The organism is Rhodanobacter sp. OR92 (assembly GCF_000427545.1).
GTDB lineage: Bacteria > Pseudomonadota > Gammaproteobacteria > Xanthomonadales > Rhodanobacteraceae > Rhodanobacter > Rhodanobacter denitrificans.
Window position 1 is genome coordinate 306,491 of record NZ_KE386556.1, and the last position, 55,049, is coordinate 361,539.

A 55,049-nucleotide genomic window follows, 5' to 3' on the forward strand; every position below is an offset into this window, starting at 1 on the left:
GCGAACGCGGCGTAGAAGAACAGCCCCTCGATGCAGGCGGCGAAGCAGATCAGGTTGAGCAGGAACTGGCGGCGATGCTCGCGCGTTTCCAGCTGGGGCAGATCCTGGATCGAGTCGATCCACTTGAAGCAGAACGCGCCTTTCTGACGGATCGACGGAATCGTCTCGATCGCGGCGAATGCGCCGTTGCGCTCGGCCGGATCGGGGATGTAGGCGTCCAGCAGGGTGAGGTAGAACTGCACGTGCAGCGCTTCTTCGTACAACTGGCGCGACAGGTACATGCGCGCTTCCGGCGCGTTGATGTGCTGGTACAGGTTCAGCACCAGGTTGTTCGACACGATGGTGTCGCCGGTGGCGAAGAACGCCACCAGCCGCTGGATCAGGTGGCGGTCGGCGGCAGACATCTTGGTGTCGAGGTCGCGCGTATCCATCGAGAAATCCACCTCCTCGACGGTCCAGGTGTTCTTGATCGCGTTGCGGTACATCTCGTAGAAGCCGGGGTAGCGCATCGGGCGCAACGTAAGTTCGAAGCCGGGATCGAGGATGTGGGCGTTGCGGGCGGGTCGGGCGGACATGGTGGGATTTCCTTGTGTGGTTTCGCAGCCGATAAGGCGCAAATGCTCTTGGCTCGTCATCCCGGCGAAAGCCGGGATCCAGTGACTGGGGCTTTCGTCGCGATGTCATGTAGGGCAAAGGCTCTGGATGACCAGCTTCGCTGTTGTAAAGCTCTTCCAGCTTTCGCTGGGATGACGGCCGGTGCATTGGTACGTTCAGCGAGGTCGAATGACGGAATGGATTCCCTCCATGCGCGAGCGCTTGCCATGCGTCTATCTCCTCGCCAGTCAGCGCAACGGCACGTTGTACGTCGGTGTCACTTCCGACCTGCCTGCACGCATCTGGCAGCACCGGAACAACGTGGTCGCTGGTTTTACCCAGCGTCATCACGTGCATGGCCTCGTCTGGTTCGAGGTGCGCGACACGATGGAATCCGCGATTGCCCGCGAGAAGGCGATCAAGGCGTGGAAGCGGACGTGGAAGATCGAGCTCATCGAGAAGTCCAATCCGTATTGGCGGGATTTGTATGCGGAGATTTGCGGCTGAGCCCAGACCGTCATTCCAGCGAAAGCTGGAATCCAGTGCCTCTTCGGAGTGCGTGGAAGTCACTGGATCCCAGCTTTCGCTGGGATGACGAGTGGGGGTTACTGGCAAGCCTCGCAGTACTCGGGGTTCTCCAGCGAGCAGAACACCGCGGCATTTGCCTGCGCCTGGTCGGACGCCGCCGACACCGTGGTCTTGGCGATCTTCGTCGCCGGCCGCGAGCGCAGGTAGTAGGTGGTCTTGATGCCGGCTTTCCACGCGTACATGTACATCGAGCTGAGCTGGCCGATGTTCGGGTTTTCCATGAACAGGTTCAGCGACTGGCTCTGGTCGATCCAGGCGCCGCGCGCGGCGGCCAGGTCGATCAGCGACTTCTGCGGCAGTTCCCACACGGTGCGGTAGATCTGGCGCAGGCGTTCGGGGATCGCCGCGATGCCCTGGATCGAACCTTCCGCCAGCTTGATCGCGTCGCGGATTTCGGACGTCCACAGCCCCAGTGTCTTCAGTTCATCGGCCAGATAACGGTTCACCTGCAGGAAATCGCCGGACAGCGTCTCGCGCTTGAACAGGTTCGATACCTGCGGCTCGATGCATTCGTAGCAGCCGGCGATCGAGGCGATGGTGGCGGTGGGTGCGATCGCGATCAACAGTGAGTTGCGCAGGCCATGTTGCTTGATGCGTTCGCGCAAGGCGTTCCAGCGTGCACCGTCGTGCGGTATGGCGCTTGGCCAATGATCGAACTGCAACTCGCCGTTCGCGGCGCGGCTTTCGGCGAAGCCGGGGTGCGCGCCTTCCGCCTCGGCCAGCTCGCATGACTGCGACAAGGCGTTGAAGTAGATCTCCTCGGCGATGCGCGTGGACAGCGCCAGCGCCTCGGCCGAGTCGAACGGCAGCCGCAGCTTGAAGAACACATCCTGCAGGCCCATCACGCCGAGTCCGACCGGGCGCCACTTCATGTTGGCGGTACGTGCGGTATCGATCGGGTAATAGTTGAGGTCGATCACGCGGTTGAGCTGGCGCACCGCGGTGCGTACGGTGGCGGCGAGCTGGTCGAAGTCGAACGCGCCGTCGACGACGTGCCGGGCCAGGTTCACCGAACCGAGGTTGCACACCGCCGTCTCGGTCGCCGAACTCACTTCCAGGATCTCGGTGCACAGGTTGGACAAGTGGATCACATTGCCGGGTTTGGCCGTCTGGTTGCTGGTGGCGTTGCAGCGGTCTTTGAACGTCATCCAGCCGTTGCCGGTCTGCGCCAGCGTGCGCATCATGCGTGCATACAGCTCGCGCGCCTTCACGGTTTTCACGGCGAGGCCATCGGCTTCGGCCTTGCGGTACGCCGCATCGAACGCCTCGCCCCAGCTGTCGACGAAGTACGGCACCACCTTGGGGTCGAACAATGACCACTCGCCATCGTTCTCGACCCGGCGCATGAACTCGTCGGGAATCCAGTTCGCGATGTTGAGGTTGTGCGCGCGACGCGCGTCGTCGCCGGTGTTGTCGCGCAGTTCGAGGAAGTCCTCGATGTCGGCGTGCCACGATTCCAGGTAGACGCAGGCGGCGCCCTTGCGCTTGCCGCCCTGGTTCACTGCGGCGACCGAGGCGTCCAGCGTCTTCAGCCACGGCACCAGGCCGTTGGAATGGCCGTTGGTGCCGCGGATCAGCGAGCCGCGCGAACGCACCCGCGAATACGCCAGGCCGATGCCCCCGGCGAACTTGCTGAGCTTGGCCACGTCGGCGTACTTGTCGTAGATCGACTCCAGCGAATCGCGCGGCGAGTCGAGCAGGTAGCACGAGCTCAGCTGTTCGTGCACGGTGCCGGCGTTGAACAGGGTGGGCGAGCTGGCCAGGTATTCCAGCGAGGACAGCAGCCGGTAGAGTTCCAGCGTCTCGCCGATCTCGTTGCCGCCCAGCGCGCAGGCGATGCGCATGAAGAAATGCTGCGGCGTCTCGATCACCAGGCGCCGCTGCGGATGGCGCAGCAGGTAGCGGTCGTACACCGTGCGCAGGCCGAAGTATTCGAAGTGGCGGCTGGCCAGTGGGTCGATCGCGTCGTTGAGCTTGCGCGTGTTGGCGGCCACGAAATCGCGCAGGCGCTCGTTGAGGAGGCCGAGCTCCGTGCCGCGCGCGATCGACTGCGAGTAGCTCTGGATTTCCTGACCGCTGACCTCCTTGTCGATGTACGCGCCGAGCAGGCGGGCGGCGAGCTGGCCGTACTCGGGTTCCTCCGCGGTCAGCGCGGCGGCGATGCGGATCGAGAGCTGGTCCAGTTCGGCGGTGGTGGCGCCGTCGTACAGGCCGCCGATGGTTTTCAGGGCGACGCGCAACGGATCGACGCCGTGCAGGCCCTCGGCACTGCGGGTCACCGCGCGCACGATCTTGTTGACGTCGACGGCCTCCTGGCCGCCGTTGCGCTTGGTCACGCGCATCTGCGCTGGGTTGTGTGGCGGGGTCAGCGCGAACGCGGGGTCGGCTTCGCTGGCGACGGGAGTATTGGCGCGCGCGGCGGTATCGAGGGCTTGCATGGCAGGTGGCTCCGGCTGGACATCAAACGCCTGCTCCCGCGCGCAGGGCCTGATAGCGACGGAGTCCGGGGGCGACGCGCCAGCCGGTCGCCCGACGGCAACCGGCTCCACGACGCACTTCCCCGCGGAAGCCGTCACTACGCAGCGGGACACGCTCGTCCCGCTGTGCCGGCAGGTCTTCGGACTTGCGGACGTGGATCGAGGTGATCCGCCTACTTGCGCCCGCTTCCCAGCCGCCGAGGGCCAGTGCATGTGGGCGCTTTCGTTTCCGCTTTACCGCTGCGGGGCAGTTCCGGAGTTACACCGGATTCCCTTTTGAGCCCGACCGATGTCGCATCGGATCGGGCACCGACGCACACAACATATCGGGTGGCCCGGGCAGGGTCAACCCAACAGCTTGTGCATAAGTCGATATGCGTGCCGCTTGCGTCGAGTGCCTGCGTGGGGGCGGCAGGGTTATAGCGCGTCGTGATCCAGCTCGCCGGTGCGGATGCGGATCACCTGCTCCAGCGTGCTGACGAAGATCTTGCCGTCGCCGATCTTGCCGGTGCGGGCGGAAGACTGGATCGCCTCGATCACGCGATCGAGCTGATCGTCGGCCACGGCCACCTCCAGCTTGATCTTGGGCAGGAAGTCGACCACGTACTCGGCGCCGCGATACAGCTCGGTATGGCCCTTCTGGCGGCCGAAACCCTTCACTTCGGTGACCGTGATGCCCTGTACGCCGACCTCGGCCAGCGCTTCGCGCACGTCGTCCAGCTTGAACGGCTTGATGATCGCCACGACGAGCTTCATGGATGGTTCCTTGAAAGGTATCGGTTGGGTCGAGGCCGCATTTTGCCTGCACGATGGAGCAATGTCGCGTCGCGCGCGGCACCTGTAGGACAATCCCTACAGCTTTTGACGGAGCATACCGATGGCGCGCCCGATTTCCCTTCACCTAGTATTTACCTCGACGAGCTCGAGGCGCTATCCATGATGGATAGGCAGGATATCGACAAGATTGCCCTGCGACTTGTGTCGTTGGTACCGCCAGGGGTGGCACAGGTGCATCAGGATTTGCGAACCAACTTCCAGGACGTTCTGGCGCAGGGATTGCGCCGCCTCGACCTGGTCACCCGCGAAGAATTCGACGTCCAGTCCCAGGTACTGGCGCGCACCCGCGCCAAGGTCGACGAATTGGAGCGACGCGTGGCCGAGCTGGAGGCCACGCTGGCTGCCCGCGCGGGTCAGTGACAAACCGCCTCCCGGGAGCCGCCTCCGATCCGTCACCCTCACCCCGAGAACGATCGGAGGCGGTTATTTATTAGCACTGCTGGATGGAGTCGCTTGATGATCGTTTCTGTCAGCGACCCATCCTCCATGCGCCAGCGATCAGCCGCCGCATGAGTCTTGCCGTCACCCTCAGCCGCGCCCAGGAAGGGATCGCCGCACCGCAGGTGATGGTCGAGGTACACCTTTCCGGCGGCTTGCCGTGCACCAATATCGTCGGCCTGCCCGAGGCCGCGGTGCGCGAGGCGCGCGATCGCGTGCGGGTGGCGATCCAGAATACCGCCTTCGAATATCCCGGCCGCCGCGTCACCGTGAATCTGGCGCCGGCCGAGTTGCCCAAGGACGGTGGCCGTTTCGACCTGCCGATCGCGCTGGGCATCCTCGCCGCCAGCGGCCAGGTGCCGCGCGAGAAACTGGACGACTGCGAATTTCTCGGCGAGCTGGCGCTGACCGGCTCCCTGCGCGGCGTCTCCGGCGTGCTGCCGGCGCTGCTGCGCGCACGCACGCGTGGCCGGCGGGTGGTGGTGCCGCGCGCGAACGCCGCCGAGGCGGCGCTGGTCTCCGATGTGGATGTGCGCGTGGCCGACACGCTGGCCGAAGTGTGCGGCTGGTTGCGCGGCGCGCACGAATTGTCGATGCCGGTGGGCATCCCCAGCGACGGCGGCGCCGACGGCGGCCCGGACCTGGCCGACGTGCGCGGACAGTTGCAGGCGCGGCGCGCGCTGGAGATCACCGCGGTGGGCGGCCACCACCTGCTGCTGGTGGGACCGCCCGGCACCGGCAAGACCATGCTGGCCGAGCGCCTGCCCGGCATCCTGCCGCCGCTGTCGGAATCGGAGGCGCTGGAAACCTGCGCGGTGCTGTCGGTGGCTGGGCAGGTCACTGATCCGAAGCATTGGCGGCGGCGGCCGTTTCGCGCGCCGCACCACACCGCGTCGGCGGTGGCGCTGGTCGGTGGCGGTTCGTATCCGCGCCCGGGCGAGATTTCGCTGGCGCACAACGGCGTGCTGTTCCTGGACGAGTTGCCGGAGTTCAGCCGGCACGTGCTGGAGGTGCTGCGCGAGCCGATGGAATCGGGCCACATCGTGATCTCGCGGGCGGCGCGGCAGTCGGCGTTCCCGGCCCAGTTCCAGCTGGTCGCGGCGATGAATCCGTGCCCCTGCGGCTATGCCGGCGACCCGCGCTGCCAGTGCACGCCGGATCAGGTCCAGCGCTACCGCGCACGCATTTCTGGGCCGCTGCTCGACCGCATCGACCTGTGCGTGGAAGTGCCGCCGGTGCCGCTGGCCGAGCTGGGTACGCCGCGCAACGCACGCGACGAGGATTCCGCTACGGTGCGCGTGCGCGTGCTCAAGGCGCGCCGGCAGTCGCTGATGCGCGCGGGCCGGCCGAATGCCGAGATCAGCACGCGCGAACTGGAGCGCGACTGCGCGCTGGGGCCGGCCGAGCGCCGCTGGTTCGAATCGGCGCTGGAGCGGCTGGGCCTGTCCGCGCGCGCCTACCACCGCGTGCTGCGGGTGGCGCGCACGATCGCCGACCTCGACGGCGGCGCCGCCTTGCTGGAGCGCGAGCACCTGGCCGAGGCGCTGCAATACCGGAGGTTCTGAGTTTCGCCTGCCTGCTGGACGTCTCCACCGGTGCATGCTTCGATAGCGGTCTGATCTCCCCAAGGACTGCGATGACGATCGAGCTGGGCCTGATGCTCGCCGGCATGCTGATGATCGGCTTCCTGGCGCAATGGCTGGCCTGGCGGGTCAAGCTGCCGGCGATCCTGTTCCTGCTGCTGGCCGGCATCGTGCTGGGACCGGTCAGCGGCGTGCTCGATCCGGACAAGCTGCTCGGCGGGCTGTTGTTCCCGACCGTGTCGCTGGCGGTGGCGCTGATCCTGTTCGAGGGCAGCCTGACCCTGCGCTTCCATGAACTGCCGGGAATCGGCAAGGCGGTGCGCGGGCTGGTCAGTTACGGCGCGGTGGCCTCGCTGCTGCTGCTGGCGCTGGCCGCGCATCTGGTCGCCGGCCTGGCCTGGCCGATCGCGCTGCTGTTCGGCGCGCTGGCCTGCGTGACCGGGCCGACGGTGATCGCGCCGATGCTGCGCACGCTGCGCCCGAACGCGCGCATCGCCAATACGCTGCGCTGGGAAGGCATCGTGATCGATCCGTTCGGTGCGCTGTTCGCGGTGCTGGTCTACGAGGCGATCGTGTCGCGCCAGGAAGGCCACACCATCGGCATCTTCGTGGCCACCATCGGCTGCGGGGTGGTGATCGGTGCGCTGTCCGCCTGGCTGATGGCGTTCTTCCTGCGGCGCCAGATGATCCCCGAGTACCTGCAGAACTACGCCGTGCTGGCCGCGGTGCTGCTCGCCTTCAGCCTATCCAACACGATCACCCACGAGTCGGGGCTGCTGGCGGTGACGATCATGGGCATCGCGCTGGGCAACCTGCGCGGCGTGCATATCGACGACATCCTCGACTTCAAGGAAAGCCTCACCACGGTACTGGTGTCGCTGCTGTTCATCCTGCTGGCGGCGCGGCTGCACTGGCCGCTGCCGGAAGGCATGCTGGGCGCGGGCATCGCCCTGTTCGTGATCGCGCAGCTGGTGGTGCGGCCGCTGACCGTGGCGATCGCCAGTTTCGGCAGCGGCTTGAATTGGCGCGAGCGTGCGCTGATCGGCTGGGTGGCGCCGCGCGGCATCGTGGCGGCGTCGGTGTCGGCACTGTTCGCGCTGCGCCTCGGCGCACTCGGCGTGGCCGGAGCGGAGGCGCTGGTGCCGCTGGTGTTCACCCTGATCATCGGCACGGTGATCCTGCAGAGTGCCACCGCGCGGCCGCTGGCGATCTGGCTGAAGGTGGCCGAGCCGGAGCCGCGCGGCGTGCTGATCTTCGGTTCCGACCCGGTCGCCCGCGCGATCGGCAAGGCGCTGGACGAAGCCGGCTTCCGCGTGGTGCTGGCCGACGACGACTGGGACGGCATCCGGCTGGCGCGGATGGAGGGGCTCGCCACGTTCTTCGGCAACCCGGCGTCGCCGCATGCCGAACGGTACCTCGACCTCACCGGCATCGGCCGGCTGCTGGCAGTGTCCACCCATCGTGAGCGCAACTCGCTGGCCTGCGTGCATTACCGGCAGGAGTTCGGGCGCGAGAAAGTGTACCGGCTGCGCAACCTCACCCCGCAGGAGAACACCGACCGCGCAGCGCTGGCCGGCAGCCTGCTCGCCCCGCCGCTGTTCGACGAGGAGATGACCCACGGCCGCTTCGCCGAACTGCTGGCGCAGGGCTGGCGGGTCAAGTCGACCCGGCTCAGCGCCACGTTTGACTGGCCGCATTTCATCGAGCAGTACGGCTCGAACACGGTGCTGATGTTCGGCGTGGAGGAGAAAGGCGCGCTGCGGGTGGCTTCGGCCAAGCGCGAACTGGAGCCGAAGCCGGGCTGGACGGTGATCGCGCTGGTGCCTCCGGCCGAACCCAGCGCCGAGTGACAAAGTGGCAGGGGCCCGCTCGCGGGCGATGCTCTTTTCGCGGGATTCAGGACTCGATCGAGCATCGCCCGCGAGCGGGCTCCTACCTGTGCCGGACTGGCGTTACGCTGCCGAGGCCTGCTTGAACTGCGCCTCCTCGGTCGAGCCCTTCAGCGCGGTGGTCGAGGACTGGCCCTGCTGGATCGCCTGGGTCACCTGGTCGAAGTAGCCGGTGCCCACTTCGCGCTGGTGCTTCACCGCGGTGAAGCCGCGCTCGGCGGCGGCGAATTCCTTTTCCTGCAGTTCCACGAAGGCGCTCATCTGGCGCCGAGCGTAGCCGTGCGCCAGGTCGAACATGCCGTAGTTGAGGCTGTGGAAGCCGGCCAGGGTGATGAACTGGAACTTGTAGCCCATCGCGCCCAGTTCCTTCTGGAAGTTGGCGATGGTGGCGTCGTCCAGGTTCTTCTTCCAGTTGAAGCTGGGCGAGCAGTTGTAGGCCAGCAGCTTGCCGGGGAATTTCGCGTGGATCGCCTCGGCGAAGCGGCGCGCGTCGTCCAGGTTCGGCTTGCTGGTTTCGCACCAGATCAGGTCGGCGTACGGCGCGTAGGCGAGGCCGCGGCTGATCGCCTGGTCCAGCCCCGGGCGCACGCGGTAGAAGCCTTCGACGGTGCGCTCGCCGGTGATGAAGGCCCTGTCGTTCGCATCGATGTCCGAGGTGAGCAGGTCGGCGGCGTCGGCGTCGGTGCGCGCCACCAGCAGGGTCGGCACGCCGGCGACGTCGGCGGCCAGGCGCGCGGCGTTCAGCTTGTCGACGGCTTCGCGGGTCGGCACCAGCACCTTGCCGCCCATGTGGCCGCACTTCTTCACCGAGGCCAGCTGGTCCTCGAAATGCACGCCGGCGGCGCCGGCCTCGATCATCGCCTTCATCAGCTCGAACGCGTTCAGCACGCCGCCGAAGCCGGCCTCGGCGTCGGCCACGATCGGTACCAGCCAGTCGCAGTCGTCCTTGCCTTCGGCATGGTGCAGCTGGTCGGCGCGCAGCAGGGTGTTGTTGATCCGCTTGACCACCAGCGGCACCGAGTTGGCCGGGTACAGCGACTGGTCGGGATACATCTCGCCGGCCACGTTCGCGTCGGCGGCGACCTGCCAGCCGCTCAGGTAGATCGCCTGCAGGCCGGCCTTGACCTGCTGCATCGCCTGGTTGCCGGTGAGCGCGCCCAGCGCATTGACGAAGTCCTCCTGGTGCAATGACTTCCACAGCCGCTCGGCGCCGCGGCGGGCCAGCGAATGCTCGACCGCGACGGTGCCGCGCAGGCGCGCCACGTCTTCGGCGGAGTAGTTGCGCTGCACGCCGGTCCAGCGCGGGTTGTTGTTCCAGTCCAGGGTGATCTGTTCGGCGGTGGGCAGGGTGGTCTTCATGGCGTGGCTCCGGTTGTTTAAGCCCCTCTCCCTGCGGGAGAGGGGTTGGGGAGAGGGTTCGGGCGGAGCGTGCGATTCGCTCCGGGTGCGCCCTCATCCGCCCTTCGGGCACCTTCTCCCAAAGGGAGAAGGGGTGATCGTCAAAGTTGTTCGTAGGCGGGCAGGGTGAGGAAGTCGCCGAGCCGGTCGGCGTGGGTCATCGCGCTGAGCAAGGCCGCGGCAGCGTCGGCGCGGGCGGCGCCGGGATGGCGGCTGTCGCGCAGGCGATGGGTGTGCACGGCTACGGCGTGGTCGAACAGCGCGAAGTCGATCGGCGCGTGGTCGGGGAATTCCAGGGCGCCCCCGGCCGGTGCCCTGCCGGCCGGAACATCGGGGTGATGCAGCCACTGCCACAGCTGCGCGCGCGCGATCTCGGCGGTGGCGGCGTCCTCCATCAGGTGGTGGATCGGCACGCAGCCGAGCCCGTCCAGCCAGGCCGCGGTGTAGCGCAGGCAGACCTCGACGTTGTTGTCGAAGCCGGCGCGGGTGATCGTGCCGGCCGGCGCGGCAAGCAGCTGTTCGCGGCTCACCTGCACGTCCTCGCGCAGCACGCCGAGCTGATTCGGCGCCGGCATGTATTCATCGAAGATCTGCTGCGCCACCGGCACCAGCGCCGGATGCGCCACCCAGGTGCCGTCGTGGCCGGCCTTGACCTCGCGCAGCTTGTCGGCGCGCACCTTGGCCAGCGCGGCCTCGTTCGCCGCTTCGTCGCCCTTGATCGGGATCTGCGCGGCCATGCCGCCCATCGCGAACGCGCCACGGCGATGGCAGGTCTGGATCAGCAGCTCCGAATAGGCCTTCAGGAACGGCGCGGTCATCTGCACCTGGCCGCGCTCCGGCAGCAGGCGGTCGCGATGGCCGCGCAGGGTCTTCAGGTACGAGAAGATGTAGTCCCAGCGGCCGCAGTTGAGGCCGACCGCGCGGCGGCGCAGCGCGTGCAGGATCTCGTGCATCTGGAACGCCGCCGGCAGCGTCTCGATCAGCACGGTGGCCTTCATCGTGCCGGGCGGCAGCTGCAGCTCGTCCTCGGCCGCCGCCATCACCGCGTCCCACAGTGCGGCCTCTTCCATCGCCTCGAGCTTCGGCAGGTAGAAGTACGGGCCGCGGTCGCGTGCATGCAGGGCACGGGCGTTGTGGAAGGCGAACAGGCCGAAGTCGACCAGCGCGCCGGCCACCGCTTCGCCGTCCACGCTGAAGAACCTGTCGTGCAGGTGCCAGCCGCGCGGACGCACCACCAGCACCGCCGGCTTGTCGTTGACGCGGTATTCCCGGCCCTCGGGCGAGGTGAACGCGATGGTGCCGTTCACCGCGTCGCGCAGGTTGAGCTGGCCATCGAGCTGGTTGGTGAAGGTGGGCGAGGAGGAATCCTCGAAGTCGGCCATGAACACCTTCGCGCCGGAGTTCAACGCGTTGATGATCATCTTGCGTTCGACCGGGCCGGTGATCTCGACGCGGCGGTCCTGCAGCGCGGCCGGGATCGGCGCCACGCGCCAGTCGCCGTCGCGGATCGCCGCGGTGTCGGCGCGGAAGTCCGGCAGGTCGCCGGCGTCGTAACGGGCCTGACGCTCGCGGCGGGCCTGCAGCAGCAGCCGCCGGGTGGCCTCGAAGCGGCGGTGCAGCCGGGCCAGGAAGGCCAGCGCCGCGGGAGTCAGGATGCCGGCGTAGCCGGCCGGGTCGGCGTGGATCTCGACGCTGCCGGTATCGAGTCGTTCCTGCGGGACTGCCATGGGGTCGCTCCGTGTCTGGATGACTCGAAGCTAGGCAGGAATCATGTATTTGACAAAGTGAATGTTTCAATCATTACTATGAGCATGGTCAATTGATATTCCAACACATTGAACAAGTTCGATGAAAAAGCCCACCGAAACGCTGAACAAGGCAAAAAAATCGCGTCGCAGTGCAGCAAAAAAGCAGGGCGCGGGCGGGCATGCGGGCGACGCCGGCAGCCGTTTCTATTACAAGGGCAACCGCCACAAGCAGCTGCGTGCCTTCGTCAGCGTGGTGAAGCTGGGCACGCTGACCCGCGCCGCCGAGGCGCTGTACCTGTCGCAACCCACGATCAGCCTGCAGTTGCAGGCGCTGGAGCGGGAACTCGGGGTGAGCCTGCTGGAGCGCCGGCGCCGGCGCATCAACCTCACCGACGCGGGCGAGGCGCTGTACGAGCTGGCACGGCCGCTGGTGGAGGGGTGGGACACGCTGGATCGCGACTTCCAGGCCCGCGTGAAGGGGCTGCAGGCCGGCCGGTTGACCATCGCCGCGGGCACCTCGACCATCCAGTACCTGCTGCCCGAGCTGGTGCGCCGCTACCGCGAGCAGCACCCGGCCGTGCAACTGCAGCTGGCCAACGTCACCGGCAAGGATGGCCTGGCGCTGCTGCGCGCGGACGAGGCCGACTTTGCGGTCGGCTCGATGCTGGACGTGCCCAACGACATCGCCTGGGCGCCGGTGCAGCACTACGACCCGATGCTGATCCTGCCGCCGGACCATCCGCTGGCGGCGAAAGAGAAGATCACGCTGGAGGACATCTCGCCATATGGCCTGATCCTGCCGCCGCAGCGGCTGTCCACCTATCGCCTGGTCGACCTGGTGTTCCAGCAGCGCCAGGTGCCGTATCACGTGGCGATCGAGGTGGGCGGCTGGGACGTGATCAAGGAGTACGTGGCGATGGGCCTGGGCATCTCCATCGTCACCGGCATCTGCATCACCGCGGCCGACCACGTGCGCCTCGCCGTGCGCAACATGAAGCAGTACTTCCCGCAGCGCAGCTACGGCGTGGTGATGCGCAAGGGCAAGTTCCTCAGCGCCGAGGCGCGCGCCTTCGTCGACCTGATCCGGCCCGGCCTGCTGACCCATCGCGACTACGACGAGTCGGGGCATTCGGGGCGCTGAACCGCATCACGAGGCCATCCATCGTGGCCGGCCGCGGTATCGCGCTGCCGCCTGCAGGCGGGTGCTACTCCGGGGGCACGCCGGCCAGGTCGGTCACCCATTTCGGCGACGTCGGTTCGCCGCCGTAGAACTTCCACGACCTGCCTGCGGCGATCGCCCAGCGATGGATCCAGCTGGTGCCGAGCGCGCCGGTGAATTTGTCCGCGCGCCGATAGGCGGGGTCGCGCATGGCTTCGTCGAGGTCGACGAATCGGTAGCCGCGTGCGCGCAAGCCGGCGACGAAATCGGGGTAGGTGTCGGCATTGAGCGCATTGGCGTGCAGCAGCATCACCTGCGGCAACGCATAGCCAAGCAGCCTGATCGAGCGGTGCTCGAAGTAGTTCACCCTGCGCAGCAGGTAGGGCACGTACTGCGCGCGCAGCTTCGCCTGGGTGGCGGCATCGCCGCGGTCCAGCGCCTTGGCGTAGGCGGCGGCCCAGATCCAGTCGGAGCTAGTGACCGTGACCGGCGCGATGCGGTAACCGTGCGCGGCGAGAAAGGCGCCCATCGCCGCCTTGTCCTCCGGCGTGCGCCCGGTGCGCAGGTAAGGGTGACGAAACCATTGCGGTTCACGGCCGCGTTTGGCCAGCAGCGGGCGCAGCACACGGTCGCAGGCGAGGATGTCGTCCTCGTAGGCTTGTATGCCGACGATGTGCAGGTCGGCATGGGTGTCGGTGTGGTTGCCCAGTTCCAGTCCGGCATCGAGCCAGGCGTCGAGCATCGCCGTGCGGTCCGCTTGCGGCTGGCCGCCGACCAGCAGACGCGCGGAGTTGACGAAACCGATGGCAGGTGTCCCCGTACCCTCGATCGCCTGCAGCAGGCGCACGGACTCGGCTGCGATGCGCGGCGGCACCGTTCCCTGCGCGGGCAGCGGCGTGTTCGGATCGAGGCTGGCCCAGGGCAGGTCGTCGAAGGTGATCGCGATGCGCCGGTCCTGGGATGCCGTGACGGCCGGCGCCGCCCTGGTCGCCGCCGGCAACAGGCACATGAGCGCGATGCAGGCCAGGTGCAGCCATCCCTTCATGTGCTTCCCCCGACGCGGTGCCGGATGCGTGCTTGAGCCGGCGCCTGCGCAGCAGGGGGTGCCGTGCGAACCGGTGCCGCGACCCTTGGTGACAGCGCCGCGGCATCGCGATGGCAGGCCCCATCGGGTCGTTCACGGCACCGATGGGCAGCGGTCGGCACGGAACTCGCAGAAGCGGTAGCGCAGTCCCAGCCCGACGGTGGTGCCCTCGTAGCGTCCGAACTGGTTCAGGCGCTGGCTGTGCCCGGCCCGGCCGACCAACTGCCAGCGGCTGAAGATGCCGACGGTCAGCTCGGCATTGACGTCAGTGGCGCGCTTCCAGTTGTCGAAAGTCTCGTCCCGCTGCTGGCCGAGCGCGGCCGACAGGTACAGCCCGGCCTCCTGGCCCAGCGAGATGTAGCTGGAAGCCGCGACGGCATAGCGCCGGTAGCGGTCGGGGCTGTAGTAGCCGTTGCGGGTGTGGCGGGTGTTGTGTTGGCCCTCTGCCTGCAGGCCGAGGTCGAACATCACTCGCTCACTGCGGTACACGGCACGGGTATAGCTGGCCAGCACCGAGGCGCGGCGGTTGTCGTCGTCGAAATCGCCGCCGGCGATGCGCGCATCGAAGCGGTCGCGCAGCGTCGGCGTCCAGCGCAGGTCGGCGGCGAGGCCGTGGCGCATCACCGCCAGCGCGCGCGGTGATTGGTCGATGCGGTCGCGGTCGAAGGTGAGTGCATAGAGGAAGGTGTCGCTGGCGCGTTGCGAGATCTGCAGGTGGCCGATCGTTCTGTTGTTGCCGCCGGCACCGTTGTCGGTCCGCGAATGGCCCAGCCACAGCTCCAGCGCGGTGTTGGGCGACGGTGCGAAGCGCAGGCCTGTGCCGATGCGATCCTCGTCGACGTGGTTGTCGCCGAGCAGCGGCGCGAACGGCCCGCCGAAGGTGGCCGAGTGCTCGCGTCGCGCGGCGCTGGCCAGCAATCGCCAGCGATCGGACAGCCACAGGTTGGCATCGGCGGCGATGCCGCGAATTTCGATGTCGTCCGAATCGCTGTACAACGAAGGCGTCAGGCCGATCGAGGAGAACAGCGGCAGGCGCACTGCTTTGGCGAGGGCGATGGTGTCCTTGTCGTCCGGCTTGACCGCCTGCACGGTGGCCAGCGCCGGCAAGGCCTGGTGCGGCCATTCGCCTTGTCGGAGGATCAGGGCCTGGGTCCAGGCGTTGTCGTAGTCGTCCGGGTCGGCTGCGTAGAACGGCGTGTTGAGCGCCAGCGCGGCATCGCGACGTTCGGCCCAGGCCAGCACCCGCGCATGCAGCGCGGCGGCCTCCTTGTCGTCGGCGCCGAACCCGGCCAGCGCGTCGTCCGCCTTCGCGTAGTCGCCGAGCCAGGCGAGGAAACGTGCCCGGTCGAGCCGCGCGGCATGGTCGTCCGGGTGTTTGGCGAGGTAGGCGTCGATCAGGCGCAACGCCTCACCGGTGTGCCCGGTCCAGGCAGCGTTCAGCGCCGGCTGGTAGGCGACGGCGTTCTGCGCGAAAGCCGGCTTCAGGGACATGGCGCAAGCGAGCGCGCAGGCGAGCAGGCTGGCCCGACCCAGCGCCGAAGCGCGAGCCGATGTCCGACGGCGTGGGGTCATTTGCGCCATTTCCGGTTCCTCGTGATCCAGAGGTCGCTGGCGAATCGGCCGATCGTGACGACCTCGGTGAGGATCAGCGCATAGCGCAGCGGCGTCACCAGCAGGCTCTTGCCGAAGGCCTTCCAGCGCTCGCCCTTGGAGATCACCACCAGCACCATCAGCGACAGCAGCGATTCGGCCAGCACCGTGATCAGCAGCGGTTCCCACATGCGCAGCAGCGGCATCACGATCAGCGCGGTGGGAAAGCCGACCTTCTCGATCGCCGACATGAAGATGATCCAGCCCAGCGGGCGGCCGTAGCGCCGGGTGACCTCCTCGCCGAATGCCTGCCGATAGGGCTCGGCGACCTTGCGCATCTCGCGGATGTGCTCGCCGTGTTCGCCGTGCCGCTCGTGCCAGCGGCGGCGCAGCCGCGCGAAGGCCTTGAACGGGCTGCGCACCAGCGCGTCGAAGTAGTAGCAGCTTTGCAGGAACGAAGACGACCACAACGCGATCTGCCTGGGCAGATGCGTGGCCAGCGGTTCCTCGGAACGGGCGGTGACGTCGGTCAGCTGGGCGTTGCGGTAGCCTTGGTTGATCAGCGCGAAGCCGATGAAGATGTCCTCGGAATTGGTGAGGTTGTCGCCGAAATGGGGCTCGTAGCGGTCGAACAGGTCCTTGATGTATTCGCGGCGGTAGGCCACCGCGCAGCCCACCGGGTTGGTGATGCCGCCGAAAAACACCATCTGGCCGTGGAACACGAAGCCCTGCAGGTAGCGGTACAGGCAATCGCGGTAGATGTTGGTCAGGCCCCACCACATCAGCTGCAGGCGGGTGCGGCTGGACTTGGGGTCGACGTATGGCTTGCCGCCGAGCACCGCGGCGTATTCCGGGGTTTCTGCCATGCGGCGACGGTCGGACAGGCGCATCGGCAGCACGCGGCCGCAGACCGAGGCGATGCCGACGCCCTTGTACAGCTCCTCGACGCAGCGGGCGATGTAGTCGGGCGATTCCAGGAAGGTGTCGCCGTCGAGGATGAACTCGACGTCGGCGTCGAACTCGCGCGCCTGGCGCTTGAGCGTGGGCGTCTTGCCGATCGACGCCTGCCGCCGGATCACCGTGACCTTCAGGCCCAGCCGCTGCGCGGTCTGCTCGGCGCGGCTGGCGGTGCCGTCGTTGCTGCCGTCGTCGACGACGATGATGTTGCGCGGCTGGTGCGTCTGCCGCGCCACCGAGACCAGGCAATGGGCAATGTTCTCCGCCTCGCGGTAGGCGGGGATCACCACGTCCACCGTGGCGGCGCGCCAGTCCTGCGCGGGCGTCGGCACGGTCCGGTCCGGTCCGCGCAGCAATCCGACCACGCTGAGCAACGCGTTAGGACTGATGACAAACCAGGGTGCGGTGGCCATGTGTGGTCTCTGCTGAGGCGATGCGCCGTTCTTGGATGAGCTCGTCGAGCGTGTCTTCCAGCGTGTAGCGGTGCCGGAACCCGGTCAGCGTGCGCAGCCGGGTCAGCTCCGGCCGACGCCGCTGGATGTCCTCGAAATCCTCGCCGTAGGCCTTCAGGTACGGCACATGGGTGATCGGCGAATCGCTGTCGGCGCGTTCGCGGATCAGTTCGGCCAGCGCGTTCATGCTGATCTCGCGATCGTTGCCGACGTTCGCCACCAGCGCGTCGCCGCTCCCGCGCGAGGCGAGCAGGTCGAGCGCGGCCACGTTGTCGCGCACGTCGCAGAACGAGCGGGTCTGCTCGCCGGTGCCGTACACCGTGATCGGTTCGCCGCGTACCGCCTGCTCCACGAAGCGCGGCACGACCATGCCGTAGCGGCCGGTCTGGCGCGGCCCGATGGTATTGAAGAAGCGCGCCACCACCACCGGGATGCCGAATTTCTGCGCGTAGGACAGGGCCAGCGCCTCGTCGGCGATCTTGCTGACCGAATAGTTCCAGCGCGTACCGACGCGGGTGGACACGCTGAGATCCATCTCCTCGCCCAGCCGCTCCTCGTGGTGGTGGCCGTAGACCTCGGAACTGGAGGCGACCACTACCTGCGGCAGCCAGCCGCTGGCGGCAATGGTGCGGAACAACCGTTCGCAGGCGGCGATGTTGGTGGCCAGCACGCGCGTCGGCTCGGCGATCACGCGGTACACGCCGACCACGGCGGCGAGGTGATAGATGCGGTCTGCCCAGGCGGCGGCCTGCTGCAGCAGCGGCCAGGTGAGCATGTCCGCCTCGTCGAAGCGGAAGTTCGGCGACTCCTCGAAAGGTGCCAGGTTCGCGCGCAGGCCGGTCGACAAGTCGTCCACTACATGGACCTTGTGCCCGCGCGCGAGGTGCAGCGCTACCAGATGGGAGCCGATAAAACCGGCCCCGCCCGTGATCAACACGTGCATGTTGGATTCCCCTAGTAAATGCCGGCGCTTACTACGGTGCCGTTGTTCATAATGTGATCTGTATCACATTTCCATAGCACTTTGGCAAGCACGCACCGTGCCACGCCGGGGAATCCATGCCGACAGCGGGTTTCCACCCGGCACGGTACCTTGCCGCCGCACGGGCAGGGAGTCGGGGATGGTCCGGTCGGGTCAGGAAAGGACAAGGAGCGTCGCTGGCGCATCTCGCCAGTTGCCACGGAGCCGGCCCGGTCGTCGTGCGGCGACGCGGTGCATGGCGCGGCGCCTGGCCAAAGCCTGGCGGGGGCGGCGAGCCGTTCGCTCACGGTTTGGCGAGTTGCCGGCGGGCGGCGGGTTTGGGCGGATGGTCCTGGCATCCGGGTCACCCCGGAAGGGGCTCAGACGTCGCGGCGCTTGCCCCGGTACGGCGCGTAGAACGCGCGCAGACGGGCCAGGTCAGCCTCCATGTCGCCGCTGGTGTCGAACAGCGGACCGAGCCGGATGACCTTGTCGGGGTAGTGGAACGCGACCGGGAAGATCGGTACGCCGGCGTCGCGGGCGATGCGCCAGAAACCGCTCTTCCAGCGCTGCACTGGCTTGCGCGTACCCTCCGGCGCGATGCCCAGCCAGAGTTTCTCGCGCTGGCGGAACTGGTCGATCATCTGCTCGACCACGCCCCTGGCGGCGCCGCGGTCGATCGGCATGCCGCCGAGCCGGCGCAGCAGGCCGCCCAGCGGCCAGAAGAACAGCTCCTGCTTGCCCATGAAGTGCACGTCGGCACCGATCGCCACCTTGACCAGCAGCCCCCACACGCCGTCCCACCAGGACGAATGCGGCGCGGCGATCAGCACCAGTTTCGGCGCATCGGGGAACTCGCCGACCAGACTCCAGCCGGCCATGCGCAGCACCGCGCGGCAGCTGCGACGTTGCCAGCCGTCGCGCAGGCGGGGCATCCGTGCCGGCAGCTGGGCGGGCGTGAACAGGCGCCCCCTCATTCGAAGTCCGGTTTGTGCGAGCGCGTTTGCTTGATCCTGCCGCGCTGCTGCTTGCCGGCCAGGCGGCGCTCCTTCGAGGCGCGGGTCGGCTTGGTGGCAACGCGTTTCTTCGGCGGCGTCAGCACGCCGCGGATGATCTCGACCAGCCGCTCGCGCGCGTCGTCGCGGTTGCGTCCCTGGTCGCGGAAGCGGCGTGCCTGGATCACCAGCATGCCCTCGGCGGTGAGCCGGCGGTCGCGCCGCGCCAGCAGCCGCGCGCGCACTTCGTCCGGCAGCGACGGCGAGCCGGCCACGTCGAAACGCAGCTCCACCGCGCTCTCGGTGCGGTTCACGTGCTGCCCGCCGGGGCCGTCCGCGCGCAGGAAACGCTCGACCAGTTCGGACTCGGGCAGGGACAGGGTGCGGCTGATGGTCAGCATACGGGAAGTGTAGAGGGCAAGAAGTGAGTAGGTGAAGCGAGGAGTGAGAAGTGAGAGAAAAACGGCCGTGCATCCGGCCCCTGCTCTCTCTCACTTCTCAATCCTCTTCACCCACGCCTGGCAATGCCCAGCCGAAGCGATCGAGCAGCCCCGTGAATGCATCGTCCAGCGGTGCCTCGATCTCCATCGCCATGCCGGTCAGCGGGTGCGCGAAGCGGATGCGCCACGCATGCAGCAGCATGCGGTGGCAGCCGAAATGCTGCTTGTACAGCCGGTTGTGGTCGCCGCGGCCGTGCTGACAGTCGCCGATCACCGGATGGTGGATATGCGCCAGGTGCTTGCGGATCTGGCGGAAGCGGCCGCTTTCCGGTTCGGCCAGCAGCAGGGCGTAGCGCTGTTGCGGATAGCGGCCCAGCGCAATCGGCACCTCGATCGTGGCCAGCCGCCGGCAGCGCGTGCGCGCCTCGCGGCGCGGACCGGTCTCGCGCGAGCCGGGCAGGGGATAGTCGATCACGTCCTCGGCCGGCTCGGGCCAACCGCGCACCACGACGAGATACTGCTTGTGCACCGTGCGATTCATGAACTGCTCGCCCAGCGCCGCGGCGACTTCCTTGCTGCGCGCGACCAGCAGCACGCCACTGGTCGCGCGGTCGAGCCGATGCGCCAGGTACACGTCGCCGCCCACCTGTTCGCGCAGCAGGTCGATCAGGAACGCGTCGGCCGAGCCCACGAACGTCGAGCGATGCACGGCCAGGTTCGCGGGCTTGTTCACCGCGATCAGCGCGTCGTCCTGGTAGAGGATGTCGATCATGCGTCCGAGCTTCTGCGCTCTTGTTCTTCGTAGGAACCCGCTCGCGGGCGATGCTCCTGGGGGCTCGTGAAAAGCACCGCCCGCGAGCGGGTTTCTACGCGGTCAGCGCGAGCGTGGCGAGCCGCTGGCGAAGGAGAGGAAACCGGCGATACCGGCGCCCAGCGGCGGCCAGATGCCACGCTGCGGGGCCAGCGTCCACAGCAGCGCGGCAGCAACCAGCAGCGCGCTGCCGAGCAGGCTGCAGGCCAGCACCCGATGCTGACGACGGGCGTTGTCCTGCGCCAGTTTCAAGCCCCGCGGATCGGCCTGCTCGCGCTGTTCGCCGCGCGCGACCTGGCGCAGTGCATCGCGCACCAGGTCGGGAAACTCCGGCGCGTGGTGCAGCCACTCGGGCAGCCGCTTGCCCATGGCGCGCAAGGTACGCAGCGGGCTGTAGCGTTGGCGCAGGATGCGCCTCAGCACCGGGTGCGCGACCGCCCAGATGTCGATCTCCGGATCGAGCATGCGGCCCACGCCCTCGATGTTGAGCAGGGTCTTCTGCAGCAGGATCAGCTGTGGCTGCAGGGTCAGCTGGAAGCGGCGCGCGGTCTGGAACAGCTTCACCACCAGCTCGGCCAGCGAGATCTGTGCCAGCGGGCGGGTGAAGTACGGCTCGCACACGGTGCGCACGGCGGCTTCCAGCTCGTCCAGGCGCACGTCGGCGGGCATCCAGCCGGCGGCCACATGCAGTTGCGCGATGCGCGCGTAGTCGCGCTCGAACAGCGCGATGAAGTTCTGTGCCAGCCAGTACTGGTCGGCCTCCGGCAACGAGCCCATGATGCCGAAGTCCAGCGCGATGAAGCGCGGCTCGCCGGTGCGCGTGGGGTCGACCCAGATGTTGCCGGGGTGGGCGTCGGCGTGGAAGAAGTTGTCGCGGAACACCTGCTCGTAGAACACCCGCACGCCCTTGGCGGCGAGCACCTTGCGGTCGAGCCCGGCGGCGTCGATCGCGGCGATGTCGTCGCTGCTGATGCCGTACACGCGCTCCAGCGTAAGCACGCGCGCGCAGGTCAGTTCCCAGTGCACCTCGGGCACGTACAGGTCCGTACCGCTGGCGAAGTTGCGCTTGAGCAGGCTGGCGCTGGCGCCTTCGCGCTGCAGGTCCAGCTCGTTTTCCAGCATCTTCTCGACTTCGGCCACGACATCCAGCGGGCGGATCTTGTCGGCGTTCGGATGCCAGCGTTGCGCCAGTTCGCCGAGCGAACGTAGCAGCTTCACGTCGCGGGCGATCTGCGCGTCGATGCCGGGACGCAGCACCTTCACCACCACCTCGTGGCCGTCGTGCAGGGTGGCGGCGTGCACCTGGGCGATCGAGGCGGAGGCCAGCGGGGTTTCGTCGAATTGGGCGTATAGACGGCCAATCGGCGCTTTCAGTTCGCCTTCGACGATGGTCCGTGCTTCGCTGCCCGGGAACGGCGCGACCTGATCCTGCAGCAGGGCGAGCTCGTCGGCGATGTCGGCCGGCACCAGGTCGCGGCGGGTCGACAGCACCTGGCCGGCCTTGACGAAGATCGGCCCCAGTTCGGTCAGCGCATGGCGCAGGCGCGTACCGCGTGGCAGGCCGCGGATGTCGATGCGCGGGCGCGCCACCAGCGGGCGCAGCAGCTTGAGCGGACGGTACAGGTGGGTGGCGTCGACCAGTTCGTCGAGCCGGTACGCCAGCAGTACCGCGGCGACCCGCAGCAGGCGCGGCACCACCTTCAGCGGCGTCACGCGGCGCTGCCCTGCAGGCGCTGCAGCAGTCGCTGCACGCGCGCTTCGAGTCGCTCGCTGCGTTCGCGCACCTCGTCCACACCATCGAGGAACCCTTCGACCTCGCCTGGCGCCAACGCCACGCGCGCCTCGTCGCGCAGCCAGTCGGCGGTGTCCTCGGTGAGGTGGCTGGCGCTGTCGCGGGCGTGCGCGAGGCCCTTGCGTACGGCTTGCGCCAGCGGCACGCCGAGCACGTCGCCGAAGCTGCGCGCGAACGCCTCCTCGAAATCCGGGGCGAACTTGCCGGCCAGTTTTTCCAGCCGGCGCGCCAGCTCGGCGTCGCCGGCAATCTCCACCTTGCCCGGTGCGATGCCGTCGTCGTCGCGGCGCAGCAGCATCGCCAGCAGGCTGCCCGGTGTGGCGGCCACCTTCAGCTGGCTGTCGTCTTGCGGCGGCCCGACTTTCAGGCGTGCTTCTTCCACCGTGACAGCCAACGCTATTTCCGGCCCGCGCAGGTGCAACTGCACGCGGCGGCCGTTCAACGCGGCGAGCCGCTGTTGCGTGTCCGGGTCCAGCGACAAGGTGTGGTTCAGCGCGGTTTCCAGCGCGCGACCGGCGAGCTTGCGCAGCGGCTGCGGCAACCAGGAGTTGGGAGTGGCGGCGTTCATCCGGCGATTGTAGCCCGCCGGCCGGGCTCAGACGCTCGCGGCGCCGGGGAAACCCAGCTGGCGCCAGGCTTCGTAGACGGCCACGGCGACCGTGTTCGACAGGTTCAGGCTGCGGCTGTCCGGGCACATCGGCAGGCGCAGGCGTTGCGGCGGGGGAACCGCGTCGAGCACGTCGGACGGCAGGCCGGCGGTCTCGCAGCCGAACAGCAGCGCGTCGCCGTCGGCGAAGCGGGCGTCGACATGGGCGACCCGGCCGCGGGTGCTGAAGGCGAACACCCGCGGTGCGCCGATCGCCTCGAGGCAGCGCGCCAGCTCGTCGTGCACCGCGACGCTGGCGTACTCGTGGTAGTCCAGCCCGGCACGGCGCAGCCGGGCATCGTCGAGCTGGAAGCCGAGCGGCCGGATCAGGTGCAGCGCGGCGCCGGTGTTCGCGCACAGGCGAATCACGTTGCCGGTGTTCGGCGGGATCTCGGGACGGAACAGGATGACGTGCAGCATCCGGCCATTATCGCGTGTCCGTGCCGGCCCGCGTCGAGCGCTCAGCCGCCGAGCTGCGGGCAGACCACGCCGTCCGGTGGCAATGCGCAGCTGGTTGGCGCGGCCAGCAGGATGGCGCCGACGCTGCCGTGGGCGGCAAGCTGCACCGAGGCTGGCGTGGTGGTCACCATGGCGCCGAGGATCAGGCCGCAGACCGCCAGGCAGGCAATGAACAGGCCGCGCAACATCAAGGTCTCGAATTTCATGGGTCATGGCTCCGATGAATGAAGGGAAGTTCCTGCCCTCCCACTTCAGCAATCCCCATGCCAAGCGCCCGATTATCTCCAAGTAATTGAACGCTATGGATTAACTGGGTGGACTGCATGAGCGAAGGATTGTCCGCGGACAGCCCCGCGGTCGCCGCCGGACAGCCGGACAGGTGGCCGGCGCCCCTGCCACAAGTCATTTGCGATGCCGGTGGGGCGTCGCTAGCCTGCGTGGACTTATCCGTGAAACAGGAGGTTCACCCGTGAGAAAGAAGCCCCTCGCCCTGCTCATCGCCGGCCTGCTGACCTTCACCGGCGGCGTGCCGCTGGTGCTGGCCGCTCCCGCTGCTGCCGTCACTGCCGCGGCAACGCAGCAGATCCCCGAACTCGCCTATACCCGCTTCACCCTGCCCAACGGGCTGACCGTGGTGGTGCACGAGGATCACAAGGCACCGGTGGTGGCGGTGAGCGTGTGGTATCACGTGGGGTCGTCGTATGAGCCGAAGGGCAAGACCGGCTTCGCGCACCTGTTCGAGCACCTGATGTTCCAGGGCTCGGAGAACCACAAGGACGAATTCTTCAAGCCGTTCGAACTGGCCGGCGCCACCGACCAGAACGGTACCACCTGGCTCGACCGCACCAACTATTTCGAGACCGTGCCGACCAGCGCGCTGGACATGGCGCTGTGGATGGAATCGGACCGCATGGGCCACCTGCTCGGCGCGATCGGCCAGCCGCAGCTCGACGAGCAGCGCGGCGTGGTGCAGAACGAGAAGCGCCAGGGCGAGAACCAGCCGTACGGCCGCGCCAGCGAGCTGATCCAGGCCGAGGCGTTCCCGGCCAACCACCCGTACCACCACGACACCATCGGCTCGATGGCGGACTTGAACGCCGCCTCGCTGGGCGACGTGAAGCAGTGGTTCAAGGATTACTACGGCGCCGCCAACACGGTGGTGGTGCTGTCCGGCGACATCACGCCGTCGCTGGCGAAGGAAAAGATGCTGAAGTACTTCGGCGACATCGCCGCCGGTCCGCAGGTGCCGCGGCCGCAGCCGTGGGTCGCGGCGCGGGACAAGTCCACGCGCGGCACGATGACTGACAACGTGGCGCAGACCCGCATCTATCGCGAATGGAACGTGCCGGGTCGCGGCACCACCGACGAGAACCTGCTGGAACTGGCCGCCGCCGTGCTGGGCGGCAGCAAGACCTCGCGGCTGTACCAGCGGCTGGTCTACCGGGACAAGCTGGCCGACGACGTCTCGGTCGAGGTGGAGCAGCACGTGCTGGCCAGCCTGTTCAACCTGCAGGTGGACGTGAAGAAGGGCGCCGACCCGGTCAAAGTCGAGGTCGCGATCGCCGACGAATGGCGGAAATTCCTGAAGGACGGCCCGACCGCCGACGAGCTGGCGCGGGTCAAGACGGAAACCCGCGCCTCGTTCGTGCGCGGGCTGGAGAAGGTCAATACGCAGGCCTCGATCCTGGCCCAGGGCCAGCTGTACCGCGACGATCCGGGCGCCTACCTGAAGGACTTCAGGGAATTCATGGCGGCCACGCCGGTCGACGTCGCTGCGGTAGCGAACCGGTGGGTCGCCAGGGGCGACTACACGCTGACCGTGGTGCCGGGCAAGGTCGAGGACACCGACATGGCCACTGTGGCTGGCCGCGCCGCGGCCAGCGGCGCGCCGGCGCCGCTGCTGTCGGCGAAGGGCGACTACCGCACGGTGGCGAGCGATGTCGACCGCAGCAAGGGCGTGCCCGAGGTCGGCAGCTTCCCGGACCTCAGCTTCCCCGCCCTGCAGCGCGGCAAGCTGGACAACGGCGTGGAGGTGATCCTGGCCGAGCGCCACACGGTACCGGCAGTGCAGATGCAATTGCTGTTCGACGCCGGCTATGCAGCGGACCAGGGCCGCAAGCTGGGCACCTCCAGCTTCACCATGTCGATGCTGGACGAGGGCAGCAAGAGCCTGGATTCGGTCGAGATCGCCAAACGCAAGCAGCGTCTCGGCGCGATCATCGCCAGCGGCTGCGGACTGGACTACTGCAACGCCACGCTGAATGCGCTGGACGACCAGCTTAAGCCGTCGCTCGACCTGTTCGCCGACATCGTGCGCAACCCGGCGTTCCGCGCGGCCGACATCAGCCGCCTGCGCGGCCAGTGGCTGGCCGGCATCGCCCAGGAAAAGAGCCAGCCGACCGGCATCGCGCTGCGCACCCTGCCGCCGCTGCTGTACGGCAAGGGCCATGCCTACGCGATCCCGTTCACCGGCACCGGCACCGAAGCGTCGATCAGGTCGCTGAGCGCCGCCGACATGCGCGCGTTCATGGGCGATTTCATCCGCCCGGACAACATGCAGATCCTGGTCGCCGGCGACACCACGCTGGACAAGATCATCCCGCAGTTGAACGCGGCATTCGGCCACTGGAAGGCGCCGGCCGGCAAGGTGCCGGCAAAGAACATCGGCAAGGTCGCGCCGCCGGCGCAGGTGCGCGTGTACCTGGTCGACCGCCCCGGCGCGCAGCAGAGCCTGATCCTCGCCGGCAGCCTGGCGCCGTCCACCGAGGCGCCGAACGATCTGGAGATCCGGACCATGAACGGTGCGTTCGGCGGCACCTTCACCTCGCGCCTCAACATGAACCTGCGCGAGGACAAGCACTGGGCCTACGGCGCCTTCAGCTTCCTGCAGAACGCGCAGGGCCAGCGCCCGTTCATGCTGTACGCACCGGTGCAGACCGACAAGACCGCGCCGTCGGTGGCCGAGATGCTGAAGGAGGCCAAGGGCGTGATCGGCGACAAGCCGCTGACCGCGCAGGAGATCGACAAGATCAAGGTCGGCGACGTGCGCAGCATGCCGGGCGGCTACCAGACCACTTCGGCGGTGATGGGCGCGCTGCAGGGCATCGCGCTGTACCACCGGCCGGACGACTACGTGCAGACCCTGAAGTCGCGCATCGAGGCGCAGACGGATGCTTCGGTGGAGGCGGCGGCGAAGGAGATCATCCATCCGGACCAGTTGACCTGGGTGATCGTGGGCGACCTCAAGAAGATCGAGGCGCCGATCCGTGCGCTGAAGCTCGGCGGGGTGCAGGTGCTCGACGCCGACGGCAAGCCGGTGCAGTGAGCTCGGGCGCGGCGGCGGCATGCGCCGGCGCCGCGCGTTGTGGATCGGTTGGGGACGCGCCACCGTCCCCGCGCTAGGATGGAGGCCGCGCCGGCAACGCCCGGCCTCCTTCATGTCCAAGCCACCGTCGCGGAGCCACCCATGCGCAAGACCCTGCTGTTGCTCGTTCCCGTCCTCCTGCTCGGCGCCTGCAGCTGGGGCATCACGCTCGACGATGCCGCCAAGAACGTGCGCACGGCCTGGAGCGGCGATGTCTCTTCCTGCCGCGAGCTGGGCAAGGTCACCGTCTCGGTGATGAACCGCGTCGGCCCGGTCGACCGCAACGACATCAAGGTGCGCGACGAGCTGGAAGTGCTGGCCCGCAACGAGGCCGCCAAGATGCACGCCGACACCATCAAGCCGCTGGCCGAACCGACCGACGGCTCGCAGCCGTGGGGCGCCTACCAGTGTGGCGCGAACACAGTGCCGCCGGCGCGCTCGGCCGCGCCGGCCGGTTCGGCGCCAGGCAATGCGCAGACGTTCCCGATCAAGGGTCACTGAGCGCGCCGCAGCGAAGCCAGGGGCGCCAGCCGCCGCGTGCAGGCCGTGGCGGTAGGCGTGCCGGGCGTGGTTTGCGATGATGCGTGCTGTTGCCTGCCGATGCCGCCATGAACCAGTTGATCAACGCACCCGGCCGGCTCGCGCGCCGCATGCTGCCGTTCCGGCGCAAACCGCGCGCGCGCGCCGAGCTGCCGTTCTTCGCGGTGCCGGCCGCGGCCATCGCCGTGCTGCCCGATCCGGCCGCGTTCCGGCAGACGCTGCTGCGCCTGATCGCGCAGGCCAGCCGGCGCATCGTGATCGTGGCGCTGTACCTGCAGGACGACGACGGCGGCCGCGAAGTGCTCGGCGCGCTGCATGCGGCGAAGCTGCGCGCGCCGGGGTTGCGGATATCCGTGTTCGTCGACTGGCATCGCGCGCAACGCGGCCTGATCGGCAAGCAGAAGAGCGAAGGCAATGCGGGCATGTACCGCGAGCTCGCCGCGCGGTTCGGTCCGGGCGTCGACCTCTACGGCGTGCCGGTGCAGAACCGCGAGCTGTTCGGCGTGCTGCACCTGAAGGGTTTCGTGATCGACGACGCCGTGCTGTACAGCGGCGCCAGCCTCAACGACGTCTACCTGGTGCGGCACGGGCGCTACCGGCTCGACCGCTATCACCTGCTGCAGCATGCCGGCCTGGCCGATGCGATGGCCGGGTTCGTGCAGCGCCACTTCGTCGGCAGCGATGCCGTGCGGCGGCTGGATCTGGCCGGAGTGCCGTCCACGAAATCACTGCAGCCGGCGATCCGCGAATTCCGCCAGCAGCTGCAGCGGGCGAGTTACGAGGTGCCGCCGGCGACGCTGACCGGCGGCGAGGTCGCGGTGACGCCGCTGCTGGGCTTCGGTCGCAGCGACAACGCGCTGAACGAGGCGCTGCTGGAGCTGCTGCGCGGCGCGCGCGAGCGGGTGCTGCTGCTCACGCCGTACTTCAACCTGCCGCGACCGGTGCGCGCCGTGCTGGGCCAGCTGCTGCGGCACGGCTGCCGCATCGACATCATGGTCGGCGACAAGACCGCGAACGATTTCTACATCCCGCCGGGGCAGCCGTTCAAGACCATCGGCCTGCTGCCCTACCTGTACGAGAACAACCTGCGCCGCTTCGCGCGGGCGCATCGCCGGCACATCGACAGCGGCCAACTCAACTTGTACCTGTGGCGTGACGGCGACAACAGCTACCACCTGAAGGGCCTGTTCGTCGACGACGACGTGGCGGTGCTAACCGGCAACAACCTCAACCCGCGCGCGTGGTCGCTGGACCTGGAGAACGGCCTGGTCCTGCGCGACCCGGCGCACCTGCTGCAGGCGAAGCACGCGGCGGAGTGGGCGGCCCTGCGCCGGCATGCCGTACGGCTGAGCGACGACCGCGCGCTGGAAAACCCGCGGCGCTACCCGGCCGAAGTGCGCCGGCTGCTGCGCCGGGTGAACCGCGTGCGGCTGGACCGGCTGGTCAACCGCCTGCTGTAGGGCGGGCACGGCCCGCCGGTTTTTCGGGATGCCGTGGCGACAGCGGTGGGCGCTGCCCGCCTTACCGCACGGCGAGGCGGTCCAGCCGCATGCCCAGCCAGTTCGCCACGTGCGGCCATTCATCGGCGAGGATGCTGAAGCAGACGGTGTTGCGCAGGCTGCCGTCGGTGCGGCGCTTGTGCGCGCGCAGCACACCTTCGCGCTGCGCGCCGAGGCGCTCGATCGCGCGCAGCGATGCCTCGTTGCCCTCGTCGGCGTGGAAGGCCACCGCCACGCAGTCCAGCGCCTCGAACGCGTGCTCCAGCAGCAGTCGCTTGCAGGCGGTGTTGAGGTGGGTCTTCTGCCAGCGCCTGGCGTACCAGGTGTAGCCGATCGCCAGGCGCGGCAGCGCGGCGTCGATCTCGTAGTAGCGGGTGCTGCCGACGACCTCGCCGCTGCCGGCCTCGCGCACGGCGAACGGCAGCATCAGTCCGTCGGCCTGGCCCTGCAGCGCTTTTTCGACGTAGCCGCGCGCCTGTCCCGGCGGCGGCACGCTGGTGACCGTGAGGTTCCACAGCTCGCCGTCGGCGGCGGCTTCCAGGGCCGGCGCGTGGTCCAGGCTCAGCGGTTCCAGCACGACATGCTCGTCGTGCAGGCGGATCGGGGCGAACGGGTTCATGGAGAGTCCGGCGTGATGGTCAGGCGTCGAGGTCGGGGATCAGCTTGCTCTCGAGTCGCGCGATGTTGTCCTTCAGCAGCAGTTTGCGTTTCTTCAGCCGGGTCAGCTGCAGCTCGTCGCGGCCGATGGCGGACGCGAGCTGATCGATCGCCGCATCGAGGTCGCGATGCTCCATCCGCAACTCGGCCAGGAGATGGACGATCTCGGCGTGATCCTGAACCTGCATGGCAAGCGACTGCTGGGGGCGACTTCATTAGTTTAACGCCGTTTGCGCAGCGGTAGCGGCGTGCGCAGCCGGCTACAATGGGGGTTCTTCTTCGTCCGCCTGGCCGTCATGTCCGTCCCGCTCGAGATTACCCGCCCATCGGCCGCCGAGGCCGGCAAGCTGGCCCGGCGCCTGCGTCGCCAGGTCGGGCAGGCGATCGGCGATTTCGGCATGATCGAGGATGGTGACAAGGTGATGGTGTGCCTGTCCGGCGGCAAGGATTCCCACACCCTGCTGGATCTGCTGCTGCAACTGCAGGCGAAGGCGCCGGTGCGCTTCGCGCTGGTCGCGGTGAACCTGGACCAGAAGCAGCCGGGTTTTCCGGCGCACGTATTGCCGGCCTACCTGAAGTCGCGCGGCGTGCCGTTCCACATCATCGAGCAGGACACCTACAGCGCGGTGACGCGGGTGATCCCCGCCGGCAAGACCCTGTGCAGCCTGTGTTCGCGGCTGCGCCGCGGCGCGCTGTACACCTGGGCGGCGGCGAACGGCATCAGCAAGATCGCGCTCGGCCATCATCGCGACGACATCCTCGCCACGTTCTTCCTCAACCTGTTCTACCAGGCGCAGCTGAAGGCGATGCCGCCGAAGCTGCGCTCGGACGACGGCCGCCACGTGGTGATCCGCCCGCTGGCGTATTGCCGCGAGAGCGACATCGCCGAGTACGCAACGCAGCGGCAGTTCCCGATCATCCCGTGCAACCTGTGCGGTTCGCAGGACAATCTGCAGCGCCAGGCGGTGCGGCGCATGCTGGCCGGCTGGGAACAGCAGCAGCCCGGGCGCAGCGAGAACGTCTTTCGCGCGCTGGCGCATGTGTCACCCTCGCATCTGGCGGACCGCACGCTGTTCGATTTCACGCTGGGCGCGTCGTCTGCCGCGGCCTGGCCTGCCGCCGCGGCGGATGAGACCGCGAACCTGCAAGCTTGAACGTTCCGCCCACCCTTCCACTGTCTGTCGAGTAACCGCCGTGTCCTTCTTTGCATCCCTTGAAATGGCCCCTGGCGATCCGATCCTGGGCCTCACCGAGACCTACGTGGCCGATCTGCGCCCGGGCAAGATCAACTTGGGCGTGGGCATCTATGTCGACGAGCAGGGTCGTATTCCGCTGCTGCCGACCGTGCACGAGGTGGAACAGGCGCTGGCCGCGGCGGCGAAGCCGCGCGGCTACCTGCCGATCGACGGCCTGGCGGCGTACAACCGGCTGACCCAGCAACTGGTGTTCGGCGCGGAATCGCCGCTGTTGGCCGCCGGCCGCGTGGCCACCGCGCAGACCATCGGCGGCAGTGCCGCGCTGCGCGTGGCGGCCGACCTGCTGAAGCAGGTGGCCGGCGCGGGGGCGAAGGTCGCGATCAGCAACCCCAGCTGGGGCAACCATCACGTGGTGTTCCGCACCGCCGGCTTCGAGCTGCTGGAATACCGCTACTACAGCGCGGCCAGCCACGGCCTGGATCTCGCCGGCATGCTGGAGGACCTGGGCAAGCTGGAGCCCGGCACGGTGGTACTGCTGCACGCGTGCTGCCACAACCCGACCGGCGTCGACCTGGATGCGGCGCAGTGGCAACAGCTGATCGAACTGCTCAAGGAGCGCCGGCTGCTGCCGTTCGTCGACATGGCCTATCAGGGCTTCGACCAGGGCACCGAACAGGACGCCACCGCGGTGCGCCTGCTGGCGGCGTCCGGCATCGAGGCGTTCGTGGTCGCCAACTCGTACTCCAAGTCGTTCTCGCTGTACGGCGAGCGCGTCGGTGCGCTGTCGATGGTCGGCGCCGATCGCGGCGAGGCCGAGCGGCTGCAGTCGAAGATCAAGCAGGTCATCCGCACGATCTATTCCAGCCCGTCCACGCACGGCGCCGCGCTGGTCGCCGGCGTGCTCGGCAGCAGCGAGCTGCGCGCGCGCTGGGAAGAAGAGCTGGGCGGCATGCGCGGGCGCATCCACGCGATGCGCGCCGGCTTCGTCGAAAAGCTGGCCGCGCTCGGCGCGCCGGATTTCGGCTTCATCAACAAGCAGGCCGGCATGTTCTCCTATTCCGGCCTGAGCAAGGCGCAGGTGCACCGGCTGCGCGACGAGTACGCGATCTATGCGCTGGACAGCGGGCGCATCTGCGTGGCCGCGCTGAACCAGGCCAATCTCGATACCGTGGCCGCGGCGGTCGCGGCCGTCACCCGCTGAAATTCCCTGTCGTCATCCCGGCTTGCGCTGGAATGGCGACGAACCTCCTTGCGCCTTCGTGGCGACACTGATCCGGATACCGAATGTTCTTTCGCAACCTCACGCTGTTCCGTTTTTCCCCTGCCGTCGCCACCGATCTCGACCGCCTCGACGAAGTGCTGGCCGAGCACCGGCTGCGCCCGTGCGGGCCGCTGGAGATGTTCACCAAGGGTTTCGTGCCGCCGGTCGGGCGCGGCGAAGGCGAGCCGCTCACGCATGCGGTGAAGCACTGCACCCTGCTGACCGTGGGCGGCGAGGACAAGCTGCTGCCGGCGGCGGTGATCAACGAAGAACTGCAGCGCAAGGTGCAGAAGATCGCCGAGGAGGAAGGCCGCAAGGTCGGCGGCCGCGAGCGCAAGCGGATCAAGGAAGACCTGCTCACCGAACTGCTGCCGCGTGCCTTCGTGCGCAACTCGCGGATGTCCGCCTACGCCGACAAGAAGCATGGCTGGCTGGTGCTGGACACCTCCAGCCGCAAGTCGGCCGAGAACGCGCTGACCCAGATCCGCGAGGCGCTGGGCAGCTTCCCGGCGGTGCCGCTGGCGCCGGAGGAAGGCCCGCGCGTACTGATGACCGACTGGCTGGCCACCGGCAACCTGCCGGCTGGCCTGACCCTGGGCGACGAGTGCGAGCTGCGCGACCCGGCCACCGCCACCGGCGCGATCGCCCGCTGCCGTCGGCAGGACCTGGACGCCGAGGAAGTCAAGGAGCACCTGCGCAACGGCAAGCAGGTGTTCATGCTGGGTCTCACCTTCGATGAGCGGATCAGTTTCGTGCTCGGTGAGGACCTGATCGTGCGCAAGCTGAGGTTCCTCGACGTGGTGATGGACGAGTTGGGCGACAGCCACGAGGACGCCCGCGCCGAGCTGGACGCCGGTTTTGCCCTGCTGACGCTGGAACTGGAGCGGCTGCTGGGCAAGCTGGAGGAATGGTTCGGCCTGCCGCGCCCGGCCGATAGCTGAACGAAAAAGCCATATCGCCGGGACGTCCGGCGCGCCATACTGGGCGTCCGGTCGCTTGCGGGCGGCCGATTCCCTCTTGATCAGCACGGGCCCGGGCAAGCAGCAGGCAGGATCATGGCGCAGCATCTGGAAGGCGACTGGCTGGAACTGGCAACGGTGGGCGGCAGCATCATCCGGGTGCTGAAGACCGCCCATCCGCGTGCCCGCCGGCTGCGCCTCACGGTGACACCGCAGGGCGCGCGGGTGACCTATCCGCTCGGCACCCACCCGGCCCAGGTCAGCGCGTTCCTGCGCAGCCACGCCGAGTGGCTGGAGCAGAAGCTCGACGAACTGAACCTGATCGTGAAGCCGTTGCCGCCGCTGCGCGTGGGCTATCCGTGCAGCTTCCCGCTGCGCGGCGAATTGGCGGAACTGGACTGGGTCGAGGGTGCCTATCCGAAGATCGAGCCGCATGCGACCGGGTTGACCCTGGTGATTCCACGCCCGCACACCCGCGCGCTGCCGATCGCCCGCGGCCTGCTCGCCTCGCACCTGGAAACGCTGATCCGCCGCGACGTCTCGCGCTGGCTGGCCGGCTACGTGCCGCAGCTGGGGTTGGCGCCGACCTCGCTCAGGATCCGGCCGATGAAGAGCCTGTGGGGCAGCCTGGACACCCGCGACCGCATCAACCTCGACCTCGCGCTGGCGCTGGCGCCGCCGTCGGCGCTGCGCTACGTGCTGGCTCACGAGCTGTGCCATCTGAAGGTACGCAATCACTCGCCGCGGTTCTGGGCGCAGGTCGAGAACCTGTTTCCGGACTGGCGCGAACAGCGCGACTGGCTGCGCCAGCACGGCGCGATCCTGAAGGCCGAACTCGACCGACTGGTCGACGACGTGGCCGATTGATGCCGCGTGCGGCCCGGCTCAGTGGTTCCTGGGCTGGCGCACGTACTTCGTCCCCAGCAGCACGTCCCACAGCGGCGTGGTGACGCCGAAATTGCTGTCCGGGTGGTAGTGGTGCACGTGGTGGGCGCCGGCCCAGCGCCGCAGCAGCGGCTGGTGGAAGCGCACGTGGTGGATGATGAAGTGGCTCAGGCCGTAGACGATGTAGCCGAAGGTGATCGCGCTGGCCAGCAGCAGGGCGAAACCGGTCGGCAGCAGCAGCACGAACACGCCGGCCAGCGCCAGCAGCACCGCCGGCGGCAGGAAGAACGGCAGCGAGTCGTAGCCCAGTGGCCGCGCGTGGTGCAGGTCGTGGCCCTGCGTGAACAGCGGGATGCGCGTGTGGAACAACCAGCGGTGGAAGAGGTACTCGATGAAGCTGAAGGCGAACAGGCCCAGGCCGAGCGCCAGCAGTGCGGTCAGCGGGCCGTCCGCATGCCTGCGCCAGCCCAGCACCAGCAACAGCAGGCACAGCGCGCTGTCCACGCCGAGTTCGGCCCAGTAGTTGGCGGGGGTGGCGGACATCCGCATCACCGCGTCCACGAAGATGCGCCACGGACTTCGCTTCATCACTTGCTGCACCGTCCTGTCTTCGCATGGTTACGCCGGACCGCAACGTCACCGCGGCATTGTCCCACGGTGTCACACGCATTTCACAATGCCGCGGAATGGCGGCGGCGCGCCGTTCAGCATCCGGCGCCAGCGCTGTTCAATGCGACAGCGCGAAGCCGGTGAGGATCTGCGCGGTCTGCTCGGGCTTTTCCTCCATCGGCATGTGGTTGCAGCCGTTGATGGTGCTGGTGCTGATCGCGCTGGCGGCGGTCAGGCCGTTGCGCAGGCTGTCCAGCGCGGAGATGTCCACGATCTTGTCGTCGTGGCACCACAGGCCGAGCACCGGCATGGTCAGCTGGCCCAGCCGGTTCTGCACGGAAAGGTATTGTCCGGGCTCGCGCAATTCGTCGAAGCTGCGCTCGATGAAGGCGCGGTCGCGCTGGTTGCGCTGGATGAACACGTCGACGAAGCGGCCGGGCAGGTCGAGCGGCTGCTCGTACGCCAGTGCGGTGGCGCGTTCGAAACCGGCGTGGTCGTCGAACACGAACGGGTTCCTGCCGGCCAGCGCGTCGCGGTCGAACGCGTTCTCCTTGCCCTTCAGGCCGAACGCGTCGAGCAGTGCCAGCGCGGACATGCGCTCGGGATGCTCGCTGGCGTACACGCCGGCGATCGCGCCGCCCATCGAGTGGCCGACCAGCAGGAAGCGCTGCAGGCCCAGGGTTCGCACGAAGGCGTCGAGGCGTCCGGCCTGGGCGTCGATGTTGTAGCTGGCGCCAGGCACCCGCGAGGAGTCGCCCCAGCCGGGCAGGTCGGGGATGATCAGGTGGAAGTGCGGCGTGAGCAGCTTCGCCGTCTCCAGCCATACGCTCTTGTCGGCGTCGAAGCCGTGCAGCAGCACGATGGTCGGCCCCTGGCCGCCTTCGTAGTAGACCCAGTGCGTGTCGCCGGCCCGCACCGAGTGATCCTCCAGATGTGCCGCCATCGCCTCGCGGGCGACGTTCGCCTGCAGCAGCCATTGCGGCGCGAACAGGTAGCTCCCGCCCAGCACGAGCGCCAGCAGCGCCGCCAGCCACGCCAGGAATTTCAGCCGGCGCCGCAGCATGCGTTTCCAGAGCGGGGCGGTGGTGTTCGTTGATGGCGGCATGGTGGTTTTCTTGGAATGTGGCAGGTTGGGCTCCCTCCCCTGCATCGCAGGGGAGGGTTGGGGTGGGGTCGCTCTTGACCTTGGTCGAAGATCAAAAGCGCTACCCCCTCCCAGCCTCCCCCCTGCGGAGCAGGGGGAGGGGCGGTCAGTGCTTCGCTTGCTTCGCCTTGGCGAGGATGCCCTCCACCACCTGCTGAGTAAGCGGGTGGTAACCGGCCTTGGCCCTGGCGTAGACCTGCTCGGCGAAGGCCAGGCCTTCCGGGGTTTTCACCAAGGCCTTGTACAGCGGCGTGGTGAGATAGATGCGGCCGATCCGCGTCATGTGTTCGGCGGCGGCGTTCCACACGGCCTTGTCGCCGGCGGCGATCGCGTGGCTGTACCAGCGCATGCCGATCTCGGCGTTCGGCGTGCCGGTGAGGTGCCAGGCGGCATCGAGTTCCTGCATCTTCGGCAGCGGCGGCGCGTCGGGCAGGCGGTCGAGGAAGTACATCCATTCCTGGGTGTTCCAGCCTTTGGCGTCGAGCTTGTCGGCGGCCAGCGAGCCGGCGAGGAAATCCGTGCGCTCGCGGTCGATCGCGTTGAAGCGCGGCGAGTCGGGCAGCGGCGCATCCTTGGGGATGCCTTCGCCGTAGACCCAGGCCTTTGCCTCGTCCCAGCCCATCTTGCCGGGATATTTTTCGATCAGGTTCGGCTTCAGGTAGTCGAGCATCTGCTCGGTGCTGATGCTCTGGAACGCGAAGTGCTGAAAGTAGCCCTTCAGGTAGGCATCGAACGCCTCGCGGCCGAAGCGCTGCTCCAGTGTGCGCAGGAACCACGAGCCCTTGTCGTAGGCCACGTCGGACAGCGCGTCGTCGGCGCCGATGCCGCGCGGATCGGGCGCCAGCTTCTGCGCGTTGGCGGCCATCGCGCCGATGCTCTTCTGCAAGGCGCGGGCGGACAGCAACGCCTCCTCGTCGGCCAGCGCCTTGCCGTACACCGCCTCGGTGATGCGGCCCTGCACGTAGGTGGTGAAGCCCTCGTTGAGCCAGATGTCGCGCCACGCGGCGGACGTCACCAGGTTGCCCGACCACGAGTGGGCCAGCTCGTGCGAGACCAGCGAGACCAGGCTCTTGTCGCCGACCAGCACGGTCGGCGTGGCGAACGTCATGTTCGGGTTTTCCATGCCGCCGAACGGGAACGACGGCGGCAGCACCAAGATGTCGTAGCGGCCCCACGCGTACGGGCCGTACAGCTGCTCGGTGGCGGCGATCAGCTGCTCGGTGTCCTCGAACTCGTGCGCGGCCTTGTTCACCACCGACGGCTCGGCGTAGACGGCCGAACGCGGCCCGGTCTCCTTCACCGCGAGGTCGCCGGCGGCGATCGCCAGCAGGTAGGACGGGATCGGGTGCGGCTGCTCAAATGCGAACTTGCCGTCCAGCGGATGCTTCGCGTCGTTGATTGCGCTCATCACCACGCGCACGTCCTTCGGCGCGGTGACGCGGGCGTCGTAGGTGAAGCGGATCGCCGGCGAATCCTGCAGCGGCACCCACGAGCGCGCGTGGATCGACTCGGACTGCGAGAACATGAACGGCAACTTCTTGTCGGCGGTCTGCGCCGGGGTCAGCCACTGCAGGCCGGACGCCTCGGGCGAGCTGGTGTAGACGATGCGCACCTGCGCCGGATGCTTCGGCGTGGCGATGGTCAGCTTGCTGCCCAGCACCTTGTCGCGCGGGGCCAATGCGTATTTCAGCGGCGTGGCCTTGCCATCGGCGGCCAGCGCCTCGACGCGGGCGATCTTCAGGTCGCGCGTGTCCAGCACCAGCGACTGCGCCTTGGGATTCTTCCAGTCCAGCTTCAGCGTGGCCTGGCCGTCGAGCTGCTTGTGCGGGAAGTCGATCGTGAGGTCGAGATCCAGATGGGTCACGCGCACCTGGTCGGGCTGCGCGTAGGAATTCGGGTCGTTGGCGTAGGCGGCCAGCGGCAGCACGAGGCTGCCGAGGGCGAGGATGGAAAGCAGGCGCATGCAGCGGCTCCGGGTGCAGGGATGCGACGAGTATGCCATCGCAGCAAGCTGGCTGACCCGTGACGGAAGGCCTGGTCGCATGGCGGGCGGCGGTTCCGGACGGCGCGTCGCCGAGACTTTTCTCGTTACGGCGAAAGGTGCAAGCTTGCCGCACGGATGTCGCCATGATCGACGACTACGCGTCGGCGGCGCGAACCTGGGGAGAGGGCATGCTGATTGGCGCGGATCCATCGGCGTTCGGCTACTTCATCGCGGCCCTGATCGCCACCACCGGCATCGCGTTCGCCTCCGGCGTGCAGTTCGTGGTCATCGGCCTTTGGCGGCGCCGCGAAGCCGTCTATCTTTCCTACGCGGCGCTGTGCCTGTGCATCGCCGTGCTTGCGCTTGGCAACATGCGGCTGGCGCGGGCCGACGGGCTGGCGGCGGCCACCGCTGCGCTGCACTGGATGATCGCGGCGGCCATCGCCAGCTTCGCCCCCATGGTGGTGTTCATCCGCGCCTACACCGGCGCCGGCACCCGCTGGCGCCTGCTGCTGGCGATGAGCCTGCTGATGGTGGTGCTGCTGTGTGTCAACGGGTCGGCGCCGGCCACCCTGTTCTTCTCGCGCCTGGAACCGGGCCAAGCCATCGTGCTGCCGTGGGGCGAGCGGCTGTACCGCGTCTCCGGCGCCGCCTCGGCCTGGGGTCTGGCCTTCCATGTGGCCAGTTATGCGGTCTTCCTGTGGGCGCTCGGCCGCGCATGGGCGCAGTACCGCGGCGGCGACACGCTGCGCGCCGTGTTGCTGGGCGGCTGCCTGATCGTGCAGTTCGTCGTCCTGCTGTGGGGCGACATCATGGTCGACCTGCTCGGCTACCAGGCTCCCTACCTGGACGCCTTCGCCTTCCTGCCCTTCGTGTTGCTGATGAGCCTGTCGCTGGCCGCGCAGATGCGCCGGCGTACGGCACAACTGGAACACACCCGGCGGCAGCTCGAGGTCGAGGAACACACGCGCCACGCCGCCGAGCAGAACCTGCGCCATCTCGCCTATCACGACAGCCTGACTGGCCTGCCCAATCGCGCCTGTGCGCTGAAGCGGCTCGCCGAATCGCGTGCCGACGCGCTGGCGCGCGGCGTCTGCGGCGCCTTGCTGCTGATCGATCTGGACAACTTCAAGACCATCAACGACGGCCTGGGTCACCACGTCGGCGATCGCCTGCTGCAGGCCATGGCCGAGCGCCTGCTTGCCGCGGCGCCACCCGAGGCCACGCTGGCGCGCTTGGGCGGAGACGAGTTCGTCTTGATGCTGGGGTTGCGGGAACGCACGCCGTCGGAAGTGCAGGCACGCGCGGAGCGGGTCGCGCAGGACGTGATCGCGCTGGTGTCCGAGCCGGTGATGGAGGGTCGGCACGTACTCGGGGTGGGTGCCAGCGTCGGCGTGGCGGTATACCCCGTCGGCGAGGTGGGCGTGGCCGACCTGCTGCGCCGGGCCGACATCGCGCTGTACCGGGCCAAGGCGGCCGGACGCAACACGGTGCGGGTGTTCCTGCCGCCGATGCAGCAGGAGGCCGACCAGCGCCTGCGCCTGGAACGCGGCCTGCGTGAGGCGCTGGAGCAGGATCGCATGGGCACGCAGTTCGCGCTGCATTTCCAGCCGCAGATCACGGCCGCGGGCGAACTGCTGGGCGCCGAGGCGCTGCTGCGCTGGCACCACCCGCAGCTGGGCGAAGTGGCGCCGGAAAAATTCATCCCGCTGGCCGAGGAAACCGGCCTGATCCACGCGCTCGGCGCCTGGGTCGTCGACGAGGCCTGCGCGCACCTGCGCGCCTGGGATCGCGACGGCATCCCCCACGGCGGGTCCCTGGCGGTCAACGTGAGCGCCTGGCAACTCGTCCATCCGCACTATGCCGCCCGGCTGGTGGCGCAGGTGCATGCGGCCGGCGTCGCGCCGGCGCGGCTCACCCTGGAACTGACCGAGAGCGCCTTGCTGCAGGATTTCGACGGCGCGCAGGCGACCCTGCGACGGCTCGCCGCCGCGGGCTTCCGGCTGGCGCTGGACGACTTCGGCGTCGGCTACTCCTCGCTGAACTACCTGCAACACCTGCCGCTGGACGTCCTCAAGATCGACCGCGCCTTCGTGAGCGAGCTGCAGGTCGAGGCCGGCAATCCGCTGGCCGGCTTCATCATCGACATGGCGCACCGGCTGGGCATCGTGGCGGTGGCGGAAGGCGTGGAGACCGCGTTCCAGCGCCAGGCGCTGGAACAGATGGGCTGCGACGCCCTGCAGGGCTACCTGATCAGCCGCCCGGTCGGCGACGCCAGCTTTCGTCGCTGGGTGGTCGCCCACCGCCACGCCCCCGTGTCCTGACGGGCGCCGGCGGAAGCGGCCGGGAAAGCGGCGGCTCCCCGCGCTGTGCCGCCAGACGGACTCAACCCCACAGCGGCGGCTTGGCGACCATCAGCCAGAAGGTGGCGAGCACCGCGAGGAAGGCCGGCCAGCCCAGCGCGAACCAGATGCGCATGCAGCGGTGGTAGGCCGGCGGCAGCGCCGTGCCGTCGCGCAGTGCGGCGTCGGCGAGCCGGCACGCCCGCCATTGCAGCCACACCACCGGCAGCCAGCAGGCGCCGGCCAGCAGGTACAGCGCGGCGGCGGCCTGCAGCCACGGCGTGTGCCAGTCGAAGCCCAGCAGTCGCATCAGCAGATAACCCGACAGCGGCTGCACGATCACCGCCGGCGTGGTGAACAGGGTGTCCGCGCGCACGGTCAGTCGTGCGGCGACCGCGATCGCCGCAGGCTGGCCGCTGCGGTGGGTGAGCCAGAAGAAGAAGGCGGTGCCCAGGCCGGTGCCGAACAGCAGCGTGGACGACAGGATGTGCACGGTCTTCAGCAGCGCGTAGGCGTCGTTCATCGGTGCTCTTCCGTCGCCCGCAGCAGCGCCAGCGCCGCGATCAGCGGCAGGTTCTTCAGCAAGCCGCCGAACGGATCCAGCCAGTGGACCGGCCAGGCGGTGCCGATGGCGACGGTGTAGCCGAGCAGCATCGCCAGCATCAGCGCCAGCACCAGGCGCGGCCGCCAGCGCAGAAGGCACAGCGCGCCCAGCAGCAGGTCGGCGCTGGCGGTGGCGCGTGCCAGGGCGAGCAAGCCGGGAGCCGGGAGCAAACTGTCCGCAGCGGCGGCCAGCACATCGGCCGGCGGGGTCAGCCAGCCGACTACGCCAGAGCCGAGCCAGAGCAGGGCCATCGACACGCGCAGCAGCGGCAGGCCGAAATACAGCCGCGCGTGCCAGCGATCCTGCACCTGGCTGGGCGCTTCGGCGAGGGCGCGTTGCAGCGACCGCGGCGCCAGGCCGAGGCGTTCGTGCAGGCGGTCGACGGCGTCGGCGGCACCGAGGTTGCCGCGCTCGAGCATGCGCGCCATGGTGTTGCCGAGCGGGCCGCGGCCCAGGTGCTCGCCCAGCGCGCAGGCCAGGCGCACCAGCGGCGCGGGTACCGCCAGCGTACGGGCGCGCCCGAAGCCCAGCCAGCGGCGCCAGGCCAGCAGGTAGTCGCGCAGGCTCAGCACGTCGGGGCCGACCAGTTCGAGCACGTCGCGGGCGACCACCGGCCGGGCCAGCGCGGCGACTACGGCCGCGCCGACGTCTTCGGCGGCGATCGGCTGCAGCCGTTGCCCGCCACGGCCGGGCAGCGGCAGCAAGCCGGGCAGCCCGGCCAGCGCGCGCAGCAGCGAACTGCCGCCGTAGGAGCCGCGTGCGCCGTAGACCAGCGACGGGCGCAGCACCAGCCAGTCCAGCTCCAGTGCCATCAGCGCGCTGTCGCCGCGATGCTTGGAGGCGATGAAGGCGCCGTCTTCGGCGTGGCCCAGCGCGGACAGCTGGATCGCCCGCCGTACCCCGGCCTGCGCGCAGGCGCGGAACAACGCCAGCGGCGCCTGTTCGTGCACGGCAGCGAAAGTGTCGGCGCCGCGCTCGCGCAGGATGCCCGCGCAGTTGACTACCGCCTCGACGCCGGCGAGGCGGGGCAGCCAATCCTCGCTGCGCACGTCGCGGGCCATGTCGCAAGCGACCGCCGCGAGGCCGGGGAAGCGCGTGTCGAGGCGCGCGCCGCGCACCGCGCAGACTACTTCGTGGCCGGCCGCCGTCAGTGCCGCGACGATGTGTGCGCCGATGAAGCCGTAGGCGCCGGTGACCAGTATGCGCATGGAGTTTCCTCGGTGCCGGTGACGGTGGGGGAACTCAGCAGTAGCGGTCGGCCATCAGGTCGGTTGCCGCCACCAGCTTGTCCACGATCGCCGGGTCGGCCGCGCTGTGCCCGGCCAGCACCACCTGCAGGCGCGCTTCCGGCCAGGCCTGGCTGAGGTCGTATGCGCTCGCCATCGGGCAGATGATGTCGTAGCGGCCGTGCACGATGGTGGCGGGAATGTGGCGCAGGCGGCCGACGTCGCGCAGCAGCTGGTCGGGTTCGAGGAAGATGGCGTGGCGGAAGTAGTGCGCCTCCATCACGGCCAGGCTGACCGCCTTGTGCGGGTCCTCGAACTCGCCGCCGGCGTCGGGGTCGTGCAGCAAGGTGGTGCTGCCGCCTTCCCATGCGCTCCACGCCCGCGCCGCGGCGAGCCGGGTGGCCTCGTCGTCGCTGGTCAGGCGGCTCCAGTAGGCGTCCAGCATCGAACCGCGTTCGGCCTCGGGGATGAAGGCGAGGAAGCGCGCCCAGCGCTCGGGGAAGATCTGCGCCGCGCCGCCGTCCACCTCGTTGAACCAGCGCAGTTCCTGCGGCCGGCCGAGGAAGATGCCGCGCAGCACCAGGCCGAGCACGCGCTCGGCGTGCGTCTGCGCGTAGGCCAGCGCCAGGGTCGAGCCCCAGGAGCCGCCGAACACCACCCAGCGCTCGATCTCCAACTGTTCGCGGATCGCCTCGATGTCGGCGACCAGGTGCCAGGTGGTGTTGTCGGTGAGCTCGGCGAACGGGGTCGACTGGCCGGCGCCACGCTGGTCGAACAGCACGATGCGGTAGCGCGTCGGGTCGAAGAAGCGGCGGTGGTAGGCCGACAATCCCGCGCCCGGGCCGCCATGCAGGAACACCACCGGCAGGCCAGCGGGGTTGCCGCATTCCTCCACGTACAGGGTGTGGATCGCATCGACGGCGAGGCGGTGGGTACGGTACGGCTCGATCTCGGGGTACATCTCGCGCATGGCGGGGATCTCTTGTGGATTTTGTCCTCCCCCCTGCGACCGAAGGAAGTCCCTTGGGGGCAAGCGGGAGGGTGTGTTGCGTCAGTCGAACTGCAGTGCGGCGGTGAGGTCGCCCGGCGGCGGACCGCCGGCGGCGATCATCGCCTGCTCGCGCAGTTTGAGGCCGGGCAGTTTCGCCAGGCCGAAGCGGCGGGTGATCAAGCGCAGGATCGAGCCGGTGTCGTAGACGCTGTGGTCGACGAAACCCTTCTTCGCGAACGGCGACATCACCAGCGCCGGGATGCGCGAGCCCGGGCCCCAGCGGTCGCCCTTCGGCGGCGCCACGTGGTCCCACCAGCCGCCGTTCTCGTCGACGGTGATCAGCACCAGCATGTTCGGCCACAGCGGACTGGCCTGCAGTGCCTCGACCACCTGCGCCAGGTGGCGATCACCGGCGTCCACGCTGGCGTAGCCGGCGTGCATGTTGAGGTCGCCCTGCGGCTTGTAGAACGTCACCGGCGGCAGCGTGCCGGCGGCGGCCGCGGCGAGGAAGTGGTTGGTGGCCGCCTCGCCGCCCGTACCGGCGTCGCGCAGGTGCCGCGCGCGCGCTGCGGTGCCGGGCGCGAACTGGCGGAAGTAGTTGAACGGCTGGTGGTGCGGCTGGAAGTTCGGCACCTCCGGGAACTCGCGGTGGTCGCCGTCGCCGCGGCCGTCCTGCGCCAGCTGCCAGGCGCCGGCGTACCAGGCCCAGTCGACGCCGGCGGCGGACAGCGCGTCGCCGATGGTGGTGTGGTCCTGCGCGGGCAGCGTGTTGGGGCTGGCCGCGTCGGCCAGGCGCGGGTCGAGCTTGTCGCGGCTGAATCCGGGCGCATAGGCCGGGCCGATCGTGTTGACAGCCCAGAAGTCCGGCGTGAGCGCGTCGTGGGTGACGAACGTCGGGCGCCCCTGCATCGCGCTGGCCGGCGAGTCCCCGGCCAGCTTCGGACGGATACCGGTGGGGTCGCTGCCTTCCAGCGTGGCGATCTGGAATTTCGCCGGGCTGCGGTCCGCGTGCGGATAGTACGGCGGCTGTGCCGCGGCCAGGTACTGATGGTTGAGGAAGGAGCCGCCGAACGTGCCCATGAAGAAGTTGTCGCACAGGGTGTACTGGCGGGCCAGCTGCCACAGCCGCAGCTTCGCACCGTCGGCATAGTGCCCCATGGTCATCGCGCCGGTGTTGCCCCAGGCGACGAAGCCGTCGTTGCGGCCGCCGTTGATCTGCAGCTGGTTCTCGTAGAAGCGGTGCACCAGGTCGCGGGTGATCACGCCGTGCGGCAGCGGCACGCCGTCCGGCGTGGCCAGTGCGAACGGGCGGTTCGGCAGGCCGGTGATGGCGTGCTCGTCGATCCGGTAGTGGCGACCATCGACCGTCTGCGCGCGCGGCGCCAGGCCGCCCCAGACCGGCGGCAGCGTGTCGAACAGGCGGCCGTCGCGGTCGCGCTGGCGATAGGCCGGCGAGTCGAGCGCCTGCAGCGGCTGGGCCAGGCCGGGAAAGTCCGCGAACAGGTTGTTGAAGCTGCGGTTCTCCGCGTACAGCACCACCACGTGGCGGATGTGCCGGCGCAGCTGCGCGTCGAGCGCCGCGTCGGCGACCGTGGGTGCCGACGCCGGTGGCTGCCCGCCGAACGGCTTGCAGCCGCCGGCGGCGAGCGCCGCGCCGGCCAGCGCGAGGCCGCCGAGCAGGCGCCGGCGTGCGGGGTCGGCGGGTGCCTCGTCGGGCGGGGCCAGGGGCTGGTGGTCGATCGGGTCGGTCATGGCGTCGGTCGCTGGCGGGTGGGTGTCAATCGTCGGACATCGCGCGTGCCGCGTTCCACATGGCGCGGGTCAGCGGACGATGCTCGTGCGGCGTCTGCAGCACGATCAGGGTGGTGGTGCTGGTGCTGGCACCGGTTTTCAGCAGGCGGTCGAGCACGGCTTCGAGGTGGCCGATCGACATCGCCACCACGTGCAGCAGGGCCGAGTCCTCGCCGGCGAGGCGGCGGCATTCCAGCACTTCGGGGATGTCCTCGACCAGCGCGCCGATGCGCGCGCAGGTGGCGCCGTCGCAACGCAGCCGGATCATCGCGCTGATGCCGTAACCCAGCCGCTTCGGATCGACCGTGGCGCGGTAGCCGCTGATCACCCCGGCTTCCTCCAGCCGCTTCACCCGCTCGGCCACCGCCGGCGCGGACAGGCGCACCTTGCGGCCCAACTCGGCGTAGCCCAGGCGCGCGTCCTGCTGCAGCGCTTCGAGCAGCTGCCAGTCCTTGGCGTCCAGTTCCGGCTTCGGTTCCATGACTTTCGATTCCAAGGCGGGACCCCGAAAAAAATGATTCGATCGCTGGCGAAGTGCCGAGAAAACGATCCGGCGCATTATTCCCCGGTATGAGCGGCAAGACTAGGATGCGCACTTCCCCACCCCAGGAATCCGTCCCCATGGATACCGTTGAACGTCTCGATGGCCGCGCCCTCGTCGCCATCGCGATTGCCTTGCTGACCTGGTCGTCGGCGTACGCCGCGATCGCGTACGCCTTGCCGGCCTTTACTCCGGGCGAGGTCGCGTTCGCGCGGCTGCTGATCGGCTCGCTGTGCTTCGCCGTGCTGCTGCGGGTGAAGCGCGTGCCGCTGCCGGCGCGGCGCGACTGGCCGCTGCTGGCGCTGCTCGGCGTGCTCGGTCTGACCGTCTACCACCTGTGCCTGAATTACGCCGAGACGCGGATCGCCAGCGGCACCGCCGCGATCCTGATCTCGCTGGTGCCGGCTGCCACCGCGGCGGTGTCGGCGCTGTGGCTGCACGAGCGGCTGGCGCTGCGCAGCTGGGTCGGGCTGGCGGTGGCGTTGCTCGGCACGGTGCTGGTGGTGCTGGCCAGCGGGCAGCGGGTGGAGGTCGATCCGAAGGCCTTGCTGGTGCTGGTCTGCGTGATTGTCTCGGCGATCTTCTTCGTGGGCCAGAAGGCGCTGTTCGCGCGCAACAGCATGCTCGGCGTCACCGCGTTCGCGTTCTTCGCCGGCACGCTCGCCGCGCTGCCGTTCGGCTGGCACTTGCCGCAGGCGCTGCTGACGGCGTCGTGGGCGCACATCGGCGCGCTGCTGTGGCTGGGTATCGCGCCGACCTTCGTCGGTTATCTGGCGTGGAACATGGCGGTGAATCGCGCGTCGGCCTCGCGGGTCAGCAGCTTCATCTACCTGTCGCCGCCGATCGCGCTGCTGATCGGCTGGCTGTGGCTGCACGAGGTGCCGAACGCGCTGATCCTGGTCGGCGGCGCGATCACCGTCGGCGGCGTGGTGCTGGCGAATGCGCGGCGGCGTGCCGCGCCGGTGTCGGCCGCGCCGGTCGAGGCGTGCGAGCAATGCTGAGGGACGCGTGATGGGTCATCTATTCGACCTGGCGCAGCAGGCCGCGCAGCTGGAACAGACCTGGCGGTCGCAGCGGCTGGCGCGCGTGGGCGATGCCAGCCTCAAGCTGCTGCGCATGGATGCGCAAGCCTATCCGGACGAGACGCATGCGTACGCCGAGGGCCTGCTGGTCCTCGAAGGCGAATTGCGCCTGGACGTGGCGGGCGAGGCAGTCACCGTGGCGGCGGGCCAGCTCTGCATGGTGCCGGCCGGCGTGCCGCATGCGGTGCTGCCGGGCAGCAGCGGCACCTTGCTGATCATCGACGCCTGAGCGGCGCTCAGTTCAGCCGGGTGAGCTGCAGCACCTGCGGGTCGTCGGCGTGGTCCAGCAGCAAGCGCTGCACGCGGCCCTGCCAGGCTTGCGCGAATGCGGCGCGCTGCTCCGCGGTGGCCTCGGGGTGGAGCGCGCCGACCATCAGCTCGCGCAGGTTCGGTGCCGCCGGCACCGTGGCCAGGTCCAGTTCCACTGCCACGGCGGTGCCGTTGTCGCGGCGGCGGAACTGCACCGCGCCGGCGCCCGACGAGGCCGCGTAGCCCAGCAGTGCCTGCCGCACGAAACGGCCGCCGATACCGTGGAAGCCGTTGCCTGCCGCGGCGCCGGTGACCAGGGTCAGCACCTGCGCGATCACTCCAGTGACGCCTTCGTCCTCGGCGGCCGGCATGCGCACCGTGACGCCGCCGCGCTCGGCCGGCTCGCCCGGATACAGCGCACGCAATGCCGTGCGCGCCATCAGCCAGGCGCCGGCCACGGTGGGGCAGGAATGGCCGGCCAGCCGCACGGCATCGACATAGGCGTATTCCAGCAGGCCGTCGTCGGCGGCGCCGAGGAAGGCCGCCAGCGGGTCGCGCATGCGGATGCGCGGGGCCTGGTCGTAGAACGCGGGGTAGTTCATGCGCGGGGGCCGCTCACTCGACCGGCAGGCCGGTGATGCCGAAGTCGATCACCACCGCATCGGCGTCGCGCTGGCGATAGGTCACGGTGAGGTTGTCGCCCAGGCGCTCGCGCAGCTGGGCGATCAGCGGGATCGGGTCGTGGTCGTTGACGAAGCGCATCGTCTCGCCGCCGCGCAGCGCGCCGATGGCGCCGAAGATCGCCGAATGGCGGAAGCGGCGCGCCACGCCGCGGGCGTCGAAGAGGTGGACGTTCTGTTCGGCAACGGCATCGATGGACATGGTGGGAGTGCTCGCAGTCAAGGGAGCGCCCAACATACGCCGCGCGCCGCGGCGCGCCACTGATCTGGATCAGGGCGGCTCTAGAACTTGTACGCGCGATGGATCGCCACGATGCCGTTGCTGAGGTTGCGCACCTCGACGCGGCCGAAGCCGGCGCGCTCCATCATGCTCTTCAGGGTGGCCTGGTCGGGATGCTTGCGGATCGACTCGGCCAGGTACCGGTAGCTGTCGGCGTCGCCGGCGAACAGCCGGCCGAGTTTCGGCAGCACCTTGAACGAGTGGAAGTCGTACAGCTTGCCGAACAGCTCGCTCTGCACGCGCGAGAACTCCAGCACCAGCGCGCGGCCGCCGGGCTTGAGCACGCGGCAGATGTCGGCCAGCGCCTGGTCCTTGTCGGTGACGTTGCGCAGGCCGAAAGCCATGGTCACCGCGTCGAAGCTGTTGTCGGGGAAGGGCAGGCGTTCGGCGTTCAGCTGCGCCCAGCGCAGGCCGGCGACCAGGCCGCGGTCGGTGAGGCGGTCGCGGCCGACGCCGAGCATCGCCGCGTTGATGTCGCCGACCACCACTTCGCCTGCGTCGCCGAGCACCGGTTTCAGCAGCGCGGCGATGTCGCCGGTGCCCCCGGCCAGGTCCAGCACGCGGTCGCCGCGACGCACCCCGCTGACCGCCACGAAATGCCGCTTCCACAGCCGGTGGATGCCGAGCGACATCAGGTCGTTCATCAGGTCGTAGTTCTTCGCGACCGAGGTGAACACCTGGCCGACCAGCTTCTGCTTTTCGCCGACCGGCACGTCGCGGAAGCCGAAGTGGGTGGTGGATCCAGGTGGGGTTTCGGGCTGATTGTTCATTGGGGCGATGTTACAGGGAATGGGGTTCAAGGCTTCGGCATCGGCCAAGGCGTTGCTGCCGGCGAGCCGCGCGTCAGAGCGTCGGCTTGCCGTCCTGCTTGTAGACCACGCCGTCCTTCATCACGAAGCTGACGTGCTGCATGGCGGTGATGTCGTCCAGCGGATTGCCCGGCACGGCGATCACGTCGGCGCCGCGGCCCACCGCGATGCGGCCGAACCGGTCCTGCTGATGGAGCAGTTCGGCGGCATGGATGGTGGCGGCCTGCAGCACGAACATCGGGGGCATGCCGGCCTGCACCATGTAGGCGAACTCCCTGGCGTTGTCGCCGTGCGGGTAGACGCCGGCGTCGGTGCCGAAGGCAATCTTCACGCCGGCCTTGTACGCCTTGCCGGCGGTGTCCAGGATCAGTGGGCCGACTTCCTCGGCCTTGCGCGCGACCTGCGGCGGATACCAGCCCTGCTTCGCCTTCTCCATCACGTACTGGCCGGCGATGATGGTGGGCACGTACCAGGTGCCGTGTTCCTTCATCAGTTTCATGTCGGCCGCGTCCATGAAGGTGCCGTGCTCGATCGAGTCCACCCCGCCGAGCACGGCGCGGCGGATCGCCTCGGCGCCGTGTGCGTGGGCCGCCACGGTGAAGCCGTCGTCGTGCGCGGCGGCGACCACGGCCTGGATCTCCTCCAGCGTCATCTGCGGGTTGCCGGAGCTGGAGCTTTCGTCCAGTACGCCGCCGGAGGGCATGATCTTGATCAGGTCGGCACCGTCCTTGTAGTGCTGGCGCACCGCCTTCCATGCCTCGGCGGGCGAGTCGATGATGCCGTCCTTCGGGCCGGGGTCGCCCTGCAGATCCCAGCGGAAGCCGTTGCTCGGATCGGCGTGGCCGCCGGTGCTGCCGATGGGCTTGCCGGCGCTGAAGATGTGCGGGCCGGGCATCAGGCCGGCGTTGATCGCGTTGCGCAGCGCGATCGACGCATTGTCGTCGTCGCCGAGGTTGCGCACCGTGGTGAAGCCGGCCAACAGGGTGCGCTTCGCGTAGACGGTGCCGCGGATCGCATGGTCGGCCGGATTGAGGCGGAACTTGTCGCTGTAGGAGTTCTTGCCGAACTGCATGGTCAGGTGCGTGTGCGAGTCGATCAGCCCCGGCATGCAGGTGGCGTCCGGCAGCCTGGCGACGCTCAAGCTGCCGGCTGTCTTGCGGTACGGCGCGGGGTCGACGGCGCCGGGACGGATCTCCTTGATCCGGCCATCCTCGACGACCAGCGTGGTCTGGCCCAGCATCCTGCCGGCCACGGGATCGAGCAGGCGCGCGCATTCGATCAGGTTGAGCTGCGGGCCGCCGGCCGCATCGAGGGGCGGCGCATCGGCGCCGGCGGCGAGCGGAAGGCACGATACGGCGACGGCGAGCAGCAGGCGAGGCATGGACATGGGTGGTTCCCCTGGCGGCAGTGCGGCCATCCTACTCGGCGGCGTCGCGGTGCGTGGGCGTCGGCTCGGCAGCGTCGGGCAGGCGGCGATCGCTGCCGCTGCGCCGCTCGTGTTCGCGCTGCTCGGCGGCGACGTGGCGCGCGTGCAGCGCGGCGTCGTCGCTGTCGGCGGGGATGTAGGTGCCCTGGTCGGCACCTTCGCGGGCGTCGGCGGCGGGCGCCTCCCAGTCGTTGCCGCCGGGGGTGATCTTCAGGATCGAGTGGCGCACCTCGCGCGAGAGGATCACCCGCGCGTCGCGCACCATGCCTTCCAGCGCGGCGTCGTAGTCGAGCTTGCCGGCGTCGTCGGTCCACACGATGCGCCGTTCGCGCAGCTTCTGGATGAAGCCGCGGAACAGCGCCTTGTCGAAGAACTCCGGCGCGGTCAGCTCGTTGAGCAGGGACAGCCGCTGCGCGGTGAGCGAGCAGGCGTTCTCCAGCTCGGCGCCGGTCATCGTGTGCGGGCCGTTCTTGGCCAGCGCGGCGATGGTGATGTAGTAACGCTCGAAGGCCTGGATCAGGCTGCGCGCGATCACCTTGAGCTGGTAGGCACCGTCGTCCTGGCCGGGGCTGCGTTCCAGCACGCGGCCATCGCTGACCGCTTCGAGCAGGCCGCGGCGCACGAAGAAATCGATGGTGGCCTGCAGTTGCTCGGCGAAACCGTCGGTATCCCACGGCAGGAACAGCTCGCCCTGGATGAACGGATAGATGATCCGGCCCAACCGCAGGATCGAGGCGCGCGACATGCGGCGGTTGTTGAGGAAGCAGCACGCCACCCACGCGGCGGTGGCGGTGAGGTGCAGCACGTTGTTGCGGAAATAGCTGAGCAGCACCGCGCGCTCGCCGGTGGCGGTGAGCACGTCGCCCAGCGGGTGCTGCACGCGCTGGATCCAGCCCATTTGCTCGCCGTAGGCGATGATCGCGGCCGGGTTCATCGGGGTCAGCGTGATGCGGTCCGAGTACGGCAACTCCTCCAGCATCGTCTTGCCCAGCTCGAGCTGGGTCAGCAGGTCGCTCTCGGCCATCGCGTGCTTCGGCGTGGCCAGCAGGGCCAGCGCCAGCAGGTTGATCGGGTTGACGTCGGCGGCGCGGTTGATGTTGACCTGGATCTGCTCGGCGAGGCGGTCGGTCACCGCGCCCAACCATTCGGGCTTCGCCTCGGGGTCGGCGCCGGCGGCGCGCCAGTCGTGGCTGGCCGCGTCCAGCAGCGGGGTCAGCTCGATCGGTTCGCCGAAGTTCAGCGCCACGTGGCCATAGCGCTGGCGCAGCACCTTGAGCCCCTTGAGCAGGCCGAGCAGCGACTCCTTCTCCTTCGGCTGGCCGCTGAGCTCGCCGATGTAGCTCTTGCCCTCCATCAGCTTCTCGTAGCCGATGTACACCGGCTGGAACAGCACCGGCCGGCGCGGCGCGCGCAGGAACGCGCGCACCGTCATCGCCAGCATGCCGGCACGCGGCGCCAGCAGGCGGCCGGTGCGCGAACGGCCGCCCTCGATGAAGTATTCCATCGGCACGCCGCGGTCGATCAGCTGCGCCACGTATTCGTTGAACACCACCGAGTACAGCGCGTTGCCGCGGAAGCTGCGGCGCAGGAAGAACGCGCCGCCGCGGCGCAGGATCGGCCCGATCACCGGCAGGTTGAGGTTCACCCCCGCTGCGATGTGCGGCACCACCACACCGGACACGTGCAGCTGGTAGCTCATCAACAGGTAGTCGGCGTGGCTGCGGTGGCAGGGCACGTAGATCACTTCGTGGCCGGGCGCGGCGGCGCGGGCCTTGTCGAAATGGTGCATGGCGATGCCGTCGTACAGCTTGTTCCAGAAGTTGGAAAGCAGGAACGAGGCCGAGCGCACCACCGGATGCGAGTAGTCGGCGGCAATCTCCAGCACCAGCTGGTGCGCCTTGCGCCAGGCCTTGGCGTGGCTGATCTTCTCCTTCGCCGCGGCGGCGGCGATCGCGGCACGCACCGGCTCGGCGTTCAGCACCGCGTCCACCACGGTGCGCTTGTGCGACAGGTCCGGTCCGATCACCGCGGCGCGGATGCGGTGGAAATGGGTGCGCAGCACCCGCGCGACCTTGCGCGCGAAGCGCTCCGGGGTGATCCCGCCCGATTCGTCCAGCGTCTGCCGCAGCGACACCGGCGTGGAGAAATGCACCACCGTGTCGCGCCCGTTCAGCAGTAGCGCCAGCATGCGGCGGAAGCGGCCGACCATCACCCAGTTTTCCGAGAACAGCACGCGGAACCAGCCGCTGTCGCGGCTGGGCGCGCGGCCGACGTAGATCGATACCGGCACGATCTGGATGTCGCTGTCGGGCAGGCCTTCCAGCGAGTGCACCAGCTGCCGCAGCGCTTCGTTCGGGTTGCGCTTGCGGTTGCGCCCGAGCAGGCTGCCGTCGCGCCGTGCCAGCGCGAATACCGAGCGCCGCCGGCGGGTGCCGGCCAGCGGCCGCATCGGGTTGGGCAGGCCGGCTTCGCGGCAGGCGCGCTGCAGGATCAGCGCGTCGGAAAAGCCGTCGCGCTCGATCACGTAGCAGACCGGCACGCCGGCCTGCAGCAGGGCCGCGGGCTCGGCCGGGTCGCGGCGGATGCGCACCCAGGGCTGCAGCAGCTGGCCGGCCAGGTTGAACCACCAGGGGGCACGGGGGCGGGCGGAGGAGTCCGCGGTGGTAGTCATGGGCATCCGTCCATTCTAACGGTTGCGTCGTTCAGTCTTTCGTTACGGCGCTGCCGGCGCTGGCGGGCGCACTGGCGGTGGCCGCCTGCTGCAGCTGTCGGTGCGACTGGCGCGCGTTCTGCAGCAGGTCCTCGCTGTACCAGCGGCCGTTCTCCTGCACCAGGGTCGCTTCGGTCGACAGCGGCTTGCCGAGCAGGGTGTAGTCGATCTTCACCACGGCATGGCCGTTGTCGTTGGACAGCGGGGTGAGCTTGACCGAGTCCAGCGTGTCGTCCACCGACAGGCCGTAGATCGCCAGCAGGCGCTTGAGGCCGCCCCAGGCGACGGCGTACTTGCCCATGGTCGCGTCGAAATCCATCGCGTGCAGCTGGTCGGGGTCTTTCAGGTCCAGCCGGCGCGCGGTCGCCACCGCCACGCCGACCGCCTGCTGCGCCCGGGCCTGGTCGAACCACGGCGTCTGCCGGGCCCACGGCAGCAGCACGTCGAGCACGCCGTCGGCCTGGGTCTTCTGCGCTTCGCTGAGGGTGCGGCTCTGCGCGACGGCGCTCTTCAGCATGGCCTCGCCCACGCTGACCAGCATCGGCAACTGGTCCTTGTACTGCTGTTCCATCGCGGCCAGCTTCGGCTGCAGCTCGGCGTAAAGCCTGGCCGCCGCGTCCGGCCCGCCGAGCTTTTGCATCGCCTCGTGGAAACGGGCGCGATCCGCGGCGCTGATCGGCCGCGCATCGCGCTGCTGCAGGCTCCAGTCGGCGCGCAGGTTGGCGTAGTCGGCCGGCGGCAGCGCGTGCTTCCACAGCCGGTCGAAGTCGCCGGCCTTGAGCAGGTCGATCGAGGCCTGCAGCGCCGCTTGCGGCGTGCTGCCGCCGGCTTGCGCCGCCTCGTCCTTGCCGTGGCAGGCGCCCAGCAGCAGCGCGGCAAGCAGCATCGGCATCGCGTGGCGAAGGAAGGGCAGGCGCATCGGCGGGGTCTCGCGGCAGGCGGTGGCGGGGGAGGCGCCACGGGGCGGGTGAGCGCGCAGCGTAAGGGCCGCGGCGGCCGCGAAACAAGGGCGCGGCGCAAGTTTTCGCGAGGCCGGAAAAGAAACCCCGCGGGCGTTGGCCTCGCGGGGAAATCCGGCAGAGCCGGAAGGGAAATGGCCTTGCCTGCGAAAGATCTGGTCAGCAGGTGTTGGCGGACGAAATATTACTTGCTCGTTAAAGCTGAGGCAATACTTTTCTTTTGCGTTCTAACGCATTGTTTATAAGCACTATTTTCTACTCGTAGCGTAGCGCATCGATTTTCTGCCGGCGCCGCTGCTCCGGCGGCGCGCTCCAGTCGTTGTTGAACAGCGCCGGCTCCCACGAACCGTAGGTTGCATTCGGCAACACGAACCAGCGCGAGCCGATCCAGTTCATGTACGGCGCCATCGCCCGCTGGCGACCGGCGGCGTTGTTCGCCAGCACCGTCACGAAGTCGCCGATCTGGTCACCGAACTGCATCAGCACGCGGTACTTGCGGCTGATCAACTGGCGCCGGCAGCCCTTCTCGGTGCCGACCTGCTCGCAGCCTTCGACGAAGGTGCCCAGGCCGAGGAACGCCTGCGGGCCGAAGACCGGCAGGCCCACCTTGCGCAGGTTGGCCAGGGTGACCTGGTCCAGGTCCCTGGCGCGGTTGGACACGTAGAGCACGGCGATGCCGTGCTTCGCGGCGAACTGGGTGAACTCGACCACGCCGGGAAGCGCGCGCGCGCTTTCCTGCCGGCACCATTCGGCCCAGTCCGCCTCGTTGTATTCGCCGCCGCTGCGCACCAGGCGCGCCTGGTACGGCGAGTTGTCCAGCACGGTTTCGTCGATGTCCAGCACCACCGCCGGCTGGAGGCCGCCGGCCGGCGCCACGCGATCATCCTTGGCCAGTGCGTCCCAGTGGCGGTCCTTCATGGCGGCGAGCAGGCGCGCCTGGGCGTCGCGGTAAGTCTGCAGGTAGATCAGGTCGTGCTCGATCGCGGTCTGGCTCCATGCCACCGCGTTGAGGTTGTCGTTGGCGGCGACCGTGGTTGCCGCCGTGGCCGGCGCAGCGAGCGTCGCCGTGGCCGCAGGGTGGCGGGGAGCGCCGGCGCAGCCGGCCAGCAGGGCGAGCGCGAGCAGGGACGTGGAAAGACGAAGCCGCATGAAGGCGTTCCTTGGAAAACAAGCGAAGCGAAACAATGAACGCAGTTTACGACAGCCCCGTGGCAGGGCTGGCAGCCATGGCGGGCTGCTGACAGACTGGCACTCCCGCTCCCCACGGTTTCGTCTCGCATGGACTCCAGCCTGCCCGCCCTGCGTCCGCCTTCGGCGGTCGTCCGCTACGCGAGTTACCTGCTGGCGGGCGCCACCTTGCTGCTGGTCGTGGAGATCCACCTGCTGCCGGCGCTGCTGGCCGGCCTGCTGGTGTTCGAGCTGGTGCAGACGATGGTGCCGCTGCTCGGCCGGCGCATTTCCGGCGACCGCGCGCGGGTAGTGGTGGTGGCACTGCTGGGCGCGGTGGTGGTGGGTCTGCTGATCCTGCTGATCCTCGGTGCGATCAGCCTGTTCCACGCCGAGCTCGGCAATCCGCAGCTGCTGTGGCAGCAGCAACTGATGCCGCTGGTGGAGAAGGCGCGCCAGCAGTTGCCGCCGATCCTGGTCAACAACCTGCCGGACAGCGTCGACGACCTGCGCGTGGGCGCGATCGAACTGGCGCGCAAGCACGCGGCCACCCTGCAGCTGGCCGGCAAGGGCGCGGTGCGGGTGTTCGTGCACATCATCATCGGCCTGGTGCTGGGCGCGATCGTGGCACTCAGCCGCACCCGCCCGGCGCACCAGATGGGGCCGCTGGCGGCCATGCTGAGCCTGCGCTGCCGGCGGCTGGCGGAGGCGTTCCACAATATCGTGTTCGCGCAGGTCAAGATCTCGCTGATCAACACCCTGTTCACCGCGATCTTCCTGCTCGGCGTGCTGCCGCTGATGGGCATCCACGTGCCGCTGGCCAAGACCCTGGTGGTGGCGACCTTCGTGGCCGGCCTGCTGCCGGTGCTCGGCAACCTGATCTCCAACACCGCGATCGCCGTGGCCGGGTTGTCGGTGTCGCTGGGGGTGGGCATCGCCGCGCTGGTGTTCCTGGTGCTGATCCACAAGCTCGAGTACTTCCTCAACGCGCGCATCGTGGGCACCCAGATCCGCGCCCGCGCGTGGGAGCTGCTGGTGGCCATGTTGCTGATGGAAGCGGTGTTTGGCCTGCCCGGCGTGATCGCCGCACCGATCTACTACGCGTATCTGAAGAGCGAGCTGGAAGCGGAGGGCCTGCTGTAGGCGCGCATCGGTTGCAGGTCTCCGCTTGCGGGCGACGCTTTCCCGAATCCCGC

The 55,049-nt window shown here is 68.9% G+C and carries 49 protein-coding genes and 1 riboswitch (1 of these 50 cut by a window edge); of the genes, 16 read left to right on the forward strand and 33 right to left on the reverse strand.

All coding sequences use genetic code 11. The features are described 5' to 3' along the window. Window positions 1-575, reverse strand: the 5' portion of a protein-coding gene (locus tag RHOOR92_RS0113060; protein WP_027490449.1) for a ribonucleotide-diphosphate reductase subunit beta. The gene continues 451 nt to the left of window position 1, outside the view; only the first 575 of its 1,026 coding nucleotides appear in the window; its start codon is at window positions 573-575; its stop codon lies off the left edge, out of view. Between the two features lie 229 nt (window positions 576-804). On the opposite strand from RHOOR92_RS0113060, the gene RHOOR92_RS0113065 reads away from it, so the two are divergent. Then, window positions 805-1,101: a GIY-YIG nuclease family protein gene (locus RHOOR92_RS0113065; RefSeq protein ID WP_007513647.1), complete on the forward strand. Its 297-nt coding sequence runs from the start codon at window positions 805-807 to the stop codon at window positions 1,099-1,101. 98 nt (window positions 1,102-1,199) lie between these two features. Here RHOOR92_RS0113065 and RHOOR92_RS0113070 read toward each other — a convergent pair whose 3' ends face one another. Both RHOOR92_RS0113070 and glnK read right to left on the reverse strand, forming a co-directional pair. Further along, on the reverse strand, window positions 1,200-3,620 hold the full coding sequence (locus tag RHOOR92_RS0113070) for a ribonucleoside-diphosphate reductase subunit alpha (protein WP_027490450.1): 2,421 nt from the start codon (window positions 3,618-3,620) through the stop codon (window positions 1,200-1,202). A 152-nt stretch (window positions 3,621-3,772) separates the two neighbouring features. Continuing rightward, a riboswitch (cobalamin riboswitch) is annotated at window positions 3,773-3,988 on the reverse strand. A gap of 88 nt (window positions 3,989-4,076) precedes the next feature. Then, complete coding sequence (gene glnK, locus RHOOR92_RS0113075) at window positions 4,077-4,415, reverse strand: P-II family nitrogen regulator (RefSeq protein ID WP_007513650.1); 339 nt, start codon at window positions 4,413-4,415, stop codon at window positions 4,077-4,079. A gap of 180 nt (window positions 4,416-4,595) precedes the next feature. On the opposite strand from glnK, the gene RHOOR92_RS0113080 reads away from it, so the two are divergent. From RHOOR92_RS0113080 to RHOOR92_RS0113090, 3 genes are all read left to right on the forward strand, one after another. Then, complete coding sequence (locus RHOOR92_RS0113080) at window positions 4,596-4,856, forward strand: accessory factor UbiK family protein (protein WP_015448938.1); 261 nt, start codon at window positions 4,596-4,598, stop codon at window positions 4,854-4,856. A gap of 149 nt (window positions 4,857-5,005) precedes the next feature. Then, window positions 5,006-6,499, forward strand: coding sequence for a YifB family Mg chelatase-like AAA ATPase (locus RHOOR92_RS0113085; RefSeq protein WP_027484164.1), 1,494 nt, complete (start codon window positions 5,006-5,008; stop codon window positions 6,497-6,499). Window positions 6,500-6,570: 71 nt separating this feature from the next. Beyond that, entirely contained in the window at window positions 6,571-8,367 is a 1,797-nt protein-coding gene (locus tag RHOOR92_RS0113090; RefSeq protein ID WP_027484165.1) for a sodium:proton antiporter, read from the forward strand. Between the two features lie 102 nt (window positions 8,368-8,469). On the opposite strand, the gene aceA is transcribed toward RHOOR92_RS0113090, so the two are convergent. Both aceA and aceB read right to left on the reverse strand, forming a co-directional pair. Further along, window positions 8,470-9,765 (reverse strand): isocitrate lyase, encoded by a 1,296-nt coding sequence (aceA, locus tag RHOOR92_RS0113095; protein WP_027484166.1) that lies wholly within the window; start codon window positions 9,763-9,765, stop codon window positions 8,470-8,472. Between the two features lie 140 nt (window positions 9,766-9,905). Continuing rightward, window positions 9,906-11,531 (reverse strand): malate synthase A, encoded by a 1,626-nt coding sequence (aceB, locus tag RHOOR92_RS0113100; RefSeq protein WP_027490451.1) that lies wholly within the window; start codon window positions 11,529-11,531, stop codon window positions 9,906-9,908. A gap of 121 nt (window positions 11,532-11,652) precedes the next feature. On the opposite strand from aceB, the gene RHOOR92_RS0113105 reads away from it, so the two are divergent. Then, the gene (locus RHOOR92_RS0113105; RefSeq protein WP_015448934.1) at window positions 11,653-12,693 is read left to right on the forward strand and encodes a LysR family transcriptional regulator; all 1,041 of its coding nucleotides are present in this window, start codon (window positions 11,653-11,655) and stop codon (window positions 12,691-12,693) included. 64 nt (window positions 12,694-12,757) lie between these two features. Here the strand turns inward: RHOOR92_RS0113105 and RHOOR92_RS0113110 are convergent, their stop codons facing one another. The 11 genes from RHOOR92_RS0113110 to RHOOR92_RS0113160 all read right to left on the reverse strand — a co-directional run bounded on the left by RHOOR92_RS0113110 (window position 12,758) and on the right by RHOOR92_RS0113160 (window position 23,104). Continuing rightward, window positions 12,758-13,756 carry a polysaccharide deacetylase family protein gene (locus RHOOR92_RS0113110; protein WP_007513664.1) on the reverse strand — a complete coding sequence of 333 codons (999 nt, stop codon included), beginning with the start codon at window positions 13,754-13,756 and terminating at the stop codon, window positions 12,758-12,760. A gap of 132 nt (window positions 13,757-13,888) precedes the next feature. Next, complete coding sequence (locus RHOOR92_RS0113115; RefSeq protein WP_007513666.1) at window positions 13,889-15,286, reverse strand: hypothetical protein; 1,398 nt, start codon at window positions 15,284-15,286, stop codon at window positions 13,889-13,891. 77 nt (window positions 15,287-15,363) lie between these two features. Continuing rightward, window positions 15,364-16,755 carry a glycosyltransferase family 2 protein gene (locus RHOOR92_RS0113120; protein WP_015448932.1) on the reverse strand — a complete coding sequence of 464 codons (1,392 nt, stop codon included), beginning with the start codon at window positions 16,753-16,755 and terminating at the stop codon, window positions 15,364-15,366. Beyond that, on the reverse strand, window positions 16,721-17,737 hold the full coding sequence (locus tag RHOOR92_RS0113125) for an NAD-dependent epimerase/dehydratase family protein (RefSeq protein ID WP_007513670.1): 1,017 nt from the start codon (window positions 17,735-17,737) through the stop codon (window positions 16,721-16,723). Before RHOOR92_RS0113125 ends, RHOOR92_RS0113120 begins: the two co-directional genes overlap by 35 nt. Window positions 17,738-18,135: 398 nt before the next feature. Continuing rightward, the gene (locus RHOOR92_RS0113130; RefSeq protein ID WP_007513671.1) at window positions 18,136-18,732 is read right to left on the reverse strand and encodes a 1-acyl-sn-glycerol-3-phosphate acyltransferase; all 597 of its coding nucleotides are present in this window, start codon (window positions 18,730-18,732) and stop codon (window positions 18,136-18,138) included. Then, entirely contained in the window at window positions 18,729-19,151 is a 423-nt protein-coding gene (gene arfB / locus RHOOR92_RS0113135; protein WP_007513673.1) for an alternative ribosome rescue aminoacyl-tRNA hydrolase ArfB, read from the reverse strand. The genes RHOOR92_RS0113130 and arfB overlap by 4 nt, the downstream gene beginning before the upstream one ends. 97 nt (window positions 19,152-19,248) lie before the next feature. Further along, the gene (locus RHOOR92_RS0113140) at window positions 19,249-19,962 is read right to left on the reverse strand and encodes a pseudouridine synthase (RefSeq protein ID WP_027490453.1); all 714 of its coding nucleotides are present in this window, start codon (window positions 19,960-19,962) and stop codon (window positions 19,249-19,251) included. A gap of 102 nt (window positions 19,963-20,064) precedes the next feature. Beyond that, window positions 20,065-21,714 carry a ubiquinone biosynthesis regulatory protein kinase UbiB gene (ubiB, locus tag RHOOR92_RS0113145; protein WP_027490454.1) on the reverse strand — a complete coding sequence of 550 codons (1,650 nt, stop codon included), beginning with the start codon at window positions 21,712-21,714 and terminating at the stop codon, window positions 20,065-20,067. Continuing rightward, window positions 21,711-22,361: an SCP2 sterol-binding domain-containing protein gene (locus RHOOR92_RS0113150; protein ID WP_007513680.1), complete on the reverse strand. Its 651-nt coding sequence runs from the start codon at window positions 22,359-22,361 to the stop codon at window positions 21,711-21,713. Before RHOOR92_RS0113150 ends, ubiB begins: the two co-directional genes overlap by 4 nt. 27 nt (window positions 22,362-22,388) lie before the next feature. After that, window positions 22,389-22,859, reverse strand: coding sequence for a tRNA (uridine(34)/cytosine(34)/5-carboxymethylaminomethyluridine(34)-2'-O)-methyltransferase TrmL (gene trmL, locus RHOOR92_RS0113155; protein WP_027490455.1), 471 nt, complete (start codon window positions 22,857-22,859; stop codon window positions 22,389-22,391). A gap of 41 nt (window positions 22,860-22,900) precedes the next feature. Further along, entirely contained in the window at window positions 22,901-23,104 is a 204-nt protein-coding gene (locus tag RHOOR92_RS0113160) for a hypothetical protein (RefSeq protein WP_015448927.1), read from the reverse strand. Window positions 23,105-23,367: 263 nt separating this feature from the next. Here RHOOR92_RS0113160 and RHOOR92_RS0113165 point away from each other — a divergent pair, with 263 nt between their 5' ends. The 3 genes from RHOOR92_RS0113165 (at window position 23,368) to pssA (ending at window position 28,262) form a co-directional block, all read left to right on the forward strand. Then, window positions 23,368-26,223 (forward strand): pitrilysin family protein, encoded by a 2,856-nt coding sequence (locus tag RHOOR92_RS0113165; RefSeq protein WP_027490456.1) that lies wholly within the window; start codon window positions 23,368-23,370, stop codon window positions 26,221-26,223. Between the two features lie 141 nt (window positions 26,224-26,364). After that, on the forward strand, window positions 26,365-26,763 hold the full coding sequence (locus RHOOR92_RS0113170; protein ID WP_027490457.1) for a DUF4156 domain-containing protein: 399 nt from the start codon (window positions 26,365-26,367) through the stop codon (window positions 26,761-26,763). 107 nt (window positions 26,764-26,870) lie between these two features. Continuing rightward, window positions 26,871-28,262: a CDP-diacylglycerol--serine O-phosphatidyltransferase gene (pssA, locus tag RHOOR92_RS0113175; RefSeq protein ID WP_015448924.1), complete on the forward strand. Its 1,392-nt coding sequence runs from the start codon at window positions 26,871-26,873 to the stop codon at window positions 28,260-28,262. A 61-nt stretch (window positions 28,263-28,323) separates the two neighbouring features. Here pssA and RHOOR92_RS0113180 read toward each other — a convergent pair whose 3' ends face one another. Both RHOOR92_RS0113180 and RHOOR92_RS0113185 read right to left on the reverse strand, forming a co-directional pair. Next, entirely contained in the window at window positions 28,324-28,920 is a 597-nt protein-coding gene (locus RHOOR92_RS0113180; protein WP_027490458.1) for a GNAT family protein, read from the reverse strand. A gap of 19 nt (window positions 28,921-28,939) precedes the next feature. Further along, window positions 28,940-29,146, reverse strand: a complete 207-nt coding sequence (locus RHOOR92_RS0113185; protein ID WP_007513695.1) for a DUF465 domain-containing protein — start codon at window positions 29,144-29,146, stop codon at window positions 28,940-28,942. A gap of 108 nt (window positions 29,147-29,254) precedes the next feature. On the opposite strand from RHOOR92_RS0113185, the gene ttcA reads away from it, so the two are divergent. The 4 genes from ttcA (at window position 29,255) to RHOOR92_RS0113205 (ending at window position 33,241) form a co-directional block, all read left to right on the forward strand. Next, the gene (ttcA, locus tag RHOOR92_RS0113190) at window positions 29,255-30,112 is read left to right on the forward strand and encodes a tRNA 2-thiocytidine(32) synthetase TtcA (RefSeq protein ID WP_027490459.1); all 858 of its coding nucleotides are present in this window, start codon (window positions 29,255-29,257) and stop codon (window positions 30,110-30,112) included. A 40-nt stretch (window positions 30,113-30,152) separates the two neighbouring features. Beyond that, window positions 30,153-31,355: an amino acid aminotransferase gene (locus RHOOR92_RS0113195; protein WP_027490460.1), complete on the forward strand. Its 1,203-nt coding sequence runs from the start codon at window positions 30,153-30,155 to the stop codon at window positions 31,353-31,355. An 83-nt stretch (window positions 31,356-31,438) separates the two neighbouring features. Beyond that, window positions 31,439-32,356, forward strand: coding sequence for a recombination-associated protein RdgC (locus tag RHOOR92_RS0113200; protein WP_027490461.1), 918 nt, complete (start codon window positions 31,439-31,441; stop codon window positions 32,354-32,356). A 114-nt stretch (window positions 32,357-32,470) separates the two neighbouring features. Continuing rightward, on the forward strand, window positions 32,471-33,241 hold the full coding sequence (locus tag RHOOR92_RS0113205; protein ID WP_027490462.1) for a SprT family zinc-dependent metalloprotease: 771 nt from the start codon (window positions 32,471-32,473) through the stop codon (window positions 33,239-33,241). Between the two features lie 18 nt (window positions 33,242-33,259). Here the strand turns inward: RHOOR92_RS0113205 and RHOOR92_RS0113210 are convergent, their stop codons facing one another. The 3 genes from RHOOR92_RS0113210 to RHOOR92_RS0113220 all read right to left on the reverse strand — a co-directional run bounded on the left by RHOOR92_RS0113210 (window position 33,260) and on the right by RHOOR92_RS0113220 (window position 36,975). Next, window positions 33,260-33,847, reverse strand: coding sequence for a sterol desaturase family protein (locus RHOOR92_RS0113210; RefSeq protein WP_027490463.1), 588 nt, complete (start codon window positions 33,845-33,847; stop codon window positions 33,260-33,262). A 139-nt stretch (window positions 33,848-33,986) separates the two neighbouring features. Further along, window positions 33,987-34,931 carry an alpha/beta hydrolase gene (locus tag RHOOR92_RS0113215; RefSeq protein WP_015448920.1) on the reverse strand — a complete coding sequence of 315 codons (945 nt, stop codon included), beginning with the start codon at window positions 34,929-34,931 and terminating at the stop codon, window positions 33,987-33,989. Between the two features lie 187 nt (window positions 34,932-35,118). Then, window positions 35,119-36,975, reverse strand: a complete 1,857-nt coding sequence (locus RHOOR92_RS0113220; protein ID WP_027490464.1) for a M1 family metallopeptidase — start codon at window positions 36,973-36,975, stop codon at window positions 35,119-35,121. 164 nt (window positions 36,976-37,139) lie between these two features. Here RHOOR92_RS0113220 and RHOOR92_RS0113225 point away from each other — a divergent pair, with 164 nt between their 5' ends. Continuing rightward, window positions 37,140-39,320 carry an EAL domain-containing protein gene (locus tag RHOOR92_RS0113225; RefSeq protein WP_027490465.1) on the forward strand — a complete coding sequence of 727 codons (2,181 nt, stop codon included), beginning with the start codon at window positions 37,140-37,142 and terminating at the stop codon, window positions 39,318-39,320. Window positions 39,321-39,381: 61 nt separating this feature from the next. On the opposite strand, the gene RHOOR92_RS0113230 is transcribed toward RHOOR92_RS0113225, so the two are convergent. From RHOOR92_RS0113230 to RHOOR92_RS0113250, 5 genes are all read right to left on the reverse strand, one after another. After that, a complete protein-coding gene (locus RHOOR92_RS0113230) occupies window positions 39,382-39,861 on the reverse strand; it encodes a DUF2269 domain-containing protein (RefSeq protein WP_027490466.1) in 480 nt (159 codons plus the stop codon). Then, window positions 39,858-41,150 (reverse strand): DoxX-like family protein, encoded by a 1,293-nt coding sequence (locus tag RHOOR92_RS0113235; protein ID WP_027490467.1) that lies wholly within the window; start codon window positions 41,148-41,150, stop codon window positions 39,858-39,860. The genes RHOOR92_RS0113230 and RHOOR92_RS0113235 overlap by 4 nt, the downstream gene beginning before the upstream one ends. 34 nt (window positions 41,151-41,184) lie before the next feature. Next, entirely contained in the window at window positions 41,185-42,138 is a 954-nt protein-coding gene (gene pip / locus RHOOR92_RS0113240) for a prolyl aminopeptidase (RefSeq protein WP_007513717.1), read from the reverse strand. Window positions 42,139-42,219: 81 nt separating this feature from the next. After that, window positions 42,220-43,911 carry an acid phosphatase gene (gene acpA, locus RHOOR92_RS0113245; protein ID WP_007513719.1) on the reverse strand — a complete coding sequence of 564 codons (1,692 nt, stop codon included), beginning with the start codon at window positions 43,909-43,911 and terminating at the stop codon, window positions 42,220-42,222. 25 nt (window positions 43,912-43,936) lie between these two features. Beyond that, complete coding sequence (locus tag RHOOR92_RS0113250) at window positions 43,937-44,431, reverse strand: Lrp/AsnC family transcriptional regulator (protein WP_037115437.1); 495 nt, start codon at window positions 44,429-44,431, stop codon at window positions 43,937-43,939. Between the two features lie 140 nt (window positions 44,432-44,571). Here RHOOR92_RS0113250 and RHOOR92_RS0113255 point away from each other — a divergent pair, with 140 nt between their 5' ends. Beyond that, a complete protein-coding gene (locus RHOOR92_RS0113255) occupies window positions 44,572-45,492 on the forward strand; it encodes a DMT family transporter (protein WP_027490469.1) in 921 nt (306 codons plus the stop codon). A 10-nt stretch (window positions 45,493-45,502) separates the two neighbouring features. Next, the gene (locus RHOOR92_RS0113260) at window positions 45,503-45,802 is read left to right on the forward strand and encodes a cupin domain-containing protein (protein ID WP_007513726.1); all 300 of its coding nucleotides are present in this window, start codon (window positions 45,503-45,505) and stop codon (window positions 45,800-45,802) included. Between the two features lie 7 nt (window positions 45,803-45,809). Here RHOOR92_RS0113260 and RHOOR92_RS0113265 read toward each other — a convergent pair whose 3' ends face one another. From RHOOR92_RS0113265 to RHOOR92_RS0113295, 7 genes are all read right to left on the reverse strand, one after another. Then, entirely contained in the window at window positions 45,810-46,424 is a 615-nt protein-coding gene (locus tag RHOOR92_RS0113265) for an FmdE family protein (RefSeq protein ID WP_007513728.1), read from the reverse strand. A 13-nt stretch (window positions 46,425-46,437) separates the two neighbouring features. After that, window positions 46,438-46,704: a DUF2249 domain-containing protein gene (locus RHOOR92_RS0113270; protein ID WP_007513730.1), complete on the reverse strand. Its 267-nt coding sequence runs from the start codon at window positions 46,702-46,704 to the stop codon at window positions 46,438-46,440. Between the two features lie 80 nt (window positions 46,705-46,784). Then, window positions 46,785-47,552 carry a bifunctional demethylmenaquinone methyltransferase/2-methoxy-6-polyprenyl-1,4-benzoquinol methylase UbiE gene (gene ubiE / locus RHOOR92_RS0113275; RefSeq protein WP_027490470.1) on the reverse strand — a complete coding sequence of 256 codons (768 nt, stop codon included), beginning with the start codon at window positions 47,550-47,552 and terminating at the stop codon, window positions 46,785-46,787. Window positions 47,553-47,625: 73 nt separating this feature from the next. Then, window positions 47,626-48,978 (reverse strand): amidohydrolase family protein, encoded by a 1,353-nt coding sequence (locus RHOOR92_RS0113280; RefSeq protein WP_027490471.1) that lies wholly within the window; start codon window positions 48,976-48,978, stop codon window positions 47,626-47,628. A gap of 31 nt (window positions 48,979-49,009) precedes the next feature. Continuing rightward, a complete protein-coding gene (gene plsB, locus RHOOR92_RS0113285; protein ID WP_027490472.1) occupies window positions 49,010-51,688 on the reverse strand; it encodes a glycerol-3-phosphate 1-O-acyltransferase PlsB in 2,679 nt (892 codons plus the stop codon). Window positions 51,689-51,719: 31 nt separating this feature from the next. Beyond that, on the reverse strand, window positions 51,720-52,646 hold the full coding sequence (locus RHOOR92_RS0113290; RefSeq protein ID WP_027490473.1) for a hypothetical protein: 927 nt from the start codon (window positions 52,644-52,646) through the stop codon (window positions 51,720-51,722). Between the two features lie 295 nt (window positions 52,647-52,941). Then, window positions 52,942-53,835 (reverse strand): HAD family acid phosphatase, encoded by an 894-nt coding sequence (locus RHOOR92_RS0113295; protein WP_027490474.1) that lies wholly within the window; start codon window positions 53,833-53,835, stop codon window positions 52,942-52,944. Window positions 53,836-53,964: 129 nt separating this feature from the next. Between RHOOR92_RS0113295 and RHOOR92_RS0113300 the strand changes: the two genes are divergently transcribed. Next, window positions 53,965-54,996 (forward strand): AI-2E family transporter, encoded by a 1,032-nt coding sequence (locus tag RHOOR92_RS0113300; RefSeq protein WP_027490475.1) that lies wholly within the window; start codon window positions 53,965-53,967, stop codon window positions 54,994-54,996. The last annotated feature ends 53 nt before the right edge of the window (window positions 54,997-55,049 follow it).

Excerpts from the sequence above, each read along its gene's own strand:
- RHOOR92_RS0113065 (WP_007513647.1), top strand. The coding sequence starts at position 805 with ATGCGCGAGCGCTTGCCATGCGTCTATCTCCTCGCCAGTCAGCGCAAC.
- RHOOR92_RS0113070 (WP_027490450.1), bottom strand. The coding sequence starts at position 3,620 with ATGCAAGCCCTCGATACCGCCGCGCGCGCCAATACTCCCGTCGCCAGC.
- glnK (WP_007513650.1), bottom strand. The coding sequence starts at position 4,415 with ATGAAGCTCGTCGTGGCGATCATCAAGCCGTTCAAGCTGGACGACGTG.
- RHOOR92_RS0113080 (WP_015448938.1), top strand. The coding sequence starts at position 4,596 with ATGATGGATAGGCAGGATATCGACAAGATTGCCCTGCGACTTGTGTCG.
- RHOOR92_RS0113085 (WP_027484164.1), top strand. The coding sequence starts at position 5,006 with ATGAGTCTTGCCGTCACCCTCAGCCGCGCCCAGGAAGGGATCGCCGCA.
- RHOOR92_RS0113090 (WP_027484165.1), top strand. The coding sequence starts at position 6,571 with ATGACGATCGAGCTGGGCCTGATGCTCGCCGGCATGCTGATGATCGGC.
- aceA (WP_027484166.1), bottom strand. The coding sequence starts at position 9,765 with ATGAAGACCACCCTGCCCACCGCCGAACAGATCACCCTGGACTGGAAC.
- aceB (WP_027490451.1), bottom strand. The coding sequence starts at position 11,531 with ATGGCAGTCCCGCAGGAACGACTCGATACCGGCAGCGTCGAGATCCAC.
- RHOOR92_RS0113105 (WP_015448934.1), top strand. The coding sequence starts at position 11,653 with ATGAAAAAGCCCACCGAAACGCTGAACAAGGCAAAAAAATCGCGTCGC.
- RHOOR92_RS0113110 (WP_007513664.1), bottom strand. The coding sequence starts at position 13,756 with ATGAAGGGATGGCTGCACCTGGCCTGCATCGCGCTCATGTGCCTGTTG.
- RHOOR92_RS0113115 (WP_007513666.1), bottom strand. The coding sequence starts at position 15,286 with ATGTCCCTGAAGCCGGCTTTCGCGCAGAACGCCGTCGCCTACCAGCCG.
- RHOOR92_RS0113120 (WP_015448932.1), bottom strand. The coding sequence starts at position 16,755 with ATGGCCACCGCACCCTGGTTTGTCATCAGTCCTAACGCGTTGCTCAGC.
- RHOOR92_RS0113125 (WP_007513670.1), bottom strand. The coding sequence starts at position 17,737 with ATGCACGTGTTGATCACGGGCGGGGCCGGTTTTATCGGCTCCCATCTG.
- RHOOR92_RS0113130 (WP_007513671.1), bottom strand. The coding sequence starts at position 18,732 with ATGAGGGGGCGCCTGTTCACGCCCGCCCAGCTGCCGGCACGGATGCCC.
- arfB (WP_007513673.1), bottom strand. The coding sequence starts at position 19,151 with ATGCTGACCATCAGCCGCACCCTGTCCCTGCCCGAGTCCGAACTGGTC.
- RHOOR92_RS0113140 (WP_027490453.1), bottom strand. The coding sequence starts at position 19,962 with ATGATCGACATCCTCTACCAGGACGACGCGCTGATCGCGGTGAACAAG.
- RHOOR92_RS0113150 (WP_007513680.1), bottom strand. The coding sequence starts at position 22,361 with ATGAACGCCGCCACTCCCAACTCCTGGTTGCCGCAGCCGCTGCGCAAG.
- trmL (WP_027490455.1), bottom strand. The coding sequence starts at position 22,859 with ATGCTGCACGTCATCCTGTTCCGTCCCGAGATCCCGCCGAACACCGGC.
- RHOOR92_RS0113160 (WP_015448927.1), bottom strand. The coding sequence starts at position 23,104 with ATGAAATTCGAGACCTTGATGTTGCGCGGCCTGTTCATTGCCTGCCTG.
- RHOOR92_RS0113170 (WP_027490457.1), top strand. The coding sequence starts at position 26,365 with ATGCGCAAGACCCTGCTGTTGCTCGTTCCCGTCCTCCTGCTCGGCGCC.
- pssA (WP_015448924.1), top strand. The coding sequence starts at position 26,871 with ATGAACCAGTTGATCAACGCACCCGGCCGGCTCGCGCGCCGCATGCTG.
- RHOOR92_RS0113180 (WP_027490458.1), bottom strand. The coding sequence starts at position 28,920 with ATGAACCCGTTCGCCCCGATCCGCCTGCACGACGAGCATGTCGTGCTG.
- RHOOR92_RS0113185 (WP_007513695.1), bottom strand. The coding sequence starts at position 29,146 with ATGCAGGTTCAGGATCACGCCGAGATCGTCCATCTCCTGGCCGAGTTG.
- ttcA (WP_027490459.1), top strand. The coding sequence starts at position 29,255 with ATGTCCGTCCCGCTCGAGATTACCCGCCCATCGGCCGCCGAGGCCGGC.
- RHOOR92_RS0113200 (WP_027490461.1), top strand. The coding sequence starts at position 31,439 with ATGTTCTTTCGCAACCTCACGCTGTTCCGTTTTTCCCCTGCCGTCGCC.
- RHOOR92_RS0113205 (WP_027490462.1), top strand. The coding sequence starts at position 32,471 with ATGGCGCAGCATCTGGAAGGCGACTGGCTGGAACTGGCAACGGTGGGC.
- RHOOR92_RS0113210 (WP_027490463.1), bottom strand. The coding sequence starts at position 33,847 with ATGAAGCGAAGTCCGTGGCGCATCTTCGTGGACGCGGTGATGCGGATG.
- RHOOR92_RS0113215 (WP_015448920.1), bottom strand. The coding sequence starts at position 34,931 with ATGCTGCGGCGCCGGCTGAAATTCCTGGCGTGGCTGGCGGCGCTGCTG.
- RHOOR92_RS0113220 (WP_027490464.1), bottom strand. The coding sequence starts at position 36,975 with ATGCGCCTGCTTTCCATCCTCGCCCTCGGCAGCCTCGTGCTGCCGCTG.
- RHOOR92_RS0113225 (WP_027490465.1), top strand. The coding sequence starts at position 37,140 with ATGATCGACGACTACGCGTCGGCGGCGCGAACCTGGGGAGAGGGCATG.
- RHOOR92_RS0113230 (WP_027490466.1), bottom strand. The coding sequence starts at position 39,861 with ATGAACGACGCCTACGCGCTGCTGAAGACCGTGCACATCCTGTCGTCC.
- RHOOR92_RS0113235 (WP_027490467.1), bottom strand. The coding sequence starts at position 41,150 with ATGCGCATACTGGTCACCGGCGCCTACGGCTTCATCGGCGCACACATC.
- pip (WP_007513717.1), bottom strand. The coding sequence starts at position 42,138 with ATGCGCGAGATGTACCCCGAGATCGAGCCGTACCGTACCCACCGCCTC.
- acpA (WP_007513719.1), bottom strand. The coding sequence starts at position 43,911 with ATGACCGACCCGATCGACCACCAGCCCCTGGCCCCGCCCGACGAGGCA.
- RHOOR92_RS0113250 (WP_037115437.1), bottom strand. The coding sequence starts at position 44,431 with ATGGAACCGAAGCCGGAACTGGACGCCAAGGACTGGCAGCTGCTCGAA.
- RHOOR92_RS0113255 (WP_027490469.1), top strand. The coding sequence starts at position 44,572 with ATGGATACCGTTGAACGTCTCGATGGCCGCGCCCTCGTCGCCATCGCG.
- RHOOR92_RS0113260 (WP_007513726.1), top strand. The coding sequence starts at position 45,503 with ATGGGTCATCTATTCGACCTGGCGCAGCAGGCCGCGCAGCTGGAACAG.
- RHOOR92_RS0113265 (WP_007513728.1), bottom strand. The coding sequence starts at position 46,424 with ATGAACTACCCCGCGTTCTACGACCAGGCCCCGCGCATCCGCATGCGC.
- RHOOR92_RS0113270 (WP_007513730.1), bottom strand. The coding sequence starts at position 46,704 with ATGTCCATCGATGCCGTTGCCGAACAGAACGTCCACCTCTTCGACGCC.
- ubiE (WP_027490470.1), bottom strand. The coding sequence starts at position 47,552 with ATGAACAATCAGCCCGAAACCCCACCTGGATCCACCACCCACTTCGGC.
- RHOOR92_RS0113280 (WP_027490471.1), bottom strand. The coding sequence starts at position 48,978 with ATGTCCATGCCTCGCCTGCTGCTCGCCGTCGCCGTATCGTGCCTTCCG.
- plsB (WP_027490472.1), bottom strand. The coding sequence starts at position 51,688 with ATGACTACCACCGCGGACTCCTCCGCCCGCCCCCGTGCCCCCTGGTGG.
- RHOOR92_RS0113290 (WP_027490473.1), bottom strand. The coding sequence starts at position 52,646 with ATGCGCCTGCCCTTCCTTCGCCACGCGATGCCGATGCTGCTTGCCGCG.
- RHOOR92_RS0113295 (WP_027490474.1), bottom strand. The coding sequence starts at position 53,835 with ATGCGGCTTCGTCTTTCCACGTCCCTGCTCGCGCTCGCCCTGCTGGCC.
- RHOOR92_RS0113300 (WP_027490475.1), top strand. The coding sequence starts at position 53,965 with ATGGACTCCAGCCTGCCCGCCCTGCGTCCGCCTTCGGCGGTCGTCCGC.